55 protein-coding genes and 1 tRNA gene (2 of these 56 cut by a window edge) are annotated in these 55727 nt (G+C 70.1%); 31 read left to right on the top strand and 25 right to left on the bottom strand.

Annotated elements, in window-relative coordinates; genetic code table 11:
- From Pka01_RS25865 to Pka01_RS25855, 3 genes are all read left to right on the top strand, one after another.
- Positions 1–135: the end of a DUF1360 domain-containing protein gene (locus Pka01_RS25865; RefSeq protein WP_203885464.1), read on the top strand. The gene continues 369 nt to the left of window position 1, outside the view; 135 of the gene's 504 nt are visible here — the last part of the coding sequence; its start codon lies beyond the left edge, outside the window; the stop codon is at positions 133–135.
- Complete coding sequence (locus tag Pka01_RS25860) at positions 128–628, top strand: DUF6328 family protein (RefSeq protein ID WP_203885463.1); 501 nt, start codon at positions 128–130, stop codon at positions 626–628. Before Pka01_RS25865 ends, Pka01_RS25860 begins: the two co-directional genes overlap by 8 nt.
- 226 nt (positions 629–854) lie before the next feature.
- Positions 855–1004, top strand: a complete 150-nt coding sequence (locus Pka01_RS25855; RefSeq protein WP_203885462.1) for a GPGG-motif small membrane protein — start codon at positions 855–857, stop codon at positions 1002–1004.
- 194 nt (positions 1005–1198) lie between these two features.
- Here the strand turns inward: Pka01_RS25855 and Pka01_RS25850 are convergent, their stop codons facing one another.
- Both Pka01_RS25850 and Pka01_RS25845 read right to left on the bottom strand, forming a co-directional pair.
- A complete protein-coding gene (locus Pka01_RS25850; protein WP_203885461.1) occupies positions 1199–1930 on the bottom strand; it encodes a metallophosphoesterase family protein in 732 nt (243 codons plus the stop codon).
- Positions 1927–2172 carry a BON domain-containing protein gene (locus tag Pka01_RS25845; protein ID WP_203885460.1) on the bottom strand — a complete coding sequence of 82 codons (246 nt, stop codon included), beginning with the start codon at positions 2170–2172 and terminating at the stop codon, positions 1927–1929. The genes Pka01_RS25850 and Pka01_RS25845 overlap by 4 nt, the downstream gene beginning before the upstream one ends.
- Positions 2173–2495: 323 nt before the next feature.
- On the opposite strand from Pka01_RS25845, the gene Pka01_RS25840 reads away from it, so the two are divergent.
- Positions 2496–3704 (top strand): glycosyltransferase, encoded by a 1209-nt coding sequence (locus tag Pka01_RS25840; RefSeq protein ID WP_203885459.1) that lies wholly within the window; start codon positions 2496–2498, stop codon positions 3702–3704.
- A 64-nt stretch (positions 3705–3768) separates the two neighbouring features.
- Here the strand turns inward: Pka01_RS25840 and Pka01_RS25835 are convergent, their stop codons facing one another.
- Positions 3769–4818 carry a glycosyltransferase family 9 protein gene (locus Pka01_RS25835; RefSeq protein ID WP_203885458.1) on the bottom strand — a complete coding sequence of 350 codons (1050 nt, stop codon included), beginning with the start codon at positions 4816–4818 and terminating at the stop codon, positions 3769–3771.
- A gap of 237 nt (positions 4819–5055) precedes the next feature.
- Between Pka01_RS25835 and Pka01_RS25830 the strand changes: the two genes are divergently transcribed.
- Positions 5056–5304, top strand: coding sequence for a hypothetical protein (locus tag Pka01_RS25830; protein WP_203885457.1), 249 nt, complete (start codon positions 5056–5058; stop codon positions 5302–5304).
- A gap of 4 nt (positions 5305–5308) precedes the next feature.
- Positions 5309–6313, top strand: coding sequence for an SDR family oxidoreductase (locus tag Pka01_RS25825; protein WP_203885456.1), 1005 nt, complete (start codon positions 5309–5311; stop codon positions 6311–6313).
- A gap of 123 nt (positions 6314–6436) precedes the next feature.
- Here the strand turns inward: Pka01_RS25825 and Pka01_RS25820 are convergent, their stop codons facing one another.
- Positions 6437–6694 carry a DUF6458 family protein gene (locus Pka01_RS25820; protein ID WP_203885455.1) on the bottom strand — a complete coding sequence of 86 codons (258 nt, stop codon included), beginning with the start codon at positions 6692–6694 and terminating at the stop codon, positions 6437–6439.
- An 89-nt stretch (positions 6695–6783) separates the two neighbouring features.
- Between Pka01_RS25820 and Pka01_RS25815 the strand changes: the two genes are divergently transcribed.
- Positions 6784–7371 (top strand): shikimate kinase, encoded by a 588-nt coding sequence (locus tag Pka01_RS25815; protein WP_239115298.1) that lies wholly within the window; start codon positions 6784–6786, stop codon positions 7369–7371.
- On the opposite strand, the gene Pka01_RS25810 is transcribed toward Pka01_RS25815, so the two are convergent.
- The 3 genes from Pka01_RS25810 to Pka01_RS25800 all read right to left on the bottom strand — a co-directional run bounded on the left by Pka01_RS25810 (position 7348) and on the right by Pka01_RS25800 (position 9789).
- Positions 7348–8505 carry a low temperature requirement protein A gene (locus tag Pka01_RS25810; RefSeq protein ID WP_203885454.1) on the bottom strand — a complete coding sequence of 386 codons (1158 nt, stop codon included), beginning with the start codon at positions 8503–8505 and terminating at the stop codon, positions 7348–7350. The two genes, Pka01_RS25815 and Pka01_RS25810, sit on opposite strands and share 24 nt — an antisense overlap.
- 213 nt (positions 8506–8718) lie before the next feature.
- Positions 8719–9477, bottom strand: a complete 759-nt coding sequence (locus Pka01_RS25805; protein WP_203885453.1) for a phytanoyl-CoA dioxygenase family protein — start codon at positions 9475–9477, stop codon at positions 8719–8721.
- A 75-nt stretch (positions 9478–9552) separates the two neighbouring features.
- Positions 9553–9789 carry a hypothetical protein gene (locus tag Pka01_RS25800; RefSeq protein ID WP_203885452.1) on the bottom strand — a complete coding sequence of 79 codons (237 nt, stop codon included), beginning with the start codon at positions 9787–9789 and terminating at the stop codon, positions 9553–9555.
- A 273-nt stretch (positions 9790–10062) separates the two neighbouring features.
- On the opposite strand from Pka01_RS25800, the gene Pka01_RS25795 reads away from it, so the two are divergent.
- The 4 genes from Pka01_RS25795 (at position 10063) to Pka01_RS25780 (ending at position 14648) form a co-directional block, all read left to right on the top strand.
- Complete coding sequence (locus Pka01_RS25795; RefSeq protein WP_203885451.1) at positions 10063–11229, top strand: glycosyltransferase; 1167 nt, start codon at positions 10063–10065, stop codon at positions 11227–11229.
- On the top strand, positions 11229–12131 hold the full coding sequence (locus tag Pka01_RS25790) for an SGNH/GDSL hydrolase family protein (protein ID WP_203885450.1): 903 nt from the start codon (positions 11229–11231) through the stop codon (positions 12129–12131). Before Pka01_RS25795 ends, Pka01_RS25790 begins: the two co-directional genes overlap by 1 nt.
- Entirely contained in the window at positions 12128–13312 is a 1185-nt protein-coding gene (locus Pka01_RS25785) for a glycosyltransferase family 4 protein (protein WP_203885449.1), read from the top strand. Before Pka01_RS25790 ends, Pka01_RS25785 begins: the two co-directional genes overlap by 4 nt.
- A 133-nt stretch (positions 13313–13445) precedes the next feature.
- Positions 13446–14648 (top strand): NAD(P)/FAD-dependent oxidoreductase, encoded by a 1203-nt coding sequence (locus tag Pka01_RS25780; protein WP_203885448.1) that lies wholly within the window; start codon positions 13446–13448, stop codon positions 14646–14648.
- 16 nt (positions 14649–14664) lie between these two features.
- Here Pka01_RS25780 and Pka01_RS25775 read toward each other — a convergent pair whose 3' ends face one another.
- Positions 14665–15972, bottom strand: coding sequence for a M24 family metallopeptidase (locus tag Pka01_RS25775; RefSeq protein ID WP_203885447.1), 1308 nt, complete (start codon positions 15970–15972; stop codon positions 14665–14667).
- Positions 15973–16171: 199 nt separating this feature from the next.
- Here Pka01_RS25775 and Pka01_RS25770 point away from each other — a divergent pair, with 199 nt between their 5' ends.
- On the top strand, positions 16172–17557 hold the full coding sequence (locus Pka01_RS25770; RefSeq protein WP_203885446.1) for an amidohydrolase family protein: 1386 nt from the start codon (positions 16172–16174) through the stop codon (positions 17555–17557).
- 28 nt (positions 17558–17585) lie between these two features.
- On the opposite strand, the gene Pka01_RS25765 is transcribed toward Pka01_RS25770, so the two are convergent.
- From Pka01_RS25765 to Pka01_RS25750, 4 genes are all read right to left on the bottom strand, one after another.
- Positions 17586–18458 (bottom strand): YwqG family protein, encoded by an 873-nt coding sequence (locus tag Pka01_RS25765; RefSeq protein ID WP_203885445.1) that lies wholly within the window; start codon positions 18456–18458, stop codon positions 17586–17588.
- Between the two features lie 5 nt (positions 18459–18463).
- Positions 18464–19177, bottom strand: coding sequence for a class I SAM-dependent methyltransferase (locus tag Pka01_RS25760; RefSeq protein WP_239115297.1), 714 nt, complete (start codon positions 19175–19177; stop codon positions 18464–18466).
- A gap of 21 nt (positions 19178–19198) precedes the next feature.
- On the bottom strand, positions 19199–19927 hold the full coding sequence (locus tag Pka01_RS25755) for a restriction endonuclease (protein WP_203885444.1): 729 nt from the start codon (positions 19925–19927) through the stop codon (positions 19199–19201).
- A gap of 70 nt (positions 19928–19997) precedes the next feature.
- The gene (locus tag Pka01_RS25750; RefSeq protein WP_203885443.1) at positions 19998–20531 is read right to left on the bottom strand and encodes a 2'-5' RNA ligase family protein; all 534 of its coding nucleotides are present in this window, start codon (positions 20529–20531) and stop codon (positions 19998–20000) included.
- Between the two features lie 273 nt (positions 20532–20804).
- On the opposite strand from Pka01_RS25750, the gene Pka01_RS25745 reads away from it, so the two are divergent.
- The 5 genes from Pka01_RS25745 to Pka01_RS25725 all read left to right on the top strand — a co-directional run bounded on the left by Pka01_RS25745 (position 20805) and on the right by Pka01_RS25725 (position 22906).
- Positions 20805–21014: a hypothetical protein gene (locus Pka01_RS25745; protein WP_203885442.1), complete on the top strand. Its 210-nt coding sequence runs from the start codon at positions 20805–20807 to the stop codon at positions 21012–21014.
- Complete coding sequence (locus Pka01_RS25740; RefSeq protein ID WP_239115296.1) at positions 21011–21526, top strand: DUF6879 family protein; 516 nt, start codon at positions 21011–21013, stop codon at positions 21524–21526. Before Pka01_RS25745 ends, Pka01_RS25740 begins: the two co-directional genes overlap by 4 nt.
- Complete coding sequence (locus tag Pka01_RS25735) at positions 21507–22358, top strand: helix-turn-helix domain-containing protein (RefSeq protein WP_203885441.1); 852 nt, start codon at positions 21507–21509, stop codon at positions 22356–22358. Before Pka01_RS25740 ends, Pka01_RS25735 begins: the two co-directional genes overlap by 20 nt.
- A gap of 91 nt (positions 22359–22449) precedes the next feature.
- Positions 22450–22617 (top strand): hypothetical protein, encoded by a 168-nt coding sequence (locus Pka01_RS25730; protein WP_203885440.1) that lies wholly within the window; start codon positions 22450–22452, stop codon positions 22615–22617.
- A gap of 1 nt (position 22618) precedes the next feature.
- A complete protein-coding gene (locus Pka01_RS25725) occupies positions 22619–22906 on the top strand; it encodes a hypothetical protein (RefSeq protein WP_203885439.1) in 288 nt (95 codons plus the stop codon).
- Positions 22907–23056: 150 nt separating this feature from the next.
- On the opposite strand, the gene Pka01_RS25720 is transcribed toward Pka01_RS25725, so the two are convergent.
- From Pka01_RS25720 to Pka01_RS25705, 4 genes are all read right to left on the bottom strand, one after another.
- A tRNA-Lys gene (locus Pka01_RS25720) sits at positions 23057–23130 on the bottom strand.
- 91 nt (positions 23131–23221) lie between these two features.
- Complete coding sequence (locus Pka01_RS41460) at positions 23222–23818, bottom strand: hypothetical protein (protein ID WP_308442278.1); 597 nt, start codon at positions 23816–23818, stop codon at positions 23222–23224.
- 1326 nt (positions 23819–25144) lie between these two features.
- Positions 25145–25531: an OsmC family protein gene (locus tag Pka01_RS25710; RefSeq protein WP_203885438.1), complete on the bottom strand. Its 387-nt coding sequence runs from the start codon at positions 25529–25531 to the stop codon at positions 25145–25147.
- A 63-nt stretch (positions 25532–25594) separates the two neighbouring features.
- Positions 25595–26347: a response regulator transcription factor gene (locus tag Pka01_RS25705; RefSeq protein WP_239115295.1), complete on the bottom strand. Its 753-nt coding sequence runs from the start codon at positions 26345–26347 to the stop codon at positions 25595–25597.
- A 147-nt stretch (positions 26348–26494) separates the two neighbouring features.
- Here Pka01_RS25705 and Pka01_RS25700 point away from each other — a divergent pair, with 147 nt between their 5' ends.
- Positions 26495–27859: a ferredoxin reductase family protein gene (locus Pka01_RS25700; RefSeq protein WP_203885437.1), complete on the top strand. Its 1365-nt coding sequence runs from the start codon at positions 26495–26497 to the stop codon at positions 27857–27859.
- 8 nt (positions 27860–27867) lie between these two features.
- Here Pka01_RS25700 and Pka01_RS25695 read toward each other — a convergent pair whose 3' ends face one another.
- The gene (locus tag Pka01_RS25695) at positions 27868–28143 is read right to left on the bottom strand and encodes a hypothetical protein (RefSeq protein ID WP_203885436.1); all 276 of its coding nucleotides are present in this window, start codon (positions 28141–28143) and stop codon (positions 27868–27870) included.
- A gap of 378 nt (positions 28144–28521) precedes the next feature.
- On the opposite strand from Pka01_RS25695, the gene Pka01_RS25690 reads away from it, so the two are divergent.
- From Pka01_RS25690 to Pka01_RS25680, 3 genes are all read left to right on the top strand, one after another.
- Positions 28522–30627 (top strand): acyltransferase family protein, encoded by a 2106-nt coding sequence (locus Pka01_RS25690; protein ID WP_203885435.1) that lies wholly within the window; start codon positions 28522–28524, stop codon positions 30625–30627.
- A gap of 202 nt (positions 30628–30829) precedes the next feature.
- Positions 30830–31201, top strand: a complete 372-nt coding sequence (locus Pka01_RS25685) for a phage holin family protein (RefSeq protein ID WP_203885434.1) — start codon at positions 30830–30832, stop codon at positions 31199–31201.
- Positions 31191–32561 (top strand): aromatic amino acid lyase, encoded by a 1371-nt coding sequence (locus Pka01_RS25680; protein WP_203885433.1) that lies wholly within the window; start codon positions 31191–31193, stop codon positions 32559–32561. Before Pka01_RS25685 ends, Pka01_RS25680 begins: the two co-directional genes overlap by 11 nt.
- A gap of 19 nt (positions 32562–32580) precedes the next feature.
- Here the strand turns inward: Pka01_RS25680 and Pka01_RS25675 are convergent, their stop codons facing one another.
- Complete coding sequence (locus Pka01_RS25675) at positions 32581–33582, bottom strand: LacI family DNA-binding transcriptional regulator (RefSeq protein WP_239115294.1); 1002 nt, start codon at positions 33580–33582, stop codon at positions 32581–32583.
- A gap of 158 nt (positions 33583–33740) precedes the next feature.
- Between Pka01_RS25675 and Pka01_RS25670 the strand changes: the two genes are divergently transcribed.
- Both Pka01_RS25670 and Pka01_RS25665 read left to right on the top strand, forming a co-directional pair.
- A complete protein-coding gene (locus Pka01_RS25670; RefSeq protein ID WP_203885432.1) occupies positions 33741–34631 on the top strand; it encodes an amidohydrolase family protein in 891 nt (296 codons plus the stop codon).
- Complete coding sequence (locus Pka01_RS25665) at positions 34628–35167, top strand: cysteine dioxygenase (protein WP_203885431.1); 540 nt, start codon at positions 34628–34630, stop codon at positions 35165–35167. The genes Pka01_RS25670 and Pka01_RS25665 overlap by 4 nt, the downstream gene beginning before the upstream one ends.
- A 383-nt stretch (positions 35168–35550) precedes the next feature.
- Here the strand turns inward: Pka01_RS25665 and Pka01_RS25660 are convergent, their stop codons facing one another.
- The 3 genes from Pka01_RS25660 to Pka01_RS25650 all read right to left on the bottom strand — a co-directional run bounded on the left by Pka01_RS25660 (position 35551) and on the right by Pka01_RS25650 (position 39276).
- On the bottom strand, positions 35551–36306 hold the full coding sequence (locus Pka01_RS25660) for a hypothetical protein (protein WP_203885430.1): 756 nt from the start codon (positions 36304–36306) through the stop codon (positions 35551–35553).
- 78 nt (positions 36307–36384) lie between these two features.
- Positions 36385–37626 (bottom strand): CynX/NimT family MFS transporter, encoded by a 1242-nt coding sequence (locus Pka01_RS25655; protein ID WP_203885429.1) that lies wholly within the window; start codon positions 37624–37626, stop codon positions 36385–36387.
- Positions 37627–37815: 189 nt separating this feature from the next.
- On the bottom strand, positions 37816–39276 hold the full coding sequence (locus Pka01_RS25650) for a benzaldehyde dehydrogenase (RefSeq protein WP_203885428.1): 1461 nt from the start codon (positions 39274–39276) through the stop codon (positions 37816–37818).
- Between the two features lie 289 nt (positions 39277–39565).
- Between Pka01_RS25650 and Pka01_RS25645 the strand changes: the two genes are divergently transcribed.
- From Pka01_RS25645 to Pka01_RS25635, 3 genes are all read left to right on the top strand, one after another.
- Entirely contained in the window at positions 39566–40351 is a 786-nt protein-coding gene (locus Pka01_RS25645; RefSeq protein WP_203885427.1) for an IclR family transcriptional regulator, read from the top strand.
- A gap of 48 nt (positions 40352–40399) precedes the next feature.
- Positions 40400–41446: a LacI family DNA-binding transcriptional regulator gene (locus Pka01_RS25640; RefSeq protein WP_239115293.1), complete on the top strand. Its 1047-nt coding sequence runs from the start codon at positions 40400–40402 to the stop codon at positions 41444–41446.
- Between the two features lie 179 nt (positions 41447–41625).
- Positions 41626–43548, top strand: a complete 1923-nt coding sequence (locus Pka01_RS25635) for an ABC transporter ATP-binding protein (protein ID WP_203885425.1) — start codon at positions 41626–41628, stop codon at positions 43546–43548.
- A gap of 14 nt (positions 43549–43562) precedes the next feature.
- Here Pka01_RS25635 and Pka01_RS25630 read toward each other — a convergent pair whose 3' ends face one another.
- Entirely contained in the window at positions 43563–43955 is a 393-nt protein-coding gene (locus Pka01_RS25630; protein ID WP_239115292.1) for a MerR family transcriptional regulator, read from the bottom strand.
- 101 nt (positions 43956–44056) lie between these two features.
- Between Pka01_RS25630 and Pka01_RS25625 the strand changes: the two genes are divergently transcribed.
- A complete protein-coding gene (locus tag Pka01_RS25625; protein WP_203885423.1) occupies positions 44057–44968 on the top strand; it encodes an aldo/keto reductase in 912 nt (303 codons plus the stop codon).
- Between the two features lie 12 nt (positions 44969–44980).
- On the opposite strand, the gene Pka01_RS25620 is transcribed toward Pka01_RS25625, so the two are convergent.
- Positions 44981–45631, bottom strand: coding sequence for a TetR/AcrR family transcriptional regulator (locus tag Pka01_RS25620; protein ID WP_203885422.1), 651 nt, complete (start codon positions 45629–45631; stop codon positions 44981–44983).
- 77 nt (positions 45632–45708) lie between these two features.
- On the opposite strand from Pka01_RS25620, the gene Pka01_RS25615 reads away from it, so the two are divergent.
- A complete protein-coding gene (locus tag Pka01_RS25615) occupies positions 45709–46995 on the top strand; it encodes a GH1 family beta-glucosidase (protein ID WP_203885421.1) in 1287 nt (428 codons plus the stop codon).
- A 32-nt stretch (positions 46996–47027) separates the two neighbouring features.
- Here the strand turns inward: Pka01_RS25615 and Pka01_RS25610 are convergent, their stop codons facing one another.
- A complete protein-coding gene (locus tag Pka01_RS25610) occupies positions 47028–47915 on the bottom strand; it encodes a coiled-coil domain-containing protein (protein ID WP_203885420.1) in 888 nt (295 codons plus the stop codon).
- A gap of 237 nt (positions 47916–48152) precedes the next feature.
- Between Pka01_RS25610 and Pka01_RS25605 the strand changes: the two genes are divergently transcribed.
- On the top strand, positions 48153–51212 hold the full coding sequence (locus Pka01_RS25605; RefSeq protein ID WP_239115291.1) for a M14 family metallopeptidase: 3060 nt from the start codon (positions 48153–48155) through the stop codon (positions 51210–51212).
- 242 nt (positions 51213–51454) lie between these two features.
- The gene (locus Pka01_RS25600; protein WP_203885419.1) at positions 51455–52891 is read left to right on the top strand and encodes an aldehyde dehydrogenase; all 1437 of its coding nucleotides are present in this window, start codon (positions 51455–51457) and stop codon (positions 52889–52891) included.
- A 159-nt stretch (positions 52892–53050) separates the two neighbouring features.
- Here the strand turns inward: Pka01_RS25600 and Pka01_RS25595 are convergent, their stop codons facing one another.
- Complete coding sequence (locus tag Pka01_RS25595) at positions 53051–53806, bottom strand: alpha/beta hydrolase (protein ID WP_239115290.1); 756 nt, start codon at positions 53804–53806, stop codon at positions 53051–53053.
- A gap of 480 nt (positions 53807–54286) precedes the next feature.
- Here Pka01_RS25595 and typA point away from each other — a divergent pair, with 480 nt between their 5' ends.
- Positions 54287–55727: the 5' portion of a translational GTPase TypA gene (typA, locus tag Pka01_RS25590; RefSeq protein ID WP_203885418.1), read on the top strand. Its footprint extends 413 nt past the window's final position; 1441 of the gene's 1854 nt are visible here — the first part of the coding sequence; the start codon lies at positions 54287–54289; its stop codon lies beyond the right edge, outside the window.

Here is a 55727-nt window from a genome sequence, read left to right as displayed (position 1 = left end):
GCGACGGGATACTCCGCCGGTCTGGTCTTCGCCCCCCGGGTGACCCGCCTGGCGGGCGCGACAATGACGGCCGTGGCGATCTCCGACTGGCTCCAGCTCGCCTACGGCCGGATGATGAAGGCCGACAATGAATGACTCGGCGACTCCCTTATCCAATCCCGAGGAGAACCCGAAGGAGCGGCTGGACCGCGAGCTCATGGAGCTCCTCCAAGGTCTGCGAGTCGCGGCGACCGGCGTCCAGGTGCTGTTCGCCTTCCTCCTGACGCTGCCCTTCTCCGCCGGCTTCGGCAAGATCGGCCGGGAGGGTCACTGGCTGTTCCTCATCGCCGTCATCACCGCGGCGCTGGCCTCCATCTGCCTCATCGCACCGGCGACCCAGCATCGGATCCTGTACCGGTCGGGACTGAAGGCCCAGCTGCTGCGCCGCGCCAATCGACTGGGCGTGGTGGGCGGGATCGCGCTGGCGATCTCCATGGTGTGCTCGACGAGCCTGGTCGTCGACGTCCTGACCAGCCTGTGGCTCGCGGTGGTCATCGCCGCGGCGATCGCCGCGCTGAGCGCCTGGTTGTGGTTCGTCCAGCCCCTCGTCTCACTGCTCCGCGCCCGCCGCCACGACGACGACCAGTAGCGGGCACGGCACCAGGCGGCGCGTCTGGCCTGCCGTACGAGCTCCTTGGGATCGTGTTCCTCGCTCGAGAGGAAATACCCGAATGAGGTCATAGAGCCCACGTGCCCGGCATTCTTAAACCGGCATTCTTAAAGCAAACGTCGCCCGACAGGCGCCCAACGGCAAAAACACCCAACCCAGCGACCTGCTGATGTTATGAGGTCATTTGTCAGGGCAGTGGAGGGCCATGGCTACACTGCTCTGGCTCATCGCCGTCGTACTCGTGATCGCCGGGATCTACGTGATCCTGGCCCGTCGGGACATCCTCTGGGGGATCGTCCTCATCGTCCTCGGGTTCCTCGTCGGCCCCGGAGGCGTCAGCATCTTCAATCCATAATCGTCACCCCCTGAAGCGGACAAAACGGCGGCCGGCGTCAGCCGGCCGCCGTCCAACTCGTTTCACAGGCGATGAAAGACGATGGAAGACGATGAAAGACGATGAAATAAAGGCCGCCCGGTCGAGATCCGGACGGCCTTTATTTCCACCTCTGTTTCCAGCATGTCCTCGCAGTGCACGTCTCAGTACACGTCTCAGTGCACGCCCTCGCCGTCGAGGCAGTAGACGGCGTACGCGTGTTCGATGACGGGCAGCGCGACGTTCCGCACGCGGATCCCGCCCGGGGTCATGCCCTTCTCCGTGCCCAGGTGCGCGTGACCGTGGACGATGAGATCGGCCCCCTCGGCGTCGGCCGCCTCGGCCAGCAGGTAGCTGCCGAGGAACGGATAGATCTCCGGCGGCTCACCCGCGAGCGTGTCCTTCACCGGCGAATAGTGGCTGAGCACCACCCTGTGGTCGGCGTCCAGATCCTTGAGCGCGTGGCGCCACCGCTCCGCGATCTCCTTGGTGTGCCGGACGAACGCCTTGGTCTCCGGCTCGCCGAACTCGCTCGCGCACTTTCCGGCGAACCCGCCCCCGAATCCCTTCCCGCCCGCGACGCCGAGCCGTACCCCGTCGAGGGAGACCACCGCGGCGTCGTCGTCGAGCACGATGATCCCGGCGTCGCGCAGCATCGCGGTGATCTCTTCCTCGGCGTCGGAATGGTAATCGTGGTTCCCGAGGACGGCGATCACGGGAATGGGCAGGTCGCAGAGCTCGTCGGCGACCACCCGGCCCTCCTCCCGCGTGCCGTGCCTCGTCAGGTCGCCCCCGACGAGGAGGACCTCGGCCCGGTGCTCGATGCCCTCGAGCTTCTTGCGATAGTGGCCCCGGATGTCCTCGCCGAGGTGGATGTCCGCCACCGCGGCGACTCGTAGTGCTTTCACAGGTGCTCCTCCTCCCCCGGCGCGCGTACTTCCAGGAGCCGAATCTCGTTGTGGACCGTCAGCCCGGGAGCCGCCTCCCGGGCGACGTCCTCGATGCCGTGCCTGCGCTCCTCACAGGACACCTGACCGCGCAGGAACACCTGGTCCCCGCGTACGTCCACACGGATGCCCAGTTCGTTGGTGCGTTCGTCCTCCGCGAGAGCCCGCTGGATCCGGGCCGCCACGTACTGCGGCGTCTCCATGACTTCCCCCTCATCCTGTACGGCTATCGCTGCCCGGGGCCTCCCACGCAAAACGCAGGGGTTTGAGATGCAATTACCTGGAAAGGGTCAATGCAGACTTCGGTGCCTAAGACGCAGGTACCTCCGTGGCACGAACATGCCTGCCGGAGGAGCGTTCTCGGGAACGGGTCACCCTCTCGCGTTCGGTGCGGCTCCACTCCCGATCCGGCGACTTCACGACCGTTCGGCCACGCCACCCGCTGCCCCCATCAGCCGGGCACCTTCACCTGGGCTCCGTGATCCCCGAGCCAGGTGGTCGACGCCGCCCCTCACGGAGGAACCCAGTGAAGATCGCCATGATCTCGGAACACGCCAGCCCGCTCGCCGTCCCCGGCGCGGTGGACGCCGGCGGCCAGAACGTACACGTGGGCGCCCTCGCCCAGGAGATCGCCGGCCTCGGGCACGAGGTCACCGTCTACACGCGCAGGGAACAGGCCGAGGCCCCCCAGACCGTCGAGCTCGGACCGGGGCTGACCGTGGTGCACGTGCCCGCGGGGCCTGCCGTCCCGATCTCCAAGGACGAGATCCTGCCCTGGATCCCGGACTTCGCCGCGTGGCTGCGCGACCGGTGGGTCGCCGACCGGCCGGACGTGGTGCACAGCCACTTCTGGATGAGCGGCGTCGCGGCCCTTGAGGCGGCCGGGCGGGCGCGCATCCCGGTCGTCCACACCTACCACGCCCTCGGCGTCGTCAAGCGGCGCCACCAGGGCCCGGCGGACGCGAGCCCGCGCGACCGGATCCGGTCCGAGGGCTCGATCGGCCGGCAGGCGGACGCCATCATCGCGACCTGCCACGACGAGGTCGACGAGCTGATCCGGATGCGGGTGCCGCGCAGGTCCGCCCGGGTGGTGCCCTGCGGCGTCGACACGGCCGTCTTCAACCATCACGTCGAACCGGGCGAACGGCCCAGCCGGGTGCGGCTGTTGTCGGTGGGCAGGCTCGTCCGGCGCAAGGGGGTGGAGACGACCATCGAGGCCCTGCGCCACCTGCCCGACGTGGAGCTGGTCGTCGCGGGTGGTCCCGCGGCCACCGAACTCCACCGTGACGCCGAGGTCACCCGTCTGCGGTGGATCGCGGCCCGCGCCGGGGTGAGCGACCGGGTGCGCTTCGTCGGCCGGGTCGGCAGGGCCGAACTGCCCGCGCTCATGCGCTCGGCGGCGGCGCTCGTCTCCGTCCCCTGGTACGAGCCGTTCGGGATGGTCGCCCTGGAGGGGATGGCGTGCGGGGTCCCCGTGGTCGCCTCCGCCGTCGGCGGCCAGAAGGAGACCGTGGTCAACGGCGTGACCGGCGTCCTCGTCCCACCGCGCCACCCGCTGGCGCTCGCGAAGGCCCTGCGGAGCCTCCTCGGCGACGGCGTCCGCCGCACGGCGTACGGCATCGCCGGTGCGGACCGGGCCAGGGTCAGGTACGGCTGGGGCCGTATCGCCTCGGAGACTCTCGCCGTCTACGACGAGGTGCTGTCCGCCCGGAGACTCGAGTGCAGTCCCTCCTGAAGCATCGACTGCGCCGGCGAGACGGGACTGCGACACGGGACTGCGGCGGCCGGAGCCGCCGCGGTCACCGCAGCAGGTCCTGTGCCTGTTCGAGCACGTCGTCCACCGTCACGTCGGCGACCCACGACGCCGACCCGTGCCCACAGCCCAGCGAGCCTGCGCCCCCGCAGGCGGGGCAGTGGATCGTCCAGGAGATCAGGGGCCGGTGCATGCCTCTGCTCAGCGGCCCCCGGCTGATCAGGTCACCACACCAGAAGATCCCCACCGTCGGCGTTCCGGTGGCCGCGGCGAGATGACGGGGCCCGCTGTCGTTGGAGACGACGAGGTCGCAGGCCGCATAGAGGGCCGCCAGCCCGCCCACGGAAAGATCGTCGATCAGGACGAGTCCCGGCCGCTTCATCGCGGCCGTCATCCGTTCGACGACTTCCCTGTCCGATTCCGTGCCGGTCACGACCACGGGCCGTCCCAGGCGGTCGGCCACCTCGGCGAAGCATTCCGGCGGCCAGCGGCGCCGGGAATCGGGCGCGCCGGGATGGATCGCCACGAGTCCCTTCGGCAGCCTGCCCAGGTGCCGGTTGAGCTCCGCCCAGTCCTCCCTGATGACGGGCAGGCGCGGCTCGACGTCGGCGGTTCCGGCGCCGAGCAGCCCGGCGACCTCCAGGGATCGGAGGATCTCGTGCTGGTGGTCGATGTAGGGGATCCACCTGTCCAGCGGCTCGGCGCCGGGCGCGCACAGTCCGGCGGTCAGCCGCGCGCCCAGCCGCCGTACGAACGGATTGCAGTCGCGTCCGCCGCCCTGCATCTGCACCACGACGTCGAAGCGGCGTGAGCGCAGGTCGTCGTAGACCGCGTCCGGGACCGCGTCGGGAACGGCACCACCTGCGGCGGCGGACGAGATGCCGGAGATCGGGGGCAGGGGGACCACCTCGTCCACGGGTCCCGGACGGTTCATCAGGAAACGCCCGTGCCATTCGCGTCCCAGAAGAGTGATCGCGGCCGCGGGATAGGCCCTCTTCAGGGCCTCGAAGGCGGGCAGGGCGATCAGGAGGTCGGCCATCACCCCGGCCCGCAGCACCGCGATCCGTTCGACACCATCGACAAGCAGCCCCGTCATGGCGCGAGACCTCCTCCCGTCCCCGGTCCCGTCCGGTCATCCATCGTGCTTACCCGCCCTTCCCCTCGCGCCGCACTCGTCCCTCTGACCGCCTGCTCGCCCTTCTCGTCCCGGCCCGGCATGCATTCCGGCTACCCCTTCGCCTCATGGGCAAACGCCCGGCCGTGACTCTCGGCTGTCACCCCGTGACGCGGCGGCGCGATGCGTTACTCGTCCGCCCCCGGGTAGTGGGCGCCCATGACTGAGGAACAGCGCTCGCCCAGCGGCAAGCCGATGGTGCCTGCCACGCCGAAGGACGTGATCCACATCCGGATCGGCTCCCTGGCCCTGGTCCTGTGCGCCGGGATCGGCCTGCTGGCCGGCCTGACACGTCTGTGGTGGCTGATCGCGATCGTCGCGGTCGTCGCGCTCGCCCTCGTCGCGGACATGGTGCTGGCCGTCCGCAGACAGCGCACGCTCGGCGGCGGCCCCGAATCGAGAGGATGACACAGTGAGCCTCAGCGACAAGGTCGTCGTGGTCACGGGAGCCAGCGGCGGCGTGGGCCGCGCGATCGTGCGTCAACTGGGCGACCAGGGCGCGATCGTCGCGCTGATCGCCCGCGGCGAGGCCGGCCTGGCCGGCGCGGCCGTGGACGTCGGCGTGGGAGGCGGCATGGCGAAGGTCTACGTCGCCGACGTCGCCGATCACGAGCAGGTACGGCAGGCCGCGCAGCGGATCGAGGCCGAGGTCGGACCGATCGACGTGTGGATCAACGTCGCCTTCACCACGGTGTTCGCCCCGTTCATGGAGATCAGCCCGGAGGAGTTCGAACGCACCACCCAGGTGTCCTACCTGGGCTACGTCTGGGGCACGCGCGCGGCCCTCGAGGTGATGCAGCCGCGGGACAGAGGTGTCATCGTGCAGGCCGGCTCGGCGCTGGCCTACCGCGCCATTCCGCTCCAGTCGGCGTACTGCGGCGCCAAGCACGCGATCAGGGGTTTCACCGAGTCGGTGCGGACCGAGCTGCTCGCCGGCGGGTCCGGCGTGAAGATCACGATGGTCCAGTTGCCGGCGCTGAACACCCCGCAGTTCAGCTGGGGGTTGACCCGGTTGCGCCGCCATCCCCAGCCGGTGCCGCCGATCTACCAGCCGGAGGTCGCCGCCGAGGCGGTGCTGTTCGCCGCCGAGCACCCGGAGCGCAAGGAGTTCTGGGTCGGCGCGACCACTGCGGCCACGATCCTGGCCCAGCGGGTGGCCCCCGGTCTGCTCGACCGTTACCTCGGCCGGACCGGCGTGAAGGCCCAGCAGGTGGAGGGCAAGCCGCCCAGCGGGGTGTCGAACCTGTGGGAGCCGGCCGACGACGAGGAGGACCACGGCGCGCACGGCGCCTTCGACGAGCGCTCGCACCCCCGCAGCGTCCAGGTGTGGTTGTCGCAACATCGCGGCGTGGCGACCGCCGCGGCCGCCGGCGCCGCCGGGGCGGCGGCCGCGGTCCTCCGGCTGCGCCGCCGCTGAGAACTCCGGGGATGCTCCAGCCGTCCGGCAGCCGGGCGCGGAAACGGGAGCGGCCGCACGCGACGTCGCGTGCGGCCGCTCCCGTTCCGAAGCCTCAGAGGTCTTCGGCTGTTTCCGAAAACCTCAGAAGGCGTCGGTGTCCCGTCGCTCCTCGTAGACGCGGTGGTGGCGGACGACTTCATCGGTGGGCTCGACGGTCCTGACGGTGGCCGCCCGGCGCACCGTGCTCAACCGCCAGATGCCGAAGAGCAGGCCGGCGAGGCCGCCGAGCATGAGGATCACTCCGATCACCTGGATGTCGATGCCGGCGACGGCGAAGTCGACGGCCCAGGTGAAAATGGCCCCCAGCATGATGAGGATGATGCTTCCGGCGATGGTCATGTGGCACTCCCTCCTTCGCCTGTTGCACTATCCCCTCCACGGAAGTCAAACGTCGCCACAGCATCGCGTAACCGGGCAGCATTGCCTTTATGACGGTCATGCCAGTAGTCGTGATGGGTCTCATGGGTGCGGGAAAGAGCACGGTCGCCAACCTGCTCTCCCGGACGCTGCGCCGTCCGATGAGGGACAGCGACGCCGACCTCGAGAGCCGGTACGGCGCGACCGCGGCGGCGATGGCCACCGAGGTCGGCCCCGACGAACTGCACGCGCGTGAGGCGCTGGTGCTGAAGGAGGCGCTGGAGGCCGAGCCGCCCCCGGTGATCGCCGCGGCGGCGAGCACGGTCGACGATCCGGGCTCGCGGAGCCTGCTGGCCTCCGCGTTCGTGGTGTTCCTCGACGGGCCGCCGCAGGTGCTCGCCGAGCGCATGCGGTCGAGCGCGCACCGCCCGCACTTCAAGCCCGACCTCGTCGAGATGCTCACCGAGCAGCGGGCCCGGCGCCTGCCGTACTTCCAGGAGGTGGCCGACGTGACGGTGGACAGCACGGTCCACACTCCCGAGGAGATCGCCGGGATCGTTCTGGCGCGCCTCGGCGCCCACCCTCGAGCGGCGCGGGAGCCAGAACGGGAAGCAGAACGGGAAGCGGAACGGGAATCAGGGCGTGACGGTCAGCTGTGACCGGGCGGCGGCGCTCTCGCGTCGCGCGACCAGGACGGCGATCGTGACGACCACGGCGAGGACGACTCCGGTGGCGGGCACGGGGACGGGGGTGAAGGTTCCCGCGAGCACGAGGACGGCGGCTCCGGGGACCAGCACCTTGTGACTGAGGCTGACCTGGTGCGGGCGGTGCTGCAACCACCACACGGCGAGCAGGAAGACCGCCACGGGGACGGTGACGACCGCTCCCCGCGCGATCGCGCCGCCGTGGAAGTGCCCGGTGGCGTCGTCGACCGCCGCGGACAGCCCGGCGCCGACGGCGGCGGCAGATCCGAAGACCAGATAGTGGCCGTAGCCCCAGAGGAAGGCGGCCCGGTTGGAGGTGAGGAACCGGTGGGCCGGCTTGGCGAAGTACAGCCACCACATCGAGAACACGATGAGCAGCCCTCCGGCGGCCACGCCGTACAGGCCGGCGCCGGCCTGTTCCGCGTCGAGGGCCCCCTGGACGGCGAGGGTCGCCGCGAGGATCGACTCGCCGAGGACGATGAGCGTGAACAGCCCATAGCGTTCGGCGATGTGGCGGGGATGCCATGCCGTGCGGTGCCTGCGTTCGGCCCACACGGGGACGGACAGGTCGGCGCACGCGAGGAACAACCAGGCCCACAGCCGGATGCCGGACGGGATCGTCAGCATGACGACCCATGCCGCCTCGACCAGGGTGACGCCGACCGCGTAACGCAGCGCGGTGCCGCGGCCCTCGGGGTCGGACGCCGCGGCGCGCAGCCAGTTGGCCACCAGGGCGGTGCGCATCACGACGTATCCGAGGACCGCGATCGAGAAGTCGCGCTGTTCGAAGGCCCGCGGGATGCCGGCCGCGAGGATGAGCGCGCCGGTGATCTGGACCATCGCCGCGATCCGGTACGGCACGTCGTCGGTGTCGTAGGCGGAGGCGAACCACGAGAAGTTCATCCACGCCCACCAGATCGCGAAGAACGTCATCGCGTAACTCAGCAGGCCGTCTCCGACGTGCCCGGACGCGAGCGCGTGGTGCAGTCCGGCGGCCGACTGCGCGATCGCGACGACGAAGCACAGGTCGAACAGCAGCTCAAGCGGGGTGGCCGTGCGGAAGGACTCGGCGACGTCTCTGGGAGTCATCCTGCGTCTCGCGGCGGGGGCTGTCGCGATCGTCTCCTGGCCCATCGGTGGCCGGCCTCCTGTCGACGGTGCGGCGGGGGTTCTACGTCGAGGTCGCACGGCCGGCGGCGGGACGGCGACGAGCCCGGCCGGCGAAGGCGCACGCGTGAAGCACACCAATCATAAGGAAGCGGAGGTCCCGTCCCGGCCCGCCAGAACCGCTGGGGACGCGGCTCAGCCCAGCGTCCTGCGGGGGTGGCGGCCGTCGACGTATCCGATGAACGGCGGGCAGATGTTGTAGCCGAGCAGTTCCTGCATCCGCTCCGGGAGGTCCCGCACGATGTCCTGCGGCACGGCGAGCAGGTGGTTCTCCTGCGGGCGCAGCCAGGAGGCCGCGTAGTGCAGGACCACGCCGAGCCGCGGCCGGTCGGTGCGGTTGGCGCCGCCGCCGTGCCAGAGGGTGCCGAGGTAGATGAGCGCGGAACCGGCGGCCATCTCCGCGGCGACGGTCGGGGTCTCGTGCCCCGGCCGTTCCTCGCCCCAGCGGTGGCTGCCCGGCACGATGCGGGTGGCGCCGTTCGCCTCGGTGAAGTCGTCGAGCGGCAACATCACGTTGATCACCATCTCGCGGTGGGGCCGCGGGACGGGATAGATGCCGTCGTCCGGGTGGAGCGGCTGAGCCGTCTCCCCCGGGCCGATCTCGATTCCGGTCGGCGCGCTCAGCTGGTAGTACCCGAGGAAGTGGTCGAGCACCGCCAGCACGAGCGGATGGGTCGCCGGTCCGTCGAACAGCCGCGTCTTGGCGAACAGCGCGTAGACCCGCCGGGTGTGGTCGCCCTCGAAGTCGTTGCGCCCGAAGGGCGTGCGCTCCAGGATCGTCCCGAGCTCCGTCCGGGCGGCCGCGACCTTCTCCTGGCTCAGCAGGTCAGGGATGATCACGTAGCCGTGGCGGTCGAGTTCGTCCACCACCGTCGCCGCTTGAGGCAGAGTCACAGTTCGAGACTAATCACGCCGAACAAAGTTCGGTAGCCATGCGGCCGGATCGGTTCGGCCCCCCGCCTCCTCCGGTCAGGAGGAGATCATCTGGCCTCCGATCCGCTCCTGCGCGGTGAGCAGGTCGCGCAGTTCCTCCGCGTCCTCTCCCGACGCGGTCATGATCAGGCCCCGGTCCATCTCGTTCCTGGACAGCGATCGCCTCATCCGGGTCGCGTACCAGCGGCCGGCGTCGCTTCGCCAGATCGACCAGTGTCCGCCGTACTCGTTGCGCAACTGGCTCCACGCGAGGTCATCGGCTGAGATCGGCACTGCGCCCACCTCCAGGCTAGGTGCCAGGAAGCAGCGAGATGCTCGGCCGGGCACGAATGGTAGTGAGAAGCGACCTCCCCCGTCCCGAGCCGGCGCCACCGTGGGCGAGACGAAGATCTTCCGTTGGTTGCGGTGACTTCACCCGATCTTGGCATGCCGGAAATGACACGGGTATTCGGAGAAGGTTAGGGATCAGGTCATTTGGGGTTACCTGTCCGGGTAATCGGCTGGGTCACCATCGCGGCAAGCGTCCTGCGACTCCCGGGATGGAACATGAGGATCGTACGGCTTGCCAACTTCATCGCCCCCCGGTCGGGCGGTCTTCGCACCGCTCTCAACGAGTTGGGCGCGGGCTACGTGGCCGCCGGGCACGAAGCGGTCCTGGTGATCCCCGGACCCGAGGCCGGTAGGCACGACACCCCCTCGGGACAGGTCATCACGGTGCCGGGTCCCGTCGTCCCCTGGTCGGGCGGCTACCGGGTCATCACCGCTCGCCGCTCGCTGAAGCGCCTGCTCGACGAGCTCGGCCCCGATCGGCTCGAGGTCTCCGACCGCACCACGCTCCGGTGGACCGGCCGATGGGCCCGGTCGCGGGGCGTGCGGTCGCTCATGGTCTCCCACGAGAGCCTCGACGGCCTGCTGCGCCTGTTCGCCCCCCGGTTCATCCCCTCGGCCTCCGGTTCGGGAGACGGCCGGGCGGACCGGATCGTCACCGGGCTCGCGGACCGGCTCAACCGGCGGACGGCGGCCGACTTCGACATGGTGGTGTGCACGACGGAGTGGGCGGCGGCCGAGTTCCGGCGGCTGGACGTGCCCAACCTGACGCGTGTGCCCCTCGGCGTCGACCTGGCCCGGTTCTCCCCCGAACGCCACGACCCGGAACTCCGCCGCCGGTTCGCCGCCCCCGGTGAGCCGCTGCTCGTCCACTGCAGCAGGCTCTCGCCGGAGAAGCGGCCCGACCGCCCCATCGAGGCGCTGCGCGAACTGCGCAGCCGCGGCGTGCCCGCCGTACTCGTCGTGGCCGGGGACGGGCCGCGCCGGGCGGCGCTGGAAGCGCTCGCGAGCGGGCTGCCGGTCCACTTCCTGGGCCACGTCTCCGACCGGGACCTCCTCGCCCGGCTGCTCGCGACCGCGGACGTCGCCGTCGCTCCGGGTCCCGTCGAGACCTTCGGGCTGGCCGCGCTGGAGGCGCTGGCGAGCGGGACGCCCGTCGTCGTGTCGCGGCAGAGCGCGCTGCCCGAGGTCATCGGCGAGTCCGGGGTCGCGGTCGGCGACGATCCGGGCGAGTACGCCGACGCGGTGGGAGCGCTCCTGGACGGCGAGGAAGAGTCGCGCCGTGCCCGCGCCCGCCGCCAGGCCGAACGCTTTGACTGGCCGGGCTCCGTGGACGGGTTCCTCCGCGCCCACGGGCTCGCGAACCTGATCGGAGGTCGACGCTAGTGGCGACCAGACTCGTGGCACTCGGTGACTCGGTCACCGCCGGGCTCGGCGACCCGATCCCCGGCGGGGGATGGCGCGGCTACGCGGCCATCCTGGCCGACGCGCTCGGCCCGCGCGGGCAGGTGGAGTTCAGCAACGTCGCCACCTCCGGGGCGACGTCGCGCGACCTCGCCGCGGACCAGCTTCCTCGCGCCCTGTCCCTGCAGCCCACGCTCGCCACCGTGCTGGCGGGCGTGAACGACACCCTGCGCGGCACGTTCGACCTGCGCACGATCGCCTCCGACATCGAGGAGGTCGTGGGAGGGCTGCGCCGTGCCGGCGCCACCGTGCTCACCGTCCGCCTGCCCGACCCGGGGCTGATGCTGGGCATCCCGGACCTCGTCCGCCGGCCGCTCACCCGGCGGGTGCGGGCGATCAACACGATCCTCGACCACATCTCCCGACGTCACGACACCCTCCACGTCGACCCGGCCCTCCACCCGGCCCTGTACGAGCGGCGGATGTGGGGGGTCGACAGGCTCCACCCGAGCGAGCGCGGTCACCGCCTGCTCGCCCGGCTCATCGCCGCCGAACTGGCCACGCGAGGCGTCCCCCTCGCCTCGATGCCCGACGCGGAGCCCACCGGCGCGAATCCGTCCGCCTGGGCGAGCGCGCGGTGGATGGCCGTCGAAGGCACCGGGTGGGTGGTCAGGCGCTCGCGGGACTTCCTGCCCGAGTTGGCCCGGCTCGTCCTCAGCGAGGCGTGGCACGACATCCGCGGCCGGGCCGAAACGCTCGACCAGCGCTTCCACACCGACCTCGACCACGCCCTGCGGCACCTCGGCGCGCAGCCCCCCGTGACCGGCCCGCGGCGGACGCCCTCTCCCACCCTGCACGTCGCTACGGAAGATGCCTGCCCATGAGAGTCGCCATCGTCTCGGAGTCCTTTCTTCCCCAGGTCAACGGAGTCACCAACTCGGTCTGCCGGGTCCTCGAGCACCTCGCACGCACCGGCCACGAGGCGATGGTCATCGCGCCCGGCCGTGGCCCGTCCGACTACGCGGGCTTCCCCATCCGGACCACTCCCGCCTTCCGTCTGCCGTTCTACCGTTCCTTCCGCGTGGGACTGCCCAGCGGCGAGATCATGACGGCGCTCGAGGAGTTCAAGCCCGACGTCGTGCACCTCGCCTCCCCCACCGTGGTCGGGGCGTCCGGCATGACGGCCGCGGCCCGGCTCGGCGTGCCCGCCGTCGCTGTCTTCCAGACCGACCTCGCCGGCTTCGCCCGCCAGTACGGCATGCGCGGCGCGGACGCGGCCATCTGGGGCTGGCTCCGCCACATCCACGTCCGCGCCGCCCGCACGCTCGCCCCGTCCTCCGCGACGATGAGCGAGCTCAACGCCCACGGGATCCCGCGGCTGTCGCTCTGGGGCCGCGGCGTCGACCTCCAGCGTTTCAATCCCGGCCACCGCTCGGAACGGCTGCGCCGCGAACTGGCCCCCAACGGCGAGGTCATCGTCGGCTACGTGGGCCGCCTCGCGGCCGACAAGCGGGTCCACCTGCTGCCCGGGCTGGCCGAGCTGCCGGGGGTCAAGGTGGTCGTCGTGGGCGACGGGCCCGCCGCCAAGAGCCTGCGCCGCCGCATGCCGGACGCGGTCTTCTGCGGGCTCCGCACCGGCACGGAGTTGTCGGAGATCCTGGCATCCTTCGACGTCTTCGTGCACACGGGCGCGAACGAGACGTACTGCCAGGCCGTACAGGAGGCCCTGGCCGCGGGCGTCCCGGTGGTCGCCGCGGCGGCCGGCGGCCCGCTCGACCTGGTCCAGCCCGAGCACAACGGACTGCTCTACCCGGCCGACTCCCCCGAGGAGATGCGCGCCGCCGTCGCCAGGCTCGCCTCCGACGAGGACGCGCGGACGCGGATGAGCGGCAACGCGCGCGCGTCGGTGCTCCACCGCACGTGGAGCGCGCTGTGCGAGCAGCTCGTCAGGCATTACGAGACCGTGTCGTCGGAGGACTTCCAGCCGCACGAAGAGGACCTGGGCAGGTGGAAGCCCTGGAAGGCCCGGGTCGCCGAACCGTCGGAAGCCCACGCCGGCACCTGACGCTCCCGCCATGTTCGGGCTGATTTCCCTGGTGTGAAAATCCGCCGGGCGGCGGATGTCACGTTTTCCGCGACGCGCTTCGTCTCGGAAGTGAAAGGCGCCCACAGGGGGCGCCTGACACGAAAGGGACGCCATGTCCTCCAGAAGAAGCTCACAGCGGATCGTCGTCCTGGGCGCGGGCTACACCGGAATGCTCACCGCGATCCGCGCGGCGGGCCGCACCCGGCGTCACGGCGGGCACGTCACGCTGGTCAACCCCTCCAGCAGGTTCACCGAACGGCTGCGCATGCACCAGATCGCCACCGGCCAGTCGCTGCCGGACTTCCAGATCGTGGACGTGCTCGACGGCACGGGCGTCGACTTCGTCCAGGGCTGGGCGACGGCGATCGACCCCGACGCCCGTGAGGTCACCGTGACGACGGCCGACGGCACGCGGGTCCTGCCGTACGACCGGCTGGTCTACGCCCTCGGCGGCAAGGCCGACCGCACGACGGTCCCCGGAGCGGACGTGCACGCCCACACCCTCGACGATCCCGCGTCGGCGGCACGGCTGGCCACCAGGCTGGCCGAGATCGCGGCGGCCGGAGGCACCGTGACGGTCTGCGGGGCCGGGCTCACCGGCATCGAGGCCGCCACCGAGATCGCCGAATCCTTCCCCTCGATCCGGACCGTCCTGCTGAGCAGGGACGTGCCCGGCTCGATGATGGGCGAGCGCGCCCGCGCGTACCTGAACGCGGCGCTGGAGCGGCTCCACGTGGAGGTCCGGTCCGGGGTGGAGATCACCAAGGTGCTGCCCGACGCCGTCGAGCTGTCGGGGGGCGAACTGGTGCACACGGATGCCGCCTTGTGGACGACCGGCGTCCGGGCGGCGGCGACGGCCGCGCGATCGGGAATCGCCACCGACGACCACGGCCGGATCGTGGTCGACGCCACCCTGCGCTCCGTCTCCCACCCCGCGATCTACGCGGTCGGCGACGCCGCCGCCGTGCGCCAGGCGTACGGAGTGCTGCACGGCACCTGCCAGAGCGGCCTGCCCACGGCCGTGCACGCCGCCGACGCGATCGGCCGGGAGCTGCGCGGCAGGCGGCCGAAGCCGTTCCGGTTCGGCTATATGCACCAGCCCGTGAGCCTGGGCCGCCATGACGCCGTCATCCAGTTCACCCGCGCCGACGACACCCCGCGCCGCTGGCACCTCACCGGCAGGCGCGCGGTCGCCTACAAGGAGTTCGTCTCCAGCAGCCCGATGACGACCTACCGGCTGTCGAAGCTGTTCGCCCTCCCCAGCCGCGCGCTGTGGACGCGCGGCGGCCGCGCCAACCCCGCGCCGCGCGTCTGACGTGCGGCGGCCGAGATCACGCCGTGCCGTAGGAGGTGTTGCGATGCGACTGGGCGTCCCGGAGGGCGGGCAGCGGCCCGCCGGCCGCGTGGTAGCGGCGACCGGCGACCAGCAGGTCCTCCGCGGGGAACTTCGTGATCACCTCGCAGCCGTCGGCGGTGACGACGAGTTCCTCCTCGATGCGGGCCGCCGACCAGCCGTCAGCCGCCGGCCAGTACGTCTCCAGGGCGAAGACCATGCCCTCCTCGAGCACCTCCGGATGATCGAAGGAGACGAGCCGGCTGAAGACGGGCCGCTCCCAGATGGACAGGCCCACTCCGTGCCCGTACTGCAGGGCGAACGCGGCCTCCTCGTCGGGGAAGCCGAACTCGGCTGCCGCCGGCCAGACGGCGCACACGTCCGCGGTGGTCGCGCCTGGCCGTACCAGGGCGATCGCCTGGTCCATGTACTCGCGGCACCGCAGGTAGGCGTCGCGCTGGGCGACCGACGCGCTGCCCACCGCGAACGTGCGGTAGTAGCAGGTGCGGTAGCCGTTGTAGCTGTGCAGGATGTCGAAGAACGCGGGGTCGCCCGGCCGCAGGATGCGGTCGCTGTAGACGTGGGGATGAGGTGAGCACCTCTCCCCGGAGATCGCGTTGACGCCTTCGACGTGTTCCGAGCCGAGGTCGTAAAGGATCTTGCTGACCAGGCCGACGCATTCGTTCTCGCGCACACCCGGCCGCAGGAACTCGTACAGGCCGTCGTAGGCCGCGTCCACCATCGCCGCCGCGGTGGCGAGCAGCGTGATCTCGTCGGCGGTCTTGATCCTCCGGGCGGCGAGGAAGACCTGCTGCCCGTCGACGACCGGGATCCCGAGGTCGGCGAAGGCCGCGAGCACCGGCATCTCGGCGAGGTCGACGCCGACGGGCTCGCGCTCCAGACCATGTTCCGCCAGCACCTCGTGCACCTTGCGGGCGACGTCGCCGGCCCGGTCCGCCGACGGCGGGATCGCCCCGCGCAACGTGGAGATCCCCGCCCTCGCCCTGCCCCCGCCGAGCCACGGGTCGTACAGCTGGTGGTGCCGGGCCGCCGAGCCGAAGTCCCACACGACCGGCTCGCCACCCCGGGGCAGCAGCGCGAAACGGATCAGCTTGTCCATCGCCCACGTGCCGATGTGCGTGCTCGACATGTAACGGATGTTGTGGAAGTCGAAGGCCAGCAGGGCGCCCAGCTCGGAGCGGCCGAGCTCGGCCCGCAGCCGGGCGAGTCGTTCGTCTCGCAGCCGGGGGAGGTCGACGCGGTGCTCCCAGTCGACCGAGCCCGTGCCGTACGTGGCGATGCCCATGGTTCTCCCCTCTCCTTCCGATCTCCCCGACGGCGCCCCTCGATCCAGGGGCCCGCCTGCCTGGATGTACCCGGCTCCGTACGGCCCCCCGGACAGCGGGGCGGAGACCGCCGCAGGGAGAAGATGGAGGTGACGGAAGGTGACGACCACGCCGGTGGCCGTGCCTGAACCGACGCCGCCACATCCACGGGGAGCGGGCATGGGCGCGACGACTCGCTACGTCATCAGGGGGGCCTGGGTCCTCTCTCAGGATCCCGACGTCGGGGATCTTCCCCGGGCGGACGTCCTCATCGAGGGCCGCGACATCGCCGCCGTCGCACCGGACCTCGGCCCGGTGGACGCCGAGGAGGTGGACGGCGCCGACCGCATCGCCCTGCCCGGTTTCGTCGACAGCCACCGGCACAGCTGGCAGTCGCTCATCCGCCACATGTCGACCGACTGGACCCTGGCGCAGTATTTCTCCGGCGTCCGCGGCGTCCTCGGCCGCGCATACGAGCCGGAGGACATGTACGCGGCGAACCTCATCGCCATGCTCGACGCGCTCGACTCCGGGATCACCACGCTGGTCGACTGGTCGCACAACAACAACACGCCCGGGCACGCCGACGCCGCGATCCAGGCGGTCTTCGACTCCGGCATCCGCGCCGTCTGGGCGTACGGCAACGCGAACGACGAATGGCTGCCGGTCAGTGACGTCCCGCAGTCGCGGGACGTGCTGCGGGTCGCGGAGAAGTACTTCACGTCGCCAGACCGGCTCGTCACGCTGGCGTTGGCGCCGCGCGGTCCGCAGTTCGCGACGCGGGAGGTCACCCTGCGTGATTTCGCGCTCGCCCGGGAGCTCGGCATACCGGTCACCGTCCACGCCGGCGACGGGCGGTGGGGCAGGAGCCGCCCGGTCGCCTGGATGCTCGAGCACGGCCTGGCCGACGCCAGGACGACGTACGTGCACGGCAACACCCTGGCCGACGACGAGTACGACATCATCGCGAGGACCGGGGGCGCCCTGTCGATCGCCCCCGAGTTGGAGATGCACATGGGCCATGGCCCGCTGTCGACCCTGCGGGCCCGCGACCGCGGCATCCCCGTCTCCCTGTCCGTCGACGTCTGCTCGTCGGTCGGCGGCGACATGTTCAGCGCCATGCGGGCCGCGCTCTCCGGCACCCGTTACCTCGTCAACGTGGCCGCCCTCGAGGCGGGCGAGAGCGTCGACCCGCTGCCGATCACCGCGGTGGAGGTGCTCCGATTCGCCACCCAGGGCGGGGCGACGGCGGCCTGGCTCGGCGGCACCGTCGGCTCGCTCACCCCCGGCAAGCGCGCCGACGTGATCCTGCTCCGCACCGACGTGTACGGCATGCGGCCGCTCAACCATCCGGCGGGCGCGGTGGTGGAGTCCGGCAATCCCGGCCTCGTCGAGACGGTGTTCGTCGACGGGAAGCCGGTCAAGCGGGACGGCGTGCTGGTCGGGCACGACTTCGCCCATGTGCGCGGGCTCGCCGAGGACGCGCGTGATCGCGTCCTCGCCCGGGCCGGCGTCACCGACCCCGGCCGTTGGCGTCCGCCGCCCTATTCCGCTCCCGGCTGCTGATGCCCAAGCTTTCCCCTGACCGCGGGGCTCAGCAGCACTGCCAGGTGAACAGCGCCCGGTCGAACCGCCCGGCCGCGAGATCCTCCGGCCGGATCAGCCAATAGAGCGCGCCGGCGTCTCCCCACATCATGTTCGCGCGGCCGTCGCTGTCGAACTGGGCGAGGAGCACCCAATGTGCGGCCTCATCCTGAAGCCGCGGATCGCGCCAGTCCACACCCCCGAGAGCGACCTGGGCGACCTCGTACTCCACGTCAGCCTGTACGGGAGCGGCGTATCCGCCCACCCGATGGCCGATGTCGCCGGACGGCGGAAGGTTCCTGCGGAAGGCCCGCGCCGACACCGGATGACCCTTGATCGCCTCGAGGTCTCCTCCGAACGACGCGACGAGCACCGGGTGAGTGGGCGTCGGGACCGTCACGGCGGCGTGCGCGCTGAGGGGCACGCGGGGATACGGCTCGATCCCCTCGGGCGCCTCACGCGGCGACGCCTCGGCCGCGGCGGGAACGTAGAGCACGCGGGCTCCCGCCTGGGTCGCCGGATCCCAGGGACCGACGATCTCCTCACCGTCGTCGATCTGACCGTCGAAGTAGAAGAACGACAGGACCCCGCCGGACGGCACCCCGCCGGCATACGCCGCAGGCTCCAGGGCCGAGCAGTCCAGGGCCGCGATGAACGTGAGCGGCCCTCGGTCCTCCCACACGGGCCAGGGGACGTCCTCAGGAAGGATCGGGTCTCCGCCGAGGTGCCCCGCCACCCGATCCCCGTCTCGCGCGTGCGTGAGCCGCAGGCCGGGTCTGAGCAGGGACGTCCAGGTGTCGGCGACGTCCTCGGGCAGGTGGGCGCGCGCCAGGCCGGTCAGGTGCTCCCTGGTCACGGCGCGGGCTCCGGGCGGATTCTCCATCGTGTTCAACCCGTGAAGGAGTAGTAGGAGTCGACGGCCGGTTGGCCGGTGTAGTTCGGCCCGGCGGCGGCGTCGGATCCGAGGTATCGATAGGGCAGGCCGCCACCGCCGCCGCTCCCGCAGGTGATCCGGTGACGCCGCGAGTCGTAGGCGAACCCCGATGCCCTGAGCGCGGCGGCCAGGCGGCGTCCCGCCGGCGAGCCGTCCTCCAGCCGGACGCACCCCGGGTCGAAGTCGCCGACGAACATGCCGCCGTCCGTCAGCCACGCGGGAATCCGGGAGAGCACACCGAGTTTGTCGCCGACGTAATGCAGGCCGTGCACGCAGGTGATCAGGTCGAACTGCTCATCGGGCTCCCACGTCGTGATCGACGCGGTGATCAGCCGCAACCTCGGCGGCCGGGAGGGACCGGCGAAGAAGTCCACGAGGTCGACTCCCACGATCTCCGCGTCGTCTCCCAGCGCCTCGGACGCCTCGAGAAGCGCCCGCGCCTCACCGCAACACAGGTCGAGCCATCGCACGACCGGCCGGGTGGACGGCCGGGATCGCAGGACGTCGAGCACGTCGAGCCCCAGCGCGCGCCCGTAGCCGCCGGAGCCGGTCAGGCCGCGTTCACGGTTCATCGTGCGGTTGGCCACCACCGCGGAGTGCTCCAACGTCTCGTCGTCGAGCAGTCTCATCGTCGAGCCCTTCCCGGACGGCAGCGAGCCGATCATCATGGCCGGATCATCTTGTCCGGATCAGCCCGGCCCGTCGACCTCGCCACCGCCCGGCCCCGGCTCCGGCTCCGGGACGCGGGAACCCTCGTCGGGACTCCCCCTGCCACGGCGCAGCCGGGCCAGCCACACCGGCGACCGCCTGCCGGGCCCGAGGCGGTAGGCGTCGAGCAGCCAGTCGCCCAGCCGGTCGCGGTCGATGACGACCAGGTCGTGATCGCGTGCCGTCCTGGCCGCCTCCGCGCTGAGCCGGTGTGAGGTGATCAGGACCCCCCGGTGATCCCGGTACGGCCTGGCCTGCAGGGCGCCGACGAAATCACGGACCTGGCCCGGGCCGACGGCACGCGTGTAGTACTTGCACTGGATCGCGTAGCGTCCGCCGTCCGGGGCGACGCCGAGCACGTCGACGCCCCGGTCACCCGCCCCTCCGACGACGGTGACCTTGCGGAAGCCGTCCCGGCGCAGCAGTTCGGCCGCGAGCTCCTCGAACCGCCGCGGATCGAGCCGGTCGAGCCCGGCCCTGCGCAGCGCGTCCCGGCGGTAGGCCGCCCCCATCCTGCGGATCACGACGACGGCGGCGACCGGCACGACGACGGCGACCACGGCGACCGTGAGGAGCGCCGCCCACCCCGCCCATCGGACGGCCTCGGCCGCCGCCACGAGAACCACCACGACGGACAACGTCGGCAACAGCCCGTTCCCGCCGGCGCCCCGCCCGCGCCGGTTCCGCACTGGTGATCTACGCCTCGCCATCGAGACCTCCAGGATCGGTGAAGACCCTGCCGAGTCTGGTCGGCCCGACCGACAAAACCGTGCGCCCGGCTCACACCTCCGGGCAGCCGAGAGGGAAGGACGCCGTCTCCTTCCACAGCGCTCCGTCGAAGGTCTCCAGCGCCACGGCGCGGACGCGGGTGACCACCGGCAGCCGCCCCGACAACTCGGCCTCGATCATGTCCTGGATGTCGGGCGGCACGCCGTCGGCCACGGTCAGGTGGGGCAGGATCACCTCGAACTGCCCCCCGTACGGCGGGGCCTCGGGCCAGCGCGCCGCGACCGCCTCGGTCAGCTCCCGGAACGGCGCGTCGGGATCGGGGGTCAGGTAGATCACGTCGGGGAAACGTCCACAGGCAGGGAACCGCGCGTCGAACGCGGCACGAGCGGCGAACAGCTCACCCAGCGCGGCCACGACCCCGGCGTCGACGCGATCGGCGTCGAGGAAGGGATAGAGCACGGTCACGTGCGCGGGAACGCCGTGGGCGGCGGAGGAGTCGAACCGCCGCCGCCAGGCTCCCACCACGGACTCCGCCTCGGGCACGTGGATCACGAGCGCGGTCTGTCCAGGTGCGAACTCCGCCACCGGTCACCTCTCAGTCGGGGGATTTAGCGCGATCATCCGGTCATTCCCCTGGCACGCATCAGGCCTCCGCGCGTCGGTTTCCCCCCGGCCGGCAATGGGATCTTCCGCCTTTACCGTTACCACGCGAAGGCTCTCCGCGGACATGTCCGATCAATCTGTGACGTGCGCCCCAGGGACTCGAACCCGGACCCCGATGCGCTTGACGAGCCGCGATGTACGACCCAGCATCGAAATGCCCGCAACATTTCGCAACATCAGGCCGGGAGGTCAAGTATGCGGATTACGTTCATCGGCAAGGACCCTGACAGCAACCCCAATCAGTGCCCCTCCCTCTACAAGACCGATCGCGGCAGCTGGCTGGTCCAGGGCTGGGTCGTCAGCGACCAGGAGACACTGCAGCAGATGGACATCCCCGAGAACGAGACCGTGGTGGAGATCCCCGATCGCTTGGTGCCACTGTTCTTCCGTACGGTGGAGCAGTGACGATCACTGATGAGGAGTTTCACCGACTCCTCAAAGGCATCACCTCCAGCGCTGACCACCTGGAGGTACGCGACGCCTACGGCACCGAGACCGAGTTGCCTCACCTGGCTGAATGGGCCGCCGGAGAACCTGACGACCTAACCTGGCTCGCCGACTGGTGCACCGACCTGCGCGTCCACACCAAGGCAGGGCGGAGTGTACGGCGAGCGCGGGTCATATCGGAACCGCTCAGCATCTACCAGCAGTGGTCCTACTCCATCGCGCAGCCGATGGTCGACGCCGGAGAGGACATCCGGTGGGTGCCCCGGCGGCTGGTCTCCTCGATCGCCCTGCCCGGCAACGACTTCTACCTCCTTGACGACAGGCTGGTCATCTTCCTGCACTACACCGGCGACGGACTCGGCGCGGGCATGGAGACCTCCACCGACCCCGCTGACGTGGCGCTGTGCCGTACCGCCTTCGACGGGGTATGGAAACTGGCGATCCCGCACCGTGAGTACACGCCCGCTTAGCCCCGCCAGGCAGGCCGCCGAGAACCTCGCCCGGCGGCTACGCGAGATCCGCCGCAGTTCCGGCCTGACCGGACGGGCCTTGGCCGCCATCGCCGGCTGGCATTTCACCAAGGTGTCCCGCCTGGAGAACGGGAACAAGACCCCGACCGAGGCTGAACTCCGCCTGTGGTGCCGGCTCTGCGACGCCGAGGATCAACTTCCTGATCTCCTCGCCGACGTCCGCGCGCTGGAGTCGATGTATCAGGAGTACAAGCGGCAGACCCGCGCCGGAATGAAACGCCTCATGCGCACCTCGGTCCCCTTGTACGAGCGGACTACCCGTTTCCGGATCTACGAGCACAACGTGATCCCTGGCCTGTTTCAGACCCCGGAGTACGCGGCAGCGATGTTGAGCTTCTGGATCGAGTTCCTGGAAACGCCGAACGATCTGGACGAGGCGATCGCTGCCCGCATCCGGCGGCAACAGGTCGTCCGCGATCCGGCCAGGCGGATCGAGGTCGTGATCGAGGAGCAGGCGCTGCGGGTATGGTTCGGCGGCGCCGCTGTGCAGGCTGGGCAATTGGAGCGGCTACTGGCGGTGCAACGGCTGCCCAACGTGTCCCTGGGGATCATCCCGATGATGATCGTGCGGCCCTGTGTCGCCTCTTCCGGGTTCTGGATCTTCGATGATGAGCTGGCCATCTTGGAGACGCCGACCGCAGGGATTGAGGTGACCCGCCCGGGCGAACTGGACCTCTATGTGCGCATGTTCGGCCTACTGACCTCGGTCGCACAGTATGGCGAGGCCGCCCGGGAGTTGATCGTCTCTGCGCTCCGCGACCTCGCGAATTGACGCAACATTCCGCAACATCATGGATTCGAGCAGGGCCCGTTCCTACGGTCGAAGCATGGTCGCCGTACGCGGACTCATTAGCCACTCACCCATGCCCGCGCGCCTTGCGCCGCAGCTTCTCGCCGACATCTGCCAGGTCCTGGAACGACACGGCTACCAGCTTCCTGAGGAGACGCCCCTGGTCCAGGAACTCGTGCTCGCCCGCGTCGAGTACGCCCTACGTGACCTCGTCGAACGATTCGAGGGAAGGGTCCGATGACATGGCACTCCCCGAGGAGTTCCACGGTCCTCACCCCGGCACCCGCCGAGTCAACTGCGAAACACTCTCCTGGCACCAGACCAACGGCCGAGTCGACCGCATCCGGATCACCGCCCACACCTGTGAATGTCTGGCGACGATCTTCGAGTTGTGCCACGCGGGTGGGCTGGGCTTCGTACGCAAGACCGTCCGTCGTGAAGATCAGGCGGTCGTAAGGGAAAGCGATTGGCTGAACATTCCCTCCGCCCACGGTCTGTTCCTGCGGATTCTGTTGGGCGAGGCGCGATAGATCGGCGCGCCGGACGACAGGCGCAATTCCGGCGTCTTTCGTTCCTGCATCCAGTTGGCATCCGACGCGATCCCGGAGCTCAGGCGGGCCGATCAGGCGAGACGAACGAAGAAACCCCAGCTCGATGACCCAAGCTGGGGTTTCTGTCTGTGCGCCGCCAGGGACTCGAACCCCGGACCCGCTGATTAAGAGTCAGCTGCTCTAACCAACTGAGCTAGCGGCGCCTGCGACGTGCGTAACCTTAGCAGTCCCGGGGACGGCACGCACATCGGTAATCGGGTGCGAGGTCGCCCGCGAAGGGCGCCCCTCCCGGGCTCAGCTGTTGCTCCACGCCCCGCTGGAGAAGGGGACCGGCTCGCCGCGCTTGCCGGGGCCCGCACCCCACTTGGTGACCACGTATTCCACGTCGATGTGGCCCTGGGAGCCGCCCACCGTCAGGGTGTCGGAGTTCCAGCTGGTGCCGACGAGGTCGGCGAAGGTCTTGCCGTCGATGTCGAGCATGACGCCGTCGTTCGACGGGTTGCCGGGACCGCGGTCGCCGATGAAGAACTTGGCCTTGCGGCCGTTGTAGAAGACGTAACCCTCGGTGCCGAGCGGCCAGCTGGGGCTGGCGAACAGACCCTGCTGCATCGGCTTGCCGATCGCGGGCTGGCCGGTGTCCCCCTGGCGGCCGGAGCCGTCGTCCCAGAAGTACGAACCGCTGGTCGAGCCGCGCAGCAGAACCTGCTCGTTCTGGACGCCGGCCGGGGAGACGATGGTGTCGCTCGCCGGCTTCACGACCGGAGCGGCGCCCATGATGGATGCGCCGATCATGGCGGCGCAGGCCGCCGTGGTCACGGACGAGACGGTCCGGTGGGCCCGCACCCCGCGGGCGCCCTTGCCGACCAGGTCGCGGACGGCGTTGGTACACATGCCTACTACGGCTTTGGTACGCGGATCGAGATAGGTCTTCATGGAAGGCCGGGGATCTTTCGTGAGACGACTGGATGAGCGACTTTGCGTCGGCATCGAACCTCTCGGTTCGGACTGGCCGTGGAACGCTGTCGCCGGCCGGGCGAGAACATCGATCGCCCGTTAGACACACGCTCAGGCGCGGAAGCTATGAGGACCGGCCCGGAGGCCGCCGTATGTCAGACGTGGTCCGAAAGGATCTGGAGTGAGGCCGCAGTGGGGTCGCCCACCGCCGATCTCTTCTCCTGGACTTTGCCACTTGTTGGTAGCAATTGGGACTCTACAAGACAAGTCAGGAGATAACCAAGCAAAGACCCCATAATACCCAGAAGATCTACCCCTTCCCCCAAGGGCAGACCACGAGGTCGGAACGCCGAAGTGCCGGATACACCGAGGCTGAGGCCCTCGCCCCATGGGGTTGACGGCGCATCCGGGCAAAGCCTTCCTGGCAAAGAGCAAGTCAGGGGCGAGGTCAAGGAAAGGGTGCCCACACCCCGGCAACCAGAGGGTAAAGAGGCCCCGAGTAACGGGCTCGCCAGCATGCGTCTGCCATGCATCCCGGTTCGGCAAAGCCCACCCTCACCGCAGGCCGTGATCACGCACAGGTTCGGGGAGTCACCCTCCGATCTGCCCCCCACCCCCCGCGTGATCATGCACAGGTTCGAAGACATGGGCCCTGACCTGCGAAAATCCCATCCGTGATCATGCACAGGTTCGGAGACGTACACCCTTACCTGCGGACATTCCAGCCGTGATCATGCGCGTATTCGCGATCAGGGGCGACAGGTCGCAATCCGCGAACCAAGGCGTCGATGGCAAAGTCGAAGAGGTCCGACGCCCAAAGGGCAGGACCGCTGCCACAGCTGCGCCGACCCCTCGGCAGGGGACCGCGGTCGTCACGGAACACGCAGCGGCCGCAAGAAAGCCGGATACAGGAGCCGGATACAGGGAGCCGCAGGCCGCGAAGAAGGCGCGGGACCCGGGCATGAAAAACGCCGAGGCCGGACAGTCCCCCAACTGTCCGGCCTCGGCTGAAGCGGTTCCGCCAGACATGCCCTCCCCAAAGGCACCGGCAGGCCCCCGCTTATCGCCGGACGCGGTTCCCCCTCCGCGTCCTTCAATAAAGCTCTTCTGGTCGTCTCGACCTGCTACCACATTAGCGCCGTAGTTGTCATGAACTCGTCATCGACAGGTGGATTTTCGGCCTACATCCGGCGTTGACCTGGTGCGACACGGTCAAGTGGCGCCCCCCGGGCGTCGGAAACCCGCCCCGGAGTCCCGCAGAGACTACCCGTTGAGGACGACGCGGACCTCGGTGCCCCGCTCAAGGGAGCGGCTGACGATGCAGTGGCGCTCATGTACCCGCTGCGCCACGGCCTCGAAGACCTCCCGGGACTCCTCGGACGGCGGCTCGACGTCGTAGGTGACCGTCACGGATTCCAGCAGGGTGGGGGCGGCCTTCTCGGACGTGACGTCCACCGCGAGACGGACCAGCCGGTGGCCCCGCTGGGCGGTGAGGGGCTCCACCGTCATGATGTTGCACCCGCCCACGGCCGCGAGCAGCAGTTCCAGGGGGCTGAATACGCCCTCGGAGGTGCCGATGGTGATCTCCGCACCCCGGTCGTTGCGGGCCACGAAACCGTCTTCGGTGCGCTCGACGCGGACGAATGCCATGGCGCCACCCTACTGGGGGTCGTGAGCACCGCTCGCGACCTCAGCGCCCGGCCGCTCGCGACCTCAGCGCCCGGCCGCCTCGCCGACCGCTCCCGGGTCCTTGAGCGGGTCCTTGAGCGGCTCCTTGAGCGTGTCCCTCAGTGTCTCCCTGAGCGCGTAGCCGAGCCCGTGCACGGTGTGGATCAGCCGGGGCTCCCCTGCCGCCTCCGTCTTCCTGCGCAGGTAGCGGATGTACACCTCCAGCGAGTTGGACGCGGGGCGGAAGGTGTGCCCCCAGATCCGCTCGAGGATGACCTTCCGGGTGAGCACCTGTCCCCCGTTGCGGATCAGCAGGTCGAGCAGGGCGTATTCCGTCCTCGTCAGGTCGAAGATCCGGCCGCCCCGCGTGGCCTGCCTGCTCTCCGGCAACAGGGTCAGGTCGGCGAAGCCCGCGGCCGGCTCCGCCGGCGCCGTACGGCGCAGCAGCGCCCGGACCCGGGCGAGCAGCTCCTCTACGGCGAACGGCTTGATCAGGTAGTCGTCGGCTCCCGCGTCGAGCCCGGCCACCCGGTCCCCGACGTCCTCGAGCGCGGTGAGCATGAGCACCGGGACCCGGTTGCCCTTCTCCCGCAGCCTCCGGCAGACCTCGAGGCCGTCGATCCGCGGCATCAGCACGTCGAGCAGCACCAGCTCCGGGGTGCCACCGGTGATCAAGGCGAGCGCCGACGCGCCGTCGTCGGCGGTCGTGACGCGGTGTCCCTCCCCGCGCAGGACGCGCGCGATCGCGTCGCGCACGTCCGGATCGTCGTCCACGACCAGTATCCGTGTCTTGGCCACCCGGCCATCCTGGCCTGGGGCGATGAGAAGTTCATGAAGGAACGCCGCAGGCCGGCGCGCGGGTCCTCCTGCGGGGCAGCCGATCGCGGCCCGGGCGCGGGACGACTCGTTCAGATCCGTCTCATATCAATCGGCCATGGTCGAGGGATGGCACACACCGAGGTGACGGGACCGGACCCGGCGGGCCGGCCACGGGCGGGCAAGGCCCGCGCCTCTACGACCTGGCTGTGGCCCGCGATCTTCTGGGGTGGCGCGGCCATGGCGCTCGTCCCCTGGGCGGTCCGCTCGGGACACCGCTTCGCCGCCGATCCCCTCATCGGCACCGGCAGGGTGGCCGGAATACTCGCCGGATATCTCATCGCGGTCCAGCTCATCCTCATGAGCAGGGTCCTCGACACGCGGCTCCTCTCGGTGTGGCATCGCAGGCTCGGGGCCGCCGTGTTCGCCTTCATCACCGTGCACATCGTCTTCAGCACCGTGGGCCACGCCGCAGGAAGAAGCCTGGCGGACCAGACGCTGAGATTCCTCTACGGCTACCCCTGGCTGCTCGCGGCCTACGTCGGGACGGCGCTCATCGTGATGATCGGCCTGACCTCGATCCGGGCGATCAAACGGCGGATGCGCTACGAGACCTGGTACTACCTGCATCTGTACGCCTACCTGGGAACCGCGCTCGCGTTCGCCCACACGATCATGATCTCCACCGACATCAAGGGGATCGCCCGGGTCTTCTGGATCGCCCTGTACGGCACGGCCCTCACGCTGGCGGTCTGGCGGCGGATCGTGCGGCCGGTCATGCTGGCGACGCGGCACGGCTTCCGGGTGTCCGACGTGGTCCAGGAGACGCCGGACGTCACCTCGATCCACATCGGCGGCCGCAGGATGCGCGAGTTCCGGGTCGAGCCCGGCCAGTTCCTGTGGCTGCGCTTCCTCACGCGGAACGACTGGGGGCAGGCACACCCCTTCTCTCTGTCGGCCGCGCCCGACGGGCACCGCCTGCGCGTGACGGTCAAGGCGCTGGGCGACCACACCCGAGGGCTTCAGGAGGTCGCGGTCGGCACCCGGGTCGTCGTCGAGGGGCCCTACGGAAGCTTCACGGCCGGCTCACGCGCCAACAAGGACGTCCTGATGATCGCCGCCGGCATCGGGATCACACCGATCAGGGCGCTGCTCGAGGAGATGCCGCCAGGAACGGTCGTCCTCTACCGGGCCAGGTCGGAGAGCGAGATCGTCTTCCGTGACGAGCTCGACGAGCTGGCCAGGTCACGCGGCGCGCGCCTCGTCTACCTGCTGGACGGGGCGGGCCAGGACGGCGGCGCACCTGTGGACGCCGACGGCCGCCGCGTCCCGGAGGAGCTCACCGCCCCGGGACTCGCCCGGCTCGTTCCCGGTATCGGGGACAGGGACGTCTACCTGTGCGGTCCCCCCGATCTCGTCCACCGGGTCACCGCGGAGCTGCGCAGAGCGGGCGTCCGCGACCGGCACATCCACCACGACCCCTTCGAGCTCTAGGCGGGGGCTCAGGCGTCGGGATGCTTGGACAGGTAGTCCACGTAGACGGGCCGCAGGGCGTCGCCGAGTTCGCCCTCACCCGCCGCCATCGCATCGCTGAGCAGCGCGGACACCCGGCTGAGATCGTTCGCGGACTCGTCGGAGTTGCCGCTGGCGGCCTCGGCGGCCGGAATCAGCTTCAGCAGGTCCCAAAGGAAGCCGAAGTCGCCGTGCCGTACGGCATAGTGCACGGCGCGGTCGTGCAATTCCTTCGCCGACAGGGAATCAAGCTCTTCCACGTCCATCCACACTCACCCCAAAAATCGTGATTGCCCAAAGCCGCCCCGGTTATGCCCATGGCAGAGAAAAGGGTAGTCAGAGCCCACGAACCCTTTGCCGACCCCCTCTCCCCGGAGGCGCACCGGAGGCTGTTCCGAGACGCCTCCGAAACGCCTCCGAGACGCCGGGCACGAGCCCCCCGAACGCGCATGAGCCCCATTCGCCCCACCCTGTAGACATTTGTTCGCCACCTATATGAAACTCGCATGAACTTCAGCGGAACACCTCCGGACCATCCCTTGACCAGGTACGACGGTTATGTTTCGGTTTGTCGCTATGCCGTCTCCCCGGAAATCCCCGCCAGCTTCGCGAATGATCGCACCGGCCGCCGGGAGAAACGCACAGTGACGCACGCGACTCCCGTGCCGCTGGAAAGAATCGAGCACACCGCGCCCGCCTCCACCTCGCACACCCGGAAGCGGACCGACATCGAGGGACTGCGCGCGATCGCCGTGTCGCTCGTGGTGCTGAGCCACTCCGGGGTGAGCCTGTTCGCCGGTGGCTACATCGGCGTCGACGTCTTCTTCGTGATCTCCGGCTTCCTGATCACCTCGCTGCTACTGCGCGAGCTCGACACCACCGGCCGCATCTCGATCCGGCGCTTCTACGCGCGGCGGGCCCTGCGGCTCCTGCCCGCCTCCACGATCGTGGTCGTCTTCACCGTGATCGGCGCCTGGCTGTGGCTCACGCCGGTCAGGTTCGCGGAATACACCAAGGACGCCCTCGCCAGCACGCTCTACGCCATCAACTTCCGGCTGGCGATCACCGGTACCGACTACCTGCAGGAGGGCGCTCCGCCCTCGCCGTTCCAGCACTTCTGGTCGCTGGCGGTCGAGGAGCAGTTCTACCTCGTGTGGCCCCTCCTACTGATCGTCTCCGCCTGGCTCCTCGGCCGCGGCGGCCGCAGCAGCCGTACCCGCTACCTGGCGGTGCCGCTCATCGCCCTGTCGGCGACCTCCCTGGTGCTGAGCATCGTGGAGACCCCGCGCTCCGCCCCCTGGTCCTACTTCGGCTCGCACACCCGCGTCTGGGAGTTGGGCGCGGGAGCCCTCGTGGCGCTGGCGGCCGCGCGGCTCGCCCGCACACCGGGCCGGATCGCCGCCGTCATCACGTGGGCCGGCCTGGCCGCGATCCTCGCCGGGGCGGTGATCTACGACAACGACACCCCCTTCCCCGGCTACCACGCGCTCCTGCCCGTCGTCGGCACCGCGATGGTGATCGCGGGCGGCACCGCGTCGGCGCGCGGCGACACACGGCTGCTCCTGGGACTGGCGCCGTTCCAGCGCATCGGCGGGCTGTCCTACGGCTGGTACCTCTGGCACTGGCCGCTCCTCGTCATCGGTCCCGCCGCTCTCGGCCTGCACGGCACGCTGAAGGTCAATCTCGCGCTGAGCGCCATCGGCCTGGTCCTGGCGGCCGTCACCCTCTATCTGGTGGAGAACCCGGTCCGCTTCCACCGCGCGTTCAAGAACCGGCCGGGACGGGCGATCTCACTCGGAGTCACCCTGTCCGCGGGCGCGGCGGTGATCGCCCTGGTGGCCGCCACCGTGCCCCCCTCGATCCCGTACGGCCCGCCGGTCGCGGACCTGCCGGCCGGGATGGCGTCGGCGCAGGACGCCGAGGCGTTCCTGAAGTCGGCCATCGGCGGCGGCGTGCCGCCGGAGCGGCTTCCCGGCAACCTGTCGCCCTCGCTCACCACGGTGAAGGACGACAAGGCGATCGTCTACGACGACGGCTGCCACGTGGGCTACGACGACGTCTCGATGCCCGAGTGCGCCTTCGGCGACCTCACCTCGAGCAAGGTGGTCGTGCTCTTCGGCGACTCCCACGCGGCGAGCTGGTTCCCCGCGATGGAGACGCTCGCCAAGGAGAACCACTGGAAGCTCTACTCGTGGACCAAGGCGTCCTGCAAGGTCTCGTCGATCACGCTGGTCCGCACCGGCAAGGCGTACGAGACCTGCGACACCTGGCGGACCCAGACGATCGCGAGGATCAAGAGGCTCCACCCCGCCCTGGTCGTCATGTCCTCGTCGGAGGACGGGACGATCTTCCCCAAGCAGACCGACAACGCGGCGGCCTGGGGCGCGGGCTTCGCGGCGACGCTGAAGCAGATCAACGCGCGCGGCACGAAGATGACCCTGATCCAGGACATCCCCTGGCCCAGCAGCGACGCGCCCGAGTGCCTGGCACAGAACCCCCGGGTCCTGACCCTGTGCACGAACAAGCTCCCCAAGGCGCTGCACTCGCCCGCCCGTCGCGCGGCCATCGCCGCCGCGGCGAAGAAGGCCAAGATCAAGGTTATCGACCCGACCAGCTGGTTCTGCGGCACGGTGGGCACGTGCCCGCCGGTCATCGGCAACCTGCTCGTCTACCGGGACGAGGGCCACATGACCAAGCAGTACTCCCAGCTCCTCGCACCGCTCCTCATGTCCCGCCTGCCCAAGATCTGAGCGGCGGGGCGGGAGCCACCGGGGAGCCCGCCCGGCGGCGCGGGAACCGCCGAACTATACGATCGCAACGAGTCAGCGACGCGGGTCGTCGCGAGTGCGCAGCGGGCGGTCGGCGGGCTTGCCGGGCGGAGGGCGGGGCGAGCATGCTTGTCCGTCTCTGCCGTCTGACACCCGCTTTTCCGATCATGGAAGGATCCCCCCCTTGAAGTTCATCCTTAAGGTGCTGATCGTCGCCGGAGCTCTGTGGGTGTCCACACAGCTCGTGGACGGCATCACGGTGAACACCGGCAGCGCCGCCAAGCAGGCGGGCACCCTGATCGCCGTCGCGCTCATCTTCGGTCTCGTCAACGCGGTGCTCAAGCCGATCATCAAGACCATCGGATGCGCCTTCTATGTGCTGACACTGGGCCTGTTCGCCCTCGTCGTCAACGCCGCCCTCCTGCTGCTCACGGGCTGGGTGGCCGACCAGGTGGACCTGCCGTTCCACGTCGACGGGTTCGTCGCCGCATTCTGGGGCGCGCTCATCGTCGGTGTGATCAGCTGGGTCCTCAACATGATCCTCGGTGACGACTGACATCACTCTCGACGGCACCACGCTGACCTGCGAACAGGTCGGCGCGGTGGCCCGCGGCGAGGCGCGGGTCGCGGTCGGTTCGACGGCCGCGGCCCAGGCCGCCTGGCATGCCTCCGGCCAGTTGCACGGCCCCGTGTACGGCCGGACCACGGGCGTCGGGGCCAACAAGGACGTGGCCGTGCACGCGCAGGGGATGGACCTCGCGCGCAGCCACGCGGGCGGCGCCGGGCCGCTGGTCGAGGAGGAGCGGGCCCGGGCGATGCTGGTGATCCGCCTCAACCAGATCCTCCGCGGCGGGTCGGGCGTCAATCCCGGCGTCCTCCCCGTCCTCGCCTACGCGATCAACGAGGGCTTCACGCCCCCCGTCCGCCTGTACGGCGCGATCGGCACGGGCGACCTGACGGCCCTGTCCACAGCCGCGCTCTGCCTGACGGGCGAGGTCCCCTGGCGCCGCGCCCCCTGGTCGCCGGACGAGGCGCCGTCGTTCGCGCTGTCCGGGTCCGACGCGTTGCCGTTCATGAGCGCCAACGCCATGACGCTGGGCGACGCCGCGCTGGCCTGCGCGGGGCTCCGCCCGCTGCTCGGCGCGTCCATCGGGGTGGCCGCCCATTCGTGGCGCGCCGTCGACGCGTCGGACGAACCACTGGAACAGCCCGTGCAGGACGCGCGGCGCCATCCCGGCCAGGCCAGGGTGGCCACCCGCCTGCGCCGCCGGCTCGCCGGCGGGCCGTCCCCCCGCCTTCAGGACCCGTACGGCTACCGCGCGTTTCCGCAGGTCCACGGGGCGGCCTTCGACGCGCTCGACATGGCGGAGCGGGTGGTCACGACCGACATGAACTCCGCGGCGGAGAACCCGCTCATCGCGGGCGGCAGGGCCTGGCACAACGGCAACTTCCACACCGCGCCCGTCGCCCTCGCCCTCGACGGGCTGCGCGCCGCGCTCGTCCAGACGGCGTCGTTGTCGACGGCGCGACTGGCCACGATGATGGAGCCCGCCTACACCGGCCTGATCCCGTTCCTCGCCGACCGGCCGGGCGCCTCGGGGGCGCTCATCCTCGAATACGTCGCCTACGACGCCCTCGCCACGCTGCGTAATCTCGCCGCGCCCGTGACGCTGGGGGGCGCCGTCCTGTCCCGCAGCGTGGAGGACCACGCCGGGTTCGGCACCCAGGCGGCGCGGGCCTGCCTCGCGACGCGGGAGCCGTACGAGATCGTCCTGGCCTGTGAGCTGGTCGCGGCCGTGCGCGCGCAACGGCAGCGCGGCCTGTCCTGCGACGTTCCGCTCGACCCGCGCATGGAGGACCGCCCCCTCGACGCCGACATCGAGGCCGCGCGGGCGGCGCTGCCGGCCTTCGCCTAGCGCACGCGCGCCGCGCGCCTCACCGGCGGGCGGGCGGTTGGACCGACAGGCGTTCACGCAGGCCGGGCGCCTGAACGATGCGACGGTGGTGCGCCTTGCCGTCCGAGGCGGCGACGACGAGCTTGACGGCGGCCCGGACGATGCCATCGAGGTCCCAGTTCACGGTCGTCAGACCGAGGAGCTCCGACATGGGATGGTCGTCGTATCCCATCACCGCGACGTCCTGCGGCACCGAGAGCCCGAGCTCTCCTGCCGCCTTGTACACGCCGTAGGCGATCGAGTCGGAGAAGCAGAACACGGCGGTCGGCCGGTCGGGCCGGGTCAGGAGCCCGGTCGCGACCTCGGCCGAGTCTGCGAGGCCCTGCCCGGCCGTTCGCACGTCGATGTCCAGGCCGAGGCGCTCGGCCTCGGCGATCACATGGACGTCGGCGGGGCGGTCAGGGGTGCTCGGCCGGGTCGGGGTGAGCACCGCGACGTGGCGGTGGCCCTTGTCCCTGACGTACTCCAGCGCCATCGTGACCCCGCGCCGGTTGTCGAAGACCACTTCGGCCGCGGTGTGGCCGTGCAGCAGGGCGTCGCCGATGGCCACGACGGGCAGGGAGTCGGCGAGATCGGCCCAGAACCTGGCCGCCGGGTCCACCGGCTGCACGATCAGCCCGTCCACCCGCTGGTCTCTGAGCTGGAGTGCGAGGGTGCGCTCCCGTGCCGGGTCGCCCGCGGCGTCGAGGATGAGCGCGTACCGGTCCTTGTCGCGCAGGGCCCGCCCGATGCCGACGGCGAGTGACTGCTGCCACAGATCCTCCAGCGAACCGCAGAGCAGGCCGATCATCCCCGTTCGGCCGCTGGCGAGGGCCCGGGCGATCGGGTCGGCCTCGTATCCGAGCTCCGCGGCGGCCTGCCGTACCCGCTGCATGGTCTCCTCGGAGACCTGCATGCCACGCAGGGCGTAACTCACCGCGGCGGGTGACAGGCCGGTCGCCTGTGCCACCTCCCGGATAGTCGCGCGCTTACGCTGAGCCACTCGGTAACCCTATGCCGGACAGGGGCTCCCGTCTTGACACCTTCGGAGGTGAAGCGTTTCACTGAAACGTATCAGTGAAGCGATTCAGCGTCTTGACAAGGCCGTTCCCTCCGATTACATGTATTATCAGTCGGGAATTAGGGCAACAGGAGGTGACGATGGCCATCGACGTGCACCAGCATCTGTGGACGCCGTCGTTCCTCGACGCCCTGCGGCGCCGCACCGAGCCGCCGCTCCTCGACGGCTGGACGCTGGTCCTGGACGGCGAGGCGCCCTACGAGGTCGACCCGGGCGCCCACGACCTGGACGCGCGGCTCAAACTCAACGCCGACCTCGACCTCGCGCTCATCTCGTTGTCGAGCCCTCTGGGCATCGAGCACCTGCCGCCGGATGAGGCGTGGCCACTCATCGACGCCTACCACTCCGGCGCCCGCGACCTGCCCTCCCCGTTCGGCGCCTGGGCCGCGGCGCCGGTGACCGACGTCGACGCCGTACGGCTCGCGCACACCCTCGACCAGGGCTTCCGCGGCCTCCAGTTGCCCGCCACCGCCCTGGGGGACGCCTCCGGCCTGTCGGCCGTCGCCCCGCTCCTCGGCGTACTGGAGGAGCGCGGGCTGCCGCTCTTCGTCCATCCCGGGCCCGCGGCCACGCCGCAGGGTCCGTCCTGGTGGGCCGCGGTGGTTCCGTACGTCCAGCAGATGCACGCCTCGTGGTACGCCTTCCAGGCCTTCGGCCGGCCCAGGCACCCCCACCTGAAGATCTGCTTCGCCCTGCTGGCCGGGCTGGCGCCCCTCCACTCGGAGCGCCAGATCAACCGGGGAGGCTCCGGCCGCGGACTCGTGGACACGAACATGTTCGTCGAGACCTCGTCCTACGGGCCGCGGGCCATCGACGCCGTCGTCCGCGAATTAGGCATCGACGTCGTCGTCAACGGCTCGGACCTTCCGTACGCGGAGGCCCCCTCGCCCGATTTCGGCGAAGCCGCCCGCCACGCCATCCGCGTGAGCAATCCCGATCGCATGTTGAAACGAAAGGAGTCGCAGTCATGAGCACCCCCACCGTCCAGGTCAGCGAGCGCTGTGCTCCTTTCGAGGAGCTCCCTGCCCGCGCTCTCGACCGCCGCGAACTTTCCGAACTGGTCAACGAACTCGCGGCGCAGCCCCAGCTGTGGGAGGAGCACCTCAACTTCGAGGGCGCGGAGGACGGCGGCCGTCACTACGCCTCGCTCTACCGCGACTCCTATGTGGACGTGTGGCTGCTGTGCTGGCGCCCGGAGGACGACACGGGCTGGCACGACCACGACATCTCCTCGGGAGCGGTCCGCGTGGTGGCCGGCGAGCTGAAGGAGTGCAACCCCAGGATCGGCGGTGAGCACCTCGAGACGGCCGTCGCCGAGGGTGACTCGTTCACGTTCGGCCCCGACCACATCCACCGCCTGACCGGAGCACAGCACGGGAGCGTGTCGATCCACGCATACTCCCCGCCCCTGTGGCGGCTCGGGCAGTACTCCATCAACCAGGACGGGATGATGCGCCGCCTGTCGGTCAGCTACGCCGACGAACTCCGCCCCCTCGACCCCGCGTGATCATGCACACTCTCGCGAACATGCCCCGCGAGCTGCTCAACCATTTTCCCGTGATCATGCACACCTTCGCGGAAGTGGCCGCTGACGTGCCCTAACGCGATTCGTGATCATGCATGGATTCGGCTTCAGGTGCGCTGATTCGCGGAAACACTTCGCGTGATCATGCACGATCCGCCGTCGCACCAGGGCGCTCCATGCATGATCGCGACCGGCATCTTGCCAGCTCGGCGCGCCCCTTCTCGAAATCGTGCATGATCACGCATCACGTTGAGGCAGGCCAGCACTCGCCTCCACGAACGTGTGCATGATCACGACAGAAGGACGGCCAGGTCAGCGATGCGCTCCCCGAAACTGTGCATGATCACCCGCAGGGGGCGGGCAGGTCAGCCGGCTTCTTCGCGAAGGTGTGCATGATCACGGCCAGGGGTTGTGGGGAGGACGCAGCAGGTCGTGCAGGGGTCGTCGGGATGGATGGCCACCCATAGGCAGCAGGTGCGGCGGCGGTAGCCGTCCTCGTGGGGGACGATCAGGCCGTCCACGGGGCGCCCGATCTCCGCGAGGAGGGCGGCGGCCCGGTCGTAGGGCCCGAACTCCAGCAGCGGACCGGCGAACGCCTCCGCCGTCGACCCCCACAACGTTCGCTCCCCCACCCTGGCCAGCGCCCCGAGGGCCCGGATGACGGGCCGTTGCCCGTCGAGCAGCGCCTCCCTGATCGCCGCGCCCAGGCTGTCCACGACCACCGTTCCGGGAGCTCCCGCCATCGGGTCACCGGGAAGGACGGCGACGCTCACCTTCTCGGCCGCGATCGTCACGCCGGCCTCGGACGACCGCACGAGGGTGTCCTCGAGCCGCATCAACGGCACCCGCCGCCCGAGCTGCCAGCCGAGCGCCATGGGCAACGTGTGCCAGTAGCCGTAGGTCTTCCACAGCAGCGCCGCGCCCACGTGCCGGGGGGCGCCCCACCGGTCGGCCGTCTCCCGCACCAGCCCGGCCAGCCCCTCGTACGGCTCCCGCACCAGGTCGGAGACCCGCATCCAGCCGTCGGCGTCCCGGGTGACGAGCCCGGGAAGCACGCCGATCACGCCGTCCCTCTCGGCCGCGAGGCTTTCGAGACTCTCGGTGAGAGCTCCAAGGGGCACGGCGTCTCCACTCACTTAGGCAAGGCTTACCTAAAGCTTAGACGCTCACACGGCCGGGAGGCACTCGTCGCGGCCGCGTCAGCCCGTTCCCGGCGAACCGCCGGGCGACGGGGTGACCGCCCCAGGCGCGGCGGCCCCCGCCACCTCGGGGACGGCGGGATCACCCGGTGCGGGACGGCCGGCGAACAGACCCGACCCGAGCTGGACGGCGCAGGCGGCGAGCCCCACGAGGAGCGGCACGGTCCAGCCTCCGGTGGCCTGGTGGATCAGGCCGAAGGCGACGGGACCGAGCGCGGCGAGCGTGTAGCCGCTCGACTGGGCGACGGCCGACAGCGCGGTCACCGACGCCGGGTCGGGGGCGCGCAGGGTGATGATCAGCAGGGCCAGGGCGATGGATGCGCCCTGCCCGATGCCGAGGACGATCATCCAGAGCCACGGCAGCGTCGTCGGCGCGAGCAGGACGCCGACGTATCCGACCATGGTGAGGACGGCCGCCGCGGTCACGTGCGGCACCTGGGAACGCGCCCGGCCCGCGTGGATGGGCACGGTGAGGGTCGCCGCGATCTGGGCCAGGTTCGTGAGCCCGAGCATGTACCCGGCCTCGTCGGCGGGCAGCCCGGCGTCCTGGAAGATCGTCGGAAGCCAGGCGAGGACGACGTAGAACGTCAGCGACTGCAGCCCCATGAAGGACATGACCACCCACGTGGTCCTGCTCCGCAGCAGAGTGCGGTATCGCCCGCGGCCGGCTCTTCCACCGCCCCCTTCGGGACGCCGGAAGGCCTGCGGCGCCCACAGCAGCGCCGCCACCAGGGCGAGCACGGCGACCGAGCCCGCGGCCGTCCGCCAGCCGTACTCTCCGGCCAGTGGCACCATGACGGACGAGGCCACCGCCGCTCCCGCGACCAGGCACGAGACGTAGACGCCCGTGAGGAGCCCCACCTGGGACGGGAAGTGCTGCTTCACGAGGCCGGGCATGGCGATGTTCATGATCGCGATCGCGGTGCCCGCCAGGGCGGCTCCGGCGTACAGGCCGACGAGGCCTCCCGTGCTGCGCACGACGACGCCGACGGCCAGGATGAGCAGGCCGACGAGCAGCGTGCGGTCGAGCCCGAGCCTGGTGGACAGGGCGGGGGCCAGCGGACCGAGAAGGCCGAGGCAGAGCACCATGACCGTCGTGATCGCCCCGCCCGCGGCCGGGGAGAGGGAGAGGTCGGCCATGATCTCGTTCAGCAGCGGGGAGACGCCTGCCAGCGCGGGCCTGAGGTTCCATGCCGCCAGAACGAACCCGACGACAAGGAGCAGTCGGCCACGATTACCCATGAGCAACCACGAACACCCTCAATGCCTCAACATGCCTTACCGTCCCACAAACCATAACCAACCCCTTCGCCGTGATCATGCACAGATTCGGCGGTGGCCCGTCCCGCCTGCGCCGATCCCGGCCGTGATCATGGACAGGTTCGCGCACACCCGCCCGGGCCTGCGCGAACCCATGCCGTGATCATGCACTCAGAACGGGTACCTGGCGATGTCGCCCTGCATCGTGACCCACTGGGTGTGGGTGAAGGCGTCCACGTTGGCCCTGCCGCCGCCGAAACGGGAACCGGTGCCCGACGCGCCCACCCCGCCGAACGGCGCGACGGCCTCGTCGTCCACCGTCTGGTCGTTGATGTGCACGATGCCGGTGGGAACGAGGTCGGCCAGGGCCAGGCCCTTCATCACGTCCCGCGTCAGGATGCCGAGCGACAGCCCGTACTCACTGTCCCCGGCCAGCGCCGCCGCCTCCTCGATCGTGGCGAACGGCATGACCGGCGCGACCGGACCGAAGACCTCGTTCGCGTACGCGGGCGCGTCGGCCGTCAGGTCGGTGAGGACCGTCGGCCGGTAGAACAGCCCCTCGTACGTCCCGCCCGCCGCGAGCCGCGCACCGGCCTCCACGCTGCCCGTGACCAGGGCATGGACCTTGTCGCGCTGCCGCTCGTCGATCAGCGGGCCGAGGGCGACCTGGCCGGTGGCCGGATCGCCGACCGGCATGTGGTCGGCCTTGGCCGCCAGTCGTGCGACGTACTCCTCCTGGAGGGACGAGTGCACAAGATGCCGCCCGGTGGTCATGCAGATCTGGCCCTGGTGGAAGAACGAGCCCCATGCGGCGGCGGAGACGGCCAGATCGAGGTCCGCGTCGTCGAGGACGATCAGCGCGGAGTTGCCGCCCAGTTCCAGATGGGCCCGCTTCAGCAGCCGGCCGCACATCTCCCCGACCTTCCTGCCCGCCACCGTCGACCCGGTGAAGGAGATGACCGGGACGCGCGGATCGGCCACGAGGGCCTCCCCTGCGCCGGGCCCGCCGGGGAGCATGTGAAGCACGCCCGGAGGCAGCCCCGCCTCCTCGAAGACGCGCGCGATCGACACGCCGCCGCTCACCGCCGTACGGGGATCGGGCTTCAGTACGACGGAGTTGCCCAGGGCGAGCGCCGGGGCCACCGACCTGATGGCCAGGATCAGGGGGAAGTTGAACGGCGCGATCACCCCGACCACGCCCACCGGTACGCGGCGGGCCAGGCTGAGCCGCGGCCGGGCCGTCGGCAGGAGCTCGCCCGAAGGCTGGGAGGCCAGAGCCGCCGCCTCGTAGCACTCGGAGGCGGCCACGGCGGCCTCGAACGCGGCCTTGCCGGGGATGGAGCCCGCCTCGCGGATGAGCCAGCCCTGGATCTCCTCGGCGTGCTCCTCGAACAGCCGGCCCGCCCTGCGCAGGACGGCGGCCCGCTCCTCGAACGTCGCGGCGGCCCATGCGCGCCGTGCCTCGTACGCCCGTACGGCGGACGCCGTGACGTCCTCGGGACCGGCGAGGCCCACGCGGCCGATCTCGTTGCCGGTCGCCGGCTCCATGACGGGAGCGTCACCGGCCCGCGATGTCGCCCATTCTCCGTTGAAGATCGATCCCGCCCAGATCTTCGCGTCCATCAATGTCATGAAAAATCCTCCTCATGGGGCAACTCGGAGCCGGGGATGACCGCGATCTCCAGGAGAATCGGCTTGCTCGAGGCCGTCGCCTTCGACGACGAACTGACAGATCAACATGTGTTCGCATTGCGAACGAGAGTTCTCGTTGGAACGTACAGTGGAAGCTACGCCCGACCCCGTCGAACGTCAACGAAAACGAGGACGATTCTTCCCATACCTCGTTCGCCTTGAGAACGTCGGTTCAAAATACGAACAACGTCGGGACGCTAGAGTTCCAGCTCGGGAGGTGGGAGGGTCCATGGCCGAGGAGTACGTCCAGTCGCTCGCTCGTGGCCTGTCGGTGATCCGGGCCTTCGACGCGACCAGCCCGGAGCTCACGCTCAGCGACGTGGCGCGCAAGACCGACATGACGCGCGCCGCCGCGCGGCGTTTCCTGCTCACCCTGGTCGGCCTGGGCTACGTGCGGACCGACGGACGGCTCTTCTCGCTCTCGCCGCGCGTCCTCGAACTCGGCTACGCCTACCTGTCGAGTCTTTCGCTTCCCGAGGTCGCCCTCCCGCACCTGGAGCGGCTCGTCGCCGAGGTGCACGAGTCCGCGTCGGTGTCGGTGCTCGACGACGGCGACGTCGTGTACGTCGCCCGCGTGCCCACCGCGCGGATCATGCGGGTCACGATCGCCATCGGAACCCGCTTCCCCGCCCACTGCACCTCGTTGGGCCGCGTGCTGCTGGCCTGGCTCACCCCCGAGGAGATCGACGCGGCACTCGAACGCTCGCCGCTGGAGCGCCTCACTCCGAGGACCACGACCTCGCCCGCGGCCCTGCGGGCGGAGCTGGACCGGGTCAGGGGTCAGGGCTGGGCGATGGTGGACCAGGAGCTCGAGGAAGGCCTGCGCTCGATCGCGGCGCCGATCCGGGACCGCGGCGGGCGGGTGGTCGCGGCGGTGAACGTGTCGTCCCACGCCAGCCGTACGACGCTCGAATCGGTCCGCAGGGACCTGCTCCCGCCGCTGCTGGCCACGGCCGCCAGAATCGAGGCCGATCTGCAGGCGACCGGTGTGGGCGACTCCGCCGCACGACGCTGAGACTCCGACGGCGTCGTCACCGGACCCGAGATGCGGGATGATCCAGCCGTGACAGAGACGAGGCGCGGCCGACCCACCATGAACGACGTGGCGGCCGAAGCGGGAGTGGCGCTCAAGACGGTGTCACGCGTGGTCAACCACGAGCCCGGGGTGAACACCGCCACGGCCGAGCGCGTCCAGGCCGCCATCGACCGGCTCGGCTACCGGCGCAACGACGGCGCGAGGACTCTGCGCCAGGGCCGCACCGCCAGCATCGGCCTCGTGATCGAGGACGTCGCCGACCCCTTCTACTCGGGCCTGAGCAGGGCCGTCGAGGACATCGCACTGGGCCACGACTACCTCGTCTTCACCGGGTCGTCCGGCGAGAGCCCCACTCGGGAGCGCGACCTCGTCCTCGCCTTCTGCGCCCGCCGCGTCGACGGGCTGATCATCGTCCCGGCCGGCGACGACCACGAATACCTCACACCCGAGGTCGACGCCGGGATCGCCGCCGTCTTCGCCGACCGCCCTCCGGGGACGGGCCCCGAGGCGGACACCGTGCTCTGCGACAACACCGGGGGCTCCCGAGCGGGGGTCCACCACCTCATCGCCCACGGTCACCGCCGCATCGCCTATGTGGGCGACTCCCCGTCCATCTTCACCGCGGCGGAGCGGCTGGAGGGCTACCGCCAGGCCCTGTCGGCCGCCGGCCTGCCGTACGACGAGGGGCTGGTCGCCATGGGCCCGGTCGACCAGGGGCGGGTCCAGGCCGACGTCGAGCGCCTGCTGAACTCGCCGGACCCGCCGACCGCGCTGTTCACCGGCAACGGCCGGACCACCGTCGCGAGCCTCCGCGCGTTCGCCTCGTTCGGGCCGGGCGGCAGGCGGTTGGGCGAGCCCCACGGGGCCGACGTCGCCCTGGTCGGATTCGACGACTTCGAGCTGGCCGACCTGCTGAAGATCACCGTCGTGGCCCAGGACCCGGTGGGTCTGGGCAGGACGGCGGCGGAGCTGCTCTTCCAGCGGCTGTCCGGCGACGAGGACGCGCCGCGCCGGGTGGAGCTGCCCACCCGGCTGATCGATCGGGGCTCGGGCGAGGTCCGGCCCGGCGCCTGAGGCCGGCCGGCGGAGGTTCGGCCCGGGTCGGCCCCGGCAGGTGTAGGTCCCGCCCGGAAGCCGATCACGGGCCGGGCCGCACCGTCACCGCTTCGCGCGGCGGAAAGCGGGTGCACCAGGGTGACGTCAGGGTCACCGGCCGTGGCGGATTGTCGGTCGGGGTGTTCACACTGACACGCATGGCTGTCATTCCCCCCGGCACGGCCCGACGCGATCCCCCCGGTGACTCCGATCCGGACGGGGATGTGCCGGACCTCGCTGATCTCGACGCGATCACGTGGTTCCGCCATGGTGACGCCATGGCGGGCGTCGGCTTCCTCACCGTGGCGCGCCGCCTGCCGTACCTGATCCGGCAGGCGCTCGGCATGGCCTGGCAGGCGAGTCCGCGCGACACGACGGCGACCGTCGTGCTGAGCGTGCTCGGGGGCGTCTTCACCGCCTTCGGGCTGCTGGCAACCACGGGTGTGCTGACCGCGCTGTTCGAGTCGGGCCCGACTCCCGACCGCGTCCGGGCGGCGCTGCCCAGCCTCCTGCTGGTCGGCGCCGCGGCGACGATCAGGACCGTCCTGCAGGCCGGCGCCGGGTGGGCGCAGAGCAGGCTCGGCCCGCAGGTCGACAGGATCGCCGAGCAGCGCCTCTATGGCCTGACCAGCCAGGTCGACCTGGTGAGCTTCGACGATCCCGACTTCCACGACTCGCTGCAGCGGGCGCGGATCCGCGGCATGGACACGGCCGACGCGGTGGTGCGCACCACGATCGACAGCCTCACCGGCGCCATCGGAATCGTGGCGGCCGCCGGAGTGCTCGGCGTCCTGCACCCGGTGCTTCTTCCGTTGCTGCTCCTGGCGGTCCTGCCCGACGCGTGGGCGGCGGTGCGGGCGGCCCGGATGGGCTACTCGACCGACCTCCTGCTCGTGCCCCAGCGACGTCGCAAGTGGATCGTCACCGAGCTGCTCGCGGACAAGGACACCGCCGCCGAGGTGCGCACGTTCACCATGCGCGGCTTCCTGCTGCGGATGTACGACCGCATCGCGCGGTCGGAGCAGAGGGTCCTGCTCGACCTGGCGAGGCGCCAGACGTTCGCCCGCGTGGCCGGCGAGGGGCTCGGCGGCATCGGGCAGGGCGCGGTGTTCGTGGCGCTCGGCCTGCTCCTGGCTCTTGGCGCGGTCCCGCTCGCGGTGGCCGGCACCGCGGTGCTCGCCATCCGGTCCGGCCAGACGTCCCTGGCCAACTTCATGTACGCGACCAACCGGCTCTACGAGGAAGGGCTGTACTTCACCGACTTCCTCGAATTCATCGCCCAGGCCGAGTCGCGGGTCCCGGCCGGGCGGACCGGTGAGGCGCCCACCCGTTTCGACCGCATCCTGGCCGAAGACGTGACCTACAGCTATCCGGCTGCCGACACCCCCTCGCTTCGCGGGGTCACCGTCCATGTCGACCGCGGGGAGGTCGTGGCCCTCGTCGGCGAGAACGGGTCGGGCAAGACCACGCTGGCGAAGATCCTCGCGGGGCTCTACGACCCGGACAACGGGCGTGTCATGTGGGACGAGACCGATCTGAGGCAGGTCGATCCCGACCGGCTCAGGGCGAACATCGCGGTCATCGCCCAGGATCACACCCGATGGCCCCTGACGGCCCGCCACAACATCACCATGGGCATGGAGAAGTCCGAGGAGGCGATCCACCAGGCGGCGGAGGTGGCCGGGGCCGACCAGGTCATCGCCGAGCTTCCCCACGGATACCGCACGCTGCTCGACCGGCGGTTCAAGGACGGACAGGAGCTGTCAGGCGGCCAGTGGCAGCGGATCGCCGTCGCCCGGGGGTTCTACCGGGACGCCCCTCTGCTGATCTGCGACGAGCCGACCGCCGCGCTGGACGCCCGGGCCGAGCACGCTCTGTTCGAGCGGATCAGGCGGCACGCCGACGGCCGGACGGTCGTGCTGATCACACATCGGCTGGCGAGTGTCCGCTATGCCGACCGGATCTACGTCCTCGACCACGGCAAGGTCGTGGAGCAGGGCACCCACGTGGAGCTCATCACCCTCGACGGCCTCTACGCCGACCTCTACAACCTGCAGGCCGACGCCTACCGCGACACCTGAGTCACGACGCCTGCTCACCCTTGGGCGTCGTAGACGCCGTCGGGGATGGACAGGACGTCCTTGTAGTACTGGATCTTGCGCTGGAGCGCCTCCTGCTTCTCCCGCAGGTCGGCGAACTGCTCCTCGACTCTCCGGTCGTGCGCCTCCAGCACCTCGACGCGCTCCCGGATGGTCTGGTCGCCGGCCCGCACCAGCTCGGCGAAACGCACCATCTCGGCGATGGGCATGCCCGTGTCCCGGAGGCAGCGGACCATGCCGAGCCAGCTGACGTCTCCCTCGGTGAATCTCCGCTGGCCCGACGCGTTGCGCCCGATCGGTTCCAGCAGGCCGATGCGCTCGTAGTAACGGAGGGTGTCGAGGCTGAACCCCGTCTCCTCGACGACCTGTCCGGGGGTGTAGGCGACCACGCCTTCGATCCTGGCATGCGTTCCGCCCGGGCGTGGCGGCCGTCCTCCCCGGAAACTCGGGGGTTGCGCTGGAGTGCACTCCAGCTTGCAGGGTGGGCGGCATGACGATCGCATTGGGGACCATCCCCTTCGGGACCACCGTGGACGAGGAGACCTCCTTCGCCATCCTCGACCGTTTCGTCGAGGGCGGGGGAACACTCGTCGACACCGCGAACAACTACCCCTTCTGGCTCTCCGGCGCGACCGGCGACGAGAGCGAGGCCACGATCGGCCGATGGCTCGCCTCCAGGCGAAACCGGGACCAGGTCGTCGTGAGCACCAAGTGCGGGGGCCGTCCGACGGTCCCCGGTGACCTGACGCTCGACTCGGCCGAGGGACTGTCGGCCCGTGTGATCCGGGACGCGGCCGAGGGCAGCCTGCGGCGTCTCGGCGTCGACCACATCGACGTCTACTGGGCCCACATCGAGGACCGTTCGGTGCCGCTGGAGGAGTCCGTCGGGGCCTTCGGCGACCTGGTGACGTCCGGGAAGGTCAGGGAGATCGGCGCGAGCAACCACGCCACGTGGCGGCTGGAGCGGGCCAGATCACTGGCCGCGGCGCAGGGCCGGACGCCGTACACCCATGTCCAGCTCCGCCACTCCTACCTGCGCCCGCGCCCCGGCGTGCGACTGCCCGAGGGAGGCCATGTGCAGGTCAGCGAGGAGACGCTGGACTACGTGCGCTCCGAGCCCGGGCTGACCCTCTGGGTCTACTCGTCGCTGCTCTCGGGCGCGTACACGAGCAAGCCTCTCCCGGAGACCTACGACCATCCCGGCACGGCCAGGCGGCTCGCCGTGCTCGACGAGGTGGCCGGCGAACTGGGCGCGACCAGGAACCAGGTGGTGCTCGCCTGGCTTCAGGCGCAGGGCATCGTCCCGATCGTGGGGGTGAGTTCGCTCGCCCAGCTCGAGGAACTGCTCGCCGACGTCAAGCTCGACGACGACCTGCGGGCGCGTCTCGACCTCCCCGCCTGATCACACCTCGGGCTACACGAGGTGGTCGGCGAGATAACGGCGGACCAGGCGCTTGCACTCGGCGATCAGGTCCGGGTCGCCGTCGGGGTGGGCACGGAACGCGAGTTTCAGGACCGCGTCCGCCGCCTCGACGGCCACCAGGAACGCCCGCGCCGTCTCCTCGCCCCGCGGCAGGCCGAGCACGTCGGTGGTGAGCGAGCGCAGCCGGTCGGCCACGATGACGTTGTTCTCCAGCGCGGCGTCCAGCATCCGCTGGGTGCCGGGCAGGCCGGGGCCGCCCGGCGACGCCTGGACCTCGCCGAAGTCGACGACGCCGAACCCGGGGACCGTCCGCTTCATCCGCACGAACTCGTCGATGCCCAGGTCGACCACGTCGGTCCAGCCCGAGGGAGCGGCGGCGGCCAGCCGGGTGGCCACGCTGTCGAGGAAGGCGTCGAGATTGCGCAGCGCGAGTGCCTTGACCAGGCCCTGCTTGTCGGAGAAGAACTGGTAGAAGGTCCCGATCGGCACCTCGGCCCGGCGCGCGACCTCCTTGGTCGTCAGCGCGTCGTACCCTCCCTCGTCGAGCAGCCGGGCGCACTCGTCCAGCATCCGCTCGACCCGCTCCTGACTTCGACGCTGGGCCGGCCGGCGACGCAGTGTTCCTCCCGTGGCGTCCGTCATTCCGTCATTGTCTCCCGATTCCGGCGGCAGGCGGTTTAACATGAGCTCTACTCACATAAGAGCGAGCAGGAGGCGGCATGTTCCTCTGGGGTACGGCCACCGCGTCCTACCAGATCGAAGGGGCCGCCCACGAGGACGGCAAGGGCCCGTCGATCTGGGACGCCTTCTCCCATGAACCCGGCCGGATCCGAGACGGCCACACCGGCGACGTCGCCTGCGACCACTATCACCGGTGGCCCGAGGACGTCGCGCTGATGGCGGAGGCGGGCCTGAACGCCTATCGCTTCTCGATCTCCTGGCCGCGCGTCCAGCCGTCCGGACGCGGCGCGGTCAACGCGGCCGGTCTCGACTTCTACGACCGCCTCGTGGACGCGCTGTGCGAGAAGGGCATCGCCCCCACGCCCACGCTCTTCCACTGGGATCTCCCTCAGGCCCTGGAGGACGAGGGCGGCTGGCTCAACCGCGACGTCTCCGCGTACTTCGCCGATTACGCCGCCGTCGTGGCGGACCGCCTCTCCGACCGCGTCACGACGTGGATCACGCTCAACGAGCCCTTCATCCACATGGTGTTCGGCTACGGCCTCGGCATCCACGCCCCCGGCAAGGCCCTGTTCCTCGACGCGCTGCCCGCGGCCCACCACCAGTTGCTCGCGCACGGCCTGGCCGTACAGGCCCTGCGCGGCGTCGGCGCCGAGCGCGTGCTGATCACCAACAACTGCACGCCCGTGTGGCCGGCCTCGGACTCCACCGAGGACCTGGCCGCCGCCGAGGCCTACGACACCCTGCACAACCGGCTGTTCAACGACCCTCTCCTCCTGTCCGCATATCCCGATTTTTCGGCGTACGGCATGGCAGAGCTGGACTTCGTCCGTACCGGGGATTTGGAGATCATCGCCCAGCCCCTCGACGGCCTGGGGATCAACTACTACAACCCCACCCGGATAGCGGGACCGGGCTCCGACAGCCTGCCGTTCACCGACGCCGGCGTCACCGGCTACCCAACAACGGCGTTCGGCTGGCCCGTGGTCCCCGACGGTCTGTGCGAACTCCTCGTCTCGCTCAAGACCCGGTACGGCACGGCGCTCCCGCCCGTCTACATCACCGAGAACGGCTGCTCCTACGAGGGCGTCGACGACCGGGCGCGGATCGAATACCTCGACGGCCACATCGCGGCCATGCGGCGGGCCCAGGCCGAGGGCGTGGACGTCCGCGGCTACTTCGTGTGGTCGCTGCTCGACAACTTCGAGTGGGCCGAGGGCTACCACCAGCGATTCGGGCTGGTGCACGTCGACTTCGACACCCAGGAGCGCACGCCGAAGGCGTCCTACCACTGGCTGAGGGAGTTCCTCGCGAAGCAGGGCTGACCGCCCTCAGCGCATCCTCTGGGGGCCGGCCGTCACAACACCGAGACGTGCACGTGGTCGTAGTGGTTGGCCGTGGTGCCGCCGCGGTCCTCCATCATCTTCCAGCCGCCGCCGGTGCGCATGTCGTAGATGCGCTGCTGCCAGATGATGTACATGATCCCGTACTGGTCGGCGTGGCTGATGCACCACTGGGCCAGGGCGTCGCCGCGCTCCTTGGCCACGGCGTCCGGCAGGCGGCCGCCGGAGCTCATCATGAAGTCGCAGGCGCGGCCCTTGCCGTGCTCGCCCGGGTCGCCGACGCGCAGGCATCCGACACCGAACGGCATCGGGAACTGCGACATGATCGCGGCCCGCACGTTGACCAGGCGGGCGGTCAGGCCCGACGCCGAGCCTGGCTGCTGGATGCCGAACTTGGCCATGCGCCGCTCGACGTCTCGCCGCTTCGACTGGAGGTCCTTGATGTCCTTCTCCAGCTTGGCGATCTCCTCGTCGGCGTCCTCCGTGGCCTTCTTGTGGTCCGCGATGAGCTGCCTGACGGTGGTGAGCTGCGCGGCCTTCTGCGTGGACAGGTACGACATCGTGGAGACGGTGCCGGGGTCGATGTTCAGGCTGAACAACTGCGAGTCGTCCAGTCCGCCGCCCATGTACGACGTCTGGGCGAACTCGGCGACCCGGTCCTCGGCCGCACCGAGTTGCCCCTTGAGCTTCTTGGCCCGGGACGAGGCCTTCTTCACGGCGGTCTTCGCGTCCTCGAGACTGGCGATCTCACCGCGGTAGGCCTTGGTGAGCTCGTCGGCCTGCTTGGTGAGCTTGGCCAGCGTCGCCTGCTCGTCCGGCGCGGCCTGCGCGACGGGTACCGCGAACGTTCCGAGTAACGCGGTGGCTACCACCGCCAGCCCCAGCAGGCGCCTCGGTCGCACGTGGCCTCCAATCCCATTCGGTCCGAAACTATAGAAGGCGATCTTTATGCCTGCTACCGGAACGGGAGAAACGCATGCCCCATTAAGGAGGAATCTCCCACTTTTTCGTGATTTGTGAGGATCTACCATTGAGCAAGCCGTGATCAATTCGTGACTTACACGAGTCCCGGCGTGACTTGCAGGTGATCTGACCGCAGGCGAGATTCGGGTGATCGTTCCCTACGAAGGGTCGTATCCATGTCCCGAAGACTGATCTTGTCAGTCCTTGCGGCCGGCGCACTGCTCGCGCCCCTGATGCCGACCGCCGGTGCACAGGCCGTTGCCACCGACCCCCTTCCACCCACGGACCAGATAGAGCTTTACGAGCTGGACAGCCCAGCCGGGACCGGCGGCACGCTGGCCCAGAAGGGCTTCGACATCGTTCAGCAGACGGCCGAGGGCGCCACGGAGCACATCGAGCTCACCGCCACCCCCGCCGAGCTGAAGAAGCTGCAGATCCTCGGCTACCGGCCGCAGCCCGTCCGCAACCCCCAGGGCCAGACGCAGTCGCAGGCCGCCCGGGCCCAGGCCGCCGGCGGGTACACCGTGTGGCGTTCCTACTCGCAGAAGGGCGGCATCGCCGACCAGCTCCGCGCCATCGCCGACGCCAACAAGGACATCGCGAAGCTCCAGTCGATCGGCAAGACCGTTCAGGGCAAGGACATCCTCGCCGTCAAGCTGACCAAGCTCGCCCGGGTCCTGCCGGACGGGGCCAGGCCGGCGGTGCTCTACTCCGCGACCCAGCACGCGCGTGAGTGGATCTCCACCGAGGTCGACATGCGCCTGCTGAAGTACCTCGTGGCCAACAAGTCCAAGCCGGAGATCGGCAAGCTGCTGTCCTCGACCGAGGTGTGGTTCGTCCCGGTGGCCAACCCGGACGGCTACGACTTCACCTTCACCGAGGGCAACCGCCTGTGGCGCAAGAACCTGCGCGACAACGACGGCGACGGGGAGATCACCGGGAACGACGGCGTCGACCCCAACCGGAACTACCCGACCAAGTGGGGCTACGACGAGGAGGGCTCGTCCAGCGTCTTCAGCAGCGAGACCTACCGCGGCAAGGCGCCGGCCTCCGAGCCGGAGACCAGGGCCATGGACGGGCTGCTCAAGCGGCTGCGGCCCAAGGCCCAGGTCAACTACCACTCCTACGGCCCGCTGCTGCTCTACCCCCAGGGCTGGCAGGTCGCCACCAAGACCCCCGACGACCCGATCTACCTGGCTCTGACCGGGACGGACGAGAACCCGGCGGTCCCCGGCTTCGACCCCGGCGTGGGCGCCGAGCTGTACACGACCAACGGCGAGACCACCGACCACGCCCACTCGAAGTACGGCACGCTGGCGTGGACGCCGGAGCTCGAGGAGGGGTGTGAGGGCTGCGGCTTCGTCTTCCCCGACGACGAGGCGCTGGTCCATGCCGAGTTCGAGAAGCAACTGCCGTTCGCGCTCGACATCATCAAGTCGGCGCCGAACCTGACCAAGCCGGTCAGCCACCTCGGCAACACCGTCCCCGACTTCGTCGTCGACAAGTTCGGCGTGAGCTACGGCAGGGACCAGGTCGTCCAGGTGGACGCCCAGCGCAGACTCGGCCCCGTCCTGCTCAGGTACCAGATCAACGGCGGGAGCCCGCGCGTCGCCCCGACGTCCGAGTGGAAGGGCGGCGAGCGTTACGGCGACGGTTACGACACCTACTTCCACCAGCTCCGCGGCACGGTCAAGGGCGCCAAGCCCGGCGACAGCGTGAAGGTATGGTTCACCTCGCTCACCGGCAAGAGCGAGTCGTTCACCTACAAGGTGGCCGGCGACATCGGCGGCAAGGTGCTCGTCGTCGCGGCGGAGGACGTCACCGGCGCGAGCCCGGCCCAGGGCGTGACCGAGGCCAAGTACGCCGACGACTACGCCACGGCGCTGTCGAAGGCCGGCTACAGCTCCGACGTGTACGACGTCGACAAGAACGGCCGTACCGCGCCGCATCCGCTGGGCGTGCTCAGCCACTACAAGGCCGTCGTCTGGGAGACGGGCGACGACATCATCCCGCGCGCGGCCGGCCAGCCCGCCGGCACCGCCGCGAACCTCGCGGAGGCGCTCGAACTGGCCTTCCGCGACTACCTCAACGAGGGCGGCAAGCTCCTCGCCACCGGCAAGTACGCGCTGTACCCACAGAACGTGAACGGCGCGTACTGGTACGAGCCCGACTTCCCTGGCCAGCCCGAGTGCACCACGGGCACCAAGCCGCCGTGTCTCGCGCTGAGCAACGACTTCGTGCAGTACTACCTTGGCGCCTACACCTTCGTGGACGGCGGCGGCCAGGACGCCGACGGCAACGCGCTTCCGCTGAAGGGCACGAGCGGCGCGTTCTCCGGCTTCCTCGGCACGCTCAACGGCGGGGACTCGGCGAACAACCAGGACCACACCTCGACGTTCGTGACGACCTCCTCGGTGTTGTCGCCGAAGACGTTCCCGCAGTTCGCCAGCTCGGCCCCGCTGAAGTGGCAGTACAGCGCGGGAGCACCCTTCAGCCCGCACACCGGCGCGTGGGACGTGCAGAGTGGCCAGGCCGACGTGTCCTGGAAGCGGCTGACCCGCACGATCGACCTGACCGGGAAGACGAGCGGCAACCTGTCGTTCTGGACGTCGTACAACACCGAGCCGAACTGGGACTTCCTGACCGTCGAGGCGCACACCGTGGGCCAGGACGACTGGACGACCCTGCCCGACGCCAACGGGCACACCTCGGACGAGACCGGCGACAGCTGCGCGAGCGGCTGGGCGACCATCCATCCGTCCACCGCGCACTACCAGACCTTCGACGGCGCGACCTCGTGCACCGCCACCGGCACCACCGGTTCGTGGCACGCGGCCTCCGGCTCGTCGAACGGCTGGCAGCAGTGGTCGATGGACCTGACCGCGTACGCGGGCAAGCAGGTCGAGGTGTCGATCTCCTACATCAGCGACTGGGGCACCCAGGGCCTCGGCGTCTGGCTCGACGACGCGACGGTCACGGCTGACGGCGCGGCCGTCTCCGAGACCTCCTTCGAGGGCGACCTCGGCGGGTGGACGGTCGCCGGACCGCCCGCCGACTCGGCCGAGGCTCCCAACGACTGGACGCGCAGCGACCAGTCACTCGAGGACGGCGCCGGCATCACCACGAAGGACACGGTGTACTTCGGCTTCGGCGCCGAAGGGGCGACCACCCAGGCCATGCGGACCGACCTGGTGAAGCGCTCGATGAAGCACCTGCTCAACCCGACCCTCCCGTAATCCCGCACGCGTACGGCTCCGGCTCCTTCGGGGGCGGGAGCCGTACGCACCGCGGGGGATCCACGCGCGGTGCGGCATACGCCGCCAAGCCCCCCGCCGCGGGGTATTGCCAACGAGCGACAGAACATGATTCGGTCTCACTGAGTGCGCGGGGACTTGTGACGTCCGGCGCGCGAGAACAGACTTGTCCGAGCAAGCGTTCGCTCAAATTCGTGAGGCGCGCCCGACCAGGAGGCAGGGACATGCTTCAGCACGACACGCTATTCATCGGGGGCGAGTGGGTGGCCCCCGCGGGCACCGGCACCATCGACGTCATCTCCCCCCATACGGAGGAAATCGTCGGGCGCGTGCCCGACGGCACCCCCGCGGACATGGACCGGGCGGTGGCCGCCGCGCGCGAGGCCTTCGACAACGGACCCTGGCCGCGCATGAGCATGGCCGAGCGCGCCGTGGTCGTCGGCAGGCTGGCGGAGATCTACGCGTCGCGTCAGGCGGAACTCGCCGACGTCATCACCCTCGAGATGGGCTCCCCCATCACGTTCTCGCAGCTCGCGCAGGCTCCCCAGCCGCTCGGCATGCTGCAGTACTTCGCCGGGCTCGGCGCGACGTTCCCCGAGGAGGAGGAGCGGCCCGGGACCTTCGGGCCGGTCACCATCCGCCGCGAGCCCGTCGGCGTCGTCGCCGCGATCGTGCCGTGGAACGTCCCGCAGTTCGTGATCATGACCAAGCTGGCCCCCGCGCTCGTCGCCGGCTGCACCGTCGTGATCAAGCCGGCCCCCGAGACCCCGCTCGACTCCTACCTCCTCGCCGAGATGATCAGGGAGGCGGGGATCCCCGCGGGCGTGGTCAACATCGTGGCCGCGGGCCGCGAAGCCGGCGAGCACCTGGTCTCCCACCCCGGCATCGACAAGGTCGCCTTCACCGGCTCGACCGCCGCGGGCCGCCGCATCGCCGCGATCTGCGGCGAGCAGCTCAAGCGCTGCACGCTGGAGCTGGGTGGCAAGTCGGCCGCGATCATCCTTGACGACTGCGACCTGCCCTCGGCGATGGGCTTCCTGTCGATCGCCTCCCTCATGAACAACGGCCAGGCCTGCGTCGCCCAGACCCGCATCCTGGCCTCACGGCACCGGTACGACGAGGTCGTCCAGGCCGTGGCCGACATGGTGACGAGCCAGGCCGTCGGCGACCCGGCGGACCCGGCGACCGGGATCGGCCCCCTGGTGGCCAAGCGCCAGCAGGACCGCGTCGAGGGGTACATCCGCGCCGGCCTCGACGAGGGCGCCAAGGCGGTGATCGGCGGGCTCGACCGGCCGTTCGACCGGGGTTGGTACGTCGCGCCGACCGTGTTCGCCGGCGCGACGAACGACATGCGCATCGCCCGTGAAGAGATCTTCGGCCCGGTTCTGACCGTGATCCCCTACGAGGACGAGGGCGACGCGATCAGGATCGCCAACGACAGCGACTACGGCCTGTCCGGCACGGTGTGGACGGCCGACGCCGATCACGGCGTGGACGTCGCCCGCCAGGTACGCACCGGGACCTACGGCGTCAACATGATGAACACCATGGACCCGAACACCCCGTTCGGCGGCTACAAGTCCAGCGGGCTCGGCCGGGAACTCGGCCCCGAGGGCCTGTCGGCGTATCTGGAGTACAAGTCGATCGCCCGCCTGGGCTGAGATGTGCACTTCCCGGTCCTGTACGGCGAGCCGTACAGGACCGGGAAGGTCGCCCAGCGCGCCCCCGCGTCGCTGGGCCACACCCGGAGGTGCGCGCCGGCCCCCCTTGACCGGCGGTCAGGGTCCATCGAGGGACCCGTACGTTCTAGTAGACGACCCTTATTGGGATTTGGTTCGCGAAATCCACCGGCCAATTTTCCGGATCAGTTCGGGCGTCGCCGCCGCCTCGGCATGGCCGAACCCCGGCTCGATCCACAGCTCCTTGGGGTCCTTGGCTCCCTCGTACAACTGGTGGGCGTGCTCCAGGGGGAAGAACGGGTCGGCGTCCCCGTGGACGATCAGCAGGGGCGTCGGCGAGATCAGCGCGGCGGCCTCGTGGGGAGGCAGCGGGATGGGATCCCACGTGCCGTTCGAAATCCTGGTGCGCTTGGCCACGCGGGCCGCGAGCCGTCCCGACCACCGCTCGATCGCCCAGTGCACCTGCCGCATCGGCCGGGTCCCCCGGTAGTACCAGCGAGCCGGGCCGCTCACCGCCACCACCGCGTCCACTCCCCCGTGCAGCCCCGCGTGCCGTACGGCGACGGCGGCGCCCATGGAGAAGCCCACGGTCACGACCTGCCGGTAGCCGATCGAGCGGGCGTGCTTCACCGCCGCCTCGAGGTCGAGCACCTCGAGATCACCCACGGTGGAGACGCCGCCGGACCGTCCGTGCCCCCGGAAGTCGAACGAGATCACGCCTCCGAAACCGGACAGGACGTGGACGATGCGCCGCGTGGGTCGCTCTCGCCAGGATCCCGTGAACCCGTGGGCGACGATGACGCCGAGGTCGAGCGAACCGTTGGGCGTGTGCGACGCGTCGATCCTGATTCCGTCGCCCGTCCGCAACATCGCCCCGAAGGCAGGAGCAAAACCCATGCCGCCGACCTTATTTCCTCACCTGTGCCGATCTCGGACGCCACCCCCCACCCCCATCCCCGTGATCATGCACAGATTCGCCCACAGGCCACCTGACCAGCCAAAACACTCCGCGTGATCATGCACAGGTTCAGAGAAACCCCCCACCACCTGGCCAAACACGATTCGTGATCATGCACGGATTCGCAAGAATCTCCACCACCTGCGGCATCACCGGCCACGATCATGCAATCGGCGGCCAACGCCGGAGAGGCCCGCCGGTCGCGACAGTCACGCACACGCACACCCGTAGGAAACCCGTAGCGAACCCGTAGCGAATTCGCCGCTAAAACCGCAGGTCGTGGGGATTCCCGCTTCCACGGCACATGGTGGTAACGGGGATCAACTAAAATCGAATGGCCGCACTCCGCGGCGGATGTCCGTCTCGCCGAAGTTCCGGGACGCGGACGACACCCCGACGAACTAGAGCGAGACTCCACTATGCCTTTGAACAGCCGCGACGACCTGCGGAACATCGCGATCATCGCGCACGTCGACCATGGCAAGACCACGCTGGTGGACGCCATGTTGTGGCAGTCTGGGGCGTTCCGCGCCAACCAGGACGTCGACGAGCGCGTGATGGACTCCAACGACCTCGAGCGCGAGAAGGGCATCACCATTCTCGCGAAGAACACCGCGGTCAAGCACGGCGGAATGACCCTGAACATCATCGACACCCCTGGCCACGCCGACTTCGGCGGAGAGGTCGAGCGCGGCCTGTCCATGGTGGACGGCGTGGTGCTCCTGGTGGACGCCTCCGAGGGACCGCTGCCCCAGACGCGCTTCGTGCTGCGCAAGGCCTTCGCCGCCAAGCTCCCGGTGATCTTGTGCATCAACAAGGTGGACCGGCCCGACGCCCGGATCGCCGAGGTCGTCGACGAGGTCTACGAGCTGTTCCTCGACCTCGACGCCACCGAGGAGCAGATCGACTTCCCCATCGTCTACGCCTCGGCCAAGGCCGGACGGGCCTCGCTCAACCGGCCGCAGGACGGCGGCATGCCGGACGCCGACAACCTCGAGCCACTGTTCGAGACGATCACCAAGACGATCCCGGCTCCCCTCTACGACCCGACCGCCCCGCTCCAGGCGCACGTCACCAACCTCGACGCCTCCAGCTACCTGGGCCGAATCGCGCTCTGCCGCGTTCACCAGGGCACGATCAAGAAGGGACAGCAGGTCGCCTGGTGCCGTACCGACGGCACGATCCAGCGCGTGAAGATCTCCGAGCTGCTCATGACCGACGCCCTGGAGCGCAAGCCCGCCGAGGAGGCCGGGCCCGGTGACATCATCGCCATCGCCGGCATCCCCGACATCATGATCGGCGAGACGCTGGCCGACCCGGACGACCCGCGGCCCCTGCCGCTGATCACGGTCGACGAGCCGGCGATCTCGATGACGATCGGCACCAACACCAGCCCGCTCGTGGGCAAGGTGAAGGGCTCCAAGGTCACCGCGCGGATGGTCAAGGACCGGCTCGAGAAGGAACTGGTCGGAAACGTCTCACTGCGCGTGATCCCCACCGACCGCCCCGACACCTGGGAGGTCCAGGGCCGTGGCGAACTCGCGCTGGCCATCCTGGTCGAGCAGATGCGCCGCGAGGGCTACGAGCTGACCGTCGGCAAGCCCCAGGTTGTGACCAAGCTCGTCGACGGAAAGGTGCACGAGCCGGTCGAGCGGCTCACCGTCGACTGCCCCGAGGAGTACCTGGGGGCCGTGACCCAGCTGCTGGCCGTACGCAAGGGCCGCATGGAGCACATGACGAACCATGGCACCGGCTGGATCCGCATGGAGTTCGTGGTTCCCGCACGTGGCCTGATCGGCTTCCGTACGGAGTTCCTCACCGAGACCCGGGGAACCGGCCTGGTCCACCACGTGTTCGACG

Source organism: Planotetraspora kaengkrachanensis (assembly GCF_016862895.1).
GTDB lineage: Bacteria > Actinomycetota > Actinomycetes > Streptosporangiales > Streptosporangiaceae > Planotetraspora > Planotetraspora kaengkrachanensis.
Note: the sequence above shows the minus strand (reverse complement) of the source record. Positions and strands in the feature narration are given on the sequence as shown.

Coding starts and splice junctions, on each gene's coding strand:
- Pka01_RS25860 (WP_203885463.1), top strand. CDS start 128: ATGAATGACTCGGCGACTCCCTTATCCAATCCCGAGGAGAACCCGAAG.
- Pka01_RS25855 (WP_203885462.1), top strand. CDS start 855: ATGGCTACACTGCTCTGGCTCATCGCCGTCGTACTCGTGATCGCCGGG.
- Pka01_RS25845 (WP_203885460.1), bottom strand. CDS start 2,172: ATGGAGACGCCGCAGTACGTGGCGGCCCGGATCCAGCGGGCTCTCGCG.
- Pka01_RS25835 (WP_203885458.1), bottom strand. CDS start 4,818: ATGACGGGGCTGCTTGTCGATGGTGTCGAACGGATCGCGGTGCTGCGG.
- Pka01_RS25830 (WP_203885457.1), top strand. CDS start 5,056: ATGACTGAGGAACAGCGCTCGCCCAGCGGCAAGCCGATGGTGCCTGCC.
- Pka01_RS25820 (WP_203885455.1), bottom strand. CDS start 6,694: ATGACCATCGCCGGAAGCATCATCCTCATCATGCTGGGGGCCATTTTC.
- Pka01_RS25815 (WP_239115298.1), top strand. CDS start 6,784: ATGACGGTCATGCCAGTAGTCGTGATGGGTCTCATGGGTGCGGGAAAG.
- Pka01_RS25810 (WP_203885454.1), bottom strand. CDS start 8,505: ATGACTCCCAGAGACGTCGCCGAGTCCTTCCGCACGGCCACCCCGCTT.
- Pka01_RS25795 (WP_203885451.1), top strand. CDS start 10,063: ATGAGGATCGTACGGCTTGCCAACTTCATCGCCCCCCGGTCGGGCGGT.
- Pka01_RS25785 (WP_203885449.1), top strand. CDS start 12,128: ATGAGAGTCGCCATCGTCTCGGAGTCCTTTCTTCCCCAGGTCAACGGA.
- Pka01_RS25780 (WP_203885448.1), top strand. CDS start 13,446: ATGTCCTCCAGAAGAAGCTCACAGCGGATCGTCGTCCTGGGCGCGGGC.
- Pka01_RS25775 (WP_203885447.1), bottom strand. CDS start 15,972: ATGGGCATCGCCACGTACGGCACGGGCTCGGTCGACTGGGAGCACCGC.
- Pka01_RS25770 (WP_203885446.1), top strand. CDS start 16,172: ATGGGCGCGACGACTCGCTACGTCATCAGGGGGGCCTGGGTCCTCTCT.
- Pka01_RS25765 (WP_203885445.1), bottom strand. CDS start 18,458: ATGGAGAATCCGCCCGGAGCCCGCGCCGTGACCAGGGAGCACCTGACC.
- Pka01_RS25760 (WP_239115297.1), bottom strand. CDS start 19,177: ATGATGATCGGCTCGCTGCCGTCCGGGAAGGGCTCGACGATGAGACTG.
- Pka01_RS25755 (WP_203885444.1), bottom strand. CDS start 19,927: ATGGCGAGGCGTAGATCACCAGTGCGGAACCGGCGCGGGCGGGGCGCC.
- Pka01_RS25745 (WP_203885442.1), top strand. CDS start 20,805: ATGCGGATTACGTTCATCGGCAAGGACCCTGACAGCAACCCCAATCAG.
- Pka01_RS25730 (WP_203885440.1), top strand. CDS start 22,450: ATGCCCGCGCGCCTTGCGCCGCAGCTTCTCGCCGACATCTGCCAGGTC.
- Pka01_RS25725 (WP_203885439.1), top strand. CDS start 22,619: ATGGCACTCCCCGAGGAGTTCCACGGTCCTCACCCCGGCACCCGCCGA.
- Pka01_RS41460 (WP_308442278.1), bottom strand. CDS start 23,818: ATGTGTACCAACGCCGTCCGCGACCTGGTCGGCAAGGGCGCCCGCGGG.
- Pka01_RS25710 (WP_203885438.1), bottom strand. CDS start 25,531: ATGGCATTCGTCCGCGTCGAGCGCACCGAAGACGGTTTCGTGGCCCGC.
- Pka01_RS25700 (WP_203885437.1), top strand. CDS start 26,495: ATGGCACACACCGAGGTGACGGGACCGGACCCGGCGGGCCGGCCACGG.
- Pka01_RS25695 (WP_203885436.1), bottom strand. CDS start 28,143: ATGGACGTGGAAGAGCTTGATTCCCTGTCGGCGAAGGAATTGCACGAC.
- Pka01_RS25670 (WP_203885432.1), top strand. CDS start 33,741: ATGGCCATCGACGTGCACCAGCATCTGTGGACGCCGTCGTTCCTCGAC.
- Pka01_RS25665 (WP_203885431.1), top strand. CDS start 34,628: ATGAGCACCCCCACCGTCCAGGTCAGCGAGCGCTGTGCTCCTTTCGAG.
- Pka01_RS25655 (WP_203885429.1), bottom strand. CDS start 37,626: ATGGGTAATCGTGGCCGACTGCTCCTTGTCGTCGGGTTCGTTCTGGCG.
- Pka01_RS25650 (WP_203885428.1), bottom strand. CDS start 39,276: ATGACATTGATGGACGCGAAGATCTGGGCGGGATCGATCTTCAACGGA.
- Pka01_RS25645 (WP_203885427.1), top strand. CDS start 39,566: ATGGCCGAGGAGTACGTCCAGTCGCTCGCTCGTGGCCTGTCGGTGATC.
- Pka01_RS25635 (WP_203885425.1), top strand. CDS start 41,626: ATGGCTGTCATTCCCCCCGGCACGGCCCGACGCGATCCCCCCGGTGAC.
- Pka01_RS25625 (WP_203885423.1), top strand. CDS start 44,057: ATGACGATCGCATTGGGGACCATCCCCTTCGGGACCACCGTGGACGAG.
- Pka01_RS25620 (WP_203885422.1), bottom strand. CDS start 45,631: ATGACGGACGCCACGGGAGGAACACTGCGTCGCCGGCCGGCCCAGCGT.
- Pka01_RS25615 (WP_203885421.1), top strand. CDS start 45,709: ATGTTCCTCTGGGGTACGGCCACCGCGTCCTACCAGATCGAAGGGGCC.
- Pka01_RS25605 (WP_239115291.1), top strand. CDS start 48,153: ATGTCCCGAAGACTGATCTTGTCAGTCCTTGCGGCCGGCGCACTGCTC.
- Pka01_RS25600 (WP_203885419.1), top strand. CDS start 51,455: ATGCTTCAGCACGACACGCTATTCATCGGGGGCGAGTGGGTGGCCCCC.
- Pka01_RS25595 (WP_239115290.1), bottom strand. CDS start 53,806: ATGGGTTTTGCTCCTGCCTTCGGGGCGATGTTGCGGACGGGCGACGGA.